Source organism: Bacillus sp. EE-W1, from assembly GCF_009760835.1.
GTDB classification, from domain to species: domain Bacteria; phylum Bacillota; class Bacilli; order Bacillales; family Bacillaceae_G; genus Bacillus_A; species Bacillus_A wiedmannii.
Window position 1 is genome coordinate 1 of sequence record NZ_WIPE01000030.1, and the last position, 44,830, is coordinate 44,830.

35 protein-coding genes and 3 pseudogenes are annotated in these 44,830 nt (G+C 34.5%); 29 read left to right on the top strand and 9 right to left on the bottom strand.

Annotation, left to right across the window (positions count from 1 at the left end; genetic code table 11):
- Both GFJ36_RS02350 and GFJ36_RS02355 read left to right on the top strand, forming a co-directional pair.
- The coding region (locus GFJ36_RS02350; protein ID WP_157349446.1) for an LPXTG cell wall anchor domain-containing protein at positions 1-414 on the top strand (414 nt) is incomplete at its 5' end.
- Positions 415-569: 155 nt separating this feature from the next.
- Positions 570-1,433 (top strand): GNAT family N-acetyltransferase, encoded by an 864-nt coding sequence (locus tag GFJ36_RS02355; RefSeq protein WP_088061758.1) that lies wholly within the window; start codon positions 570-572, stop codon positions 1,431-1,433.
- A 128-nt stretch (positions 1,434-1,561) separates the two neighbouring features.
- Here the strand turns inward: GFJ36_RS02355 and opuD are convergent, their stop codons facing one another.
- Complete coding sequence (gene opuD / locus GFJ36_RS02360) at positions 1,562-3,112, bottom strand: glycine betaine transporter OpuD (RefSeq protein ID WP_046956767.1); 1,551 nt, start codon at positions 3,110-3,112, stop codon at positions 1,562-1,564.
- Between the two features lie 268 nt (positions 3,113-3,380).
- Between opuD and colA the strand changes: the two genes are divergently transcribed.
- From colA to GFJ36_RS02390, 7 genes and pseudogenes are all read left to right on the top strand, one after another.
- The gene (gene colA, locus GFJ36_RS02365) at positions 3,381-6,278 is read left to right on the top strand and encodes a collagenase ColA (protein WP_098230344.1); all 2,898 of its coding nucleotides are present in this window, start codon (positions 3,381-3,383) and stop codon (positions 6,276-6,278) included.
- 245 nt (positions 6,279-6,523) lie between these two features.
- Positions 6,524-7,072: an NfeD family protein gene (locus GFJ36_RS02370; protein WP_001173145.1), complete on the top strand. Its 549-nt coding sequence runs from the start codon at positions 6,524-6,526 to the stop codon at positions 7,070-7,072.
- A 12-nt stretch (positions 7,073-7,084) separates the two neighbouring features.
- Complete coding sequence (locus GFJ36_RS02375; RefSeq protein ID WP_000154996.1) at positions 7,085-8,659, top strand: flotillin family protein; 1,575 nt, start codon at positions 7,085-7,087, stop codon at positions 8,657-8,659.
- Between the two features lie 234 nt (positions 8,660-8,893).
- Positions 8,894-9,928: pseudogene (locus GFJ36_RS30165) on the top strand (HAMP domain-containing protein); the annotation flags it as partial.
- 81 nt (positions 9,929-10,009) lie between these two features.
- A complete protein-coding gene (locus tag GFJ36_RS30170; protein ID WP_371399490.1) occupies positions 10,010-10,870 on the top strand; it encodes a methyl-accepting chemotaxis protein in 861 nt (286 codons plus the stop codon).
- A gap of 152 nt (positions 10,871-11,022) precedes the next feature.
- Positions 11,023-12,633: an ATP-binding protein gene (locus tag GFJ36_RS02385; RefSeq protein WP_088061766.1), complete on the top strand. Its 1,611-nt coding sequence runs from the start codon at positions 11,023-11,025 to the stop codon at positions 12,631-12,633.
- On the top strand, positions 12,633-13,325 hold the full coding sequence (locus GFJ36_RS02390; protein WP_088061768.1) for a response regulator: 693 nt from the start codon (positions 12,633-12,635) through the stop codon (positions 13,323-13,325). The genes GFJ36_RS02385 and GFJ36_RS02390 overlap by 1 nt, the downstream gene beginning before the upstream one ends.
- Positions 13,326-13,372: 47 nt before the next feature.
- Here GFJ36_RS02390 and GFJ36_RS02395 read toward each other — a convergent pair whose 3' ends face one another.
- On the bottom strand, positions 13,373-14,677 hold the full coding sequence (locus GFJ36_RS02395) for a CitMHS family transporter (RefSeq protein ID WP_000880452.1): 1,305 nt from the start codon (positions 14,675-14,677) through the stop codon (positions 13,373-13,375).
- Positions 14,678-14,930: 253 nt separating this feature from the next.
- Here GFJ36_RS02395 and GFJ36_RS02400 point away from each other — a divergent pair, with 253 nt between their 5' ends.
- From GFJ36_RS02400 to GFJ36_RS02460, 14 genes and pseudogenes are all read left to right on the top strand, one after another.
- Positions 14,931-15,185 (top strand): hypothetical protein, encoded by a 255-nt coding sequence (locus tag GFJ36_RS02400; protein ID WP_087983445.1) that lies wholly within the window; start codon positions 14,931-14,933, stop codon positions 15,183-15,185.
- Between the two features lie 131 nt (positions 15,186-15,316).
- Positions 15,317-15,820 (top strand): nitrous oxide reductase accessory protein NosL, encoded by a 504-nt coding sequence (locus GFJ36_RS02405; RefSeq protein ID WP_001259409.1) that lies wholly within the window; start codon positions 15,317-15,319, stop codon positions 15,818-15,820.
- Between the two features lie 290 nt (positions 15,821-16,110).
- Positions 16,111-16,983, top strand: coding sequence for an ankyrin repeat domain-containing protein (locus GFJ36_RS02410; protein ID WP_097890741.1), 873 nt, complete (start codon positions 16,111-16,113; stop codon positions 16,981-16,983).
- A gap of 646 nt (positions 16,984-17,629) precedes the next feature.
- On the top strand, positions 17,630-18,334 hold the full coding sequence (locus tag GFJ36_RS02415) for a metallophosphoesterase family protein (protein WP_048562841.1): 705 nt from the start codon (positions 17,630-17,632) through the stop codon (positions 18,332-18,334).
- Positions 18,335-18,484: 150 nt separating this feature from the next.
- Entirely contained in the window at positions 18,485-19,156 is a 672-nt protein-coding gene (locus GFJ36_RS02420; protein ID WP_088061772.1) for a response regulator transcription factor, read from the top strand.
- The gene (locus tag GFJ36_RS02425; RefSeq protein ID WP_098230346.1) at positions 19,153-20,403 is read left to right on the top strand and encodes a sensor histidine kinase; all 1,251 of its coding nucleotides are present in this window, start codon (positions 19,153-19,155) and stop codon (positions 20,401-20,403) included. Before GFJ36_RS02420 ends, GFJ36_RS02425 begins: the two co-directional genes overlap by 4 nt.
- Before the next feature lie 206 nt (positions 20,404-20,609).
- Positions 20,610-21,431 (top strand): transporter, encoded by an 822-nt coding sequence (locus tag GFJ36_RS02430; protein ID WP_097890743.1) that lies wholly within the window; start codon positions 20,610-20,612, stop codon positions 21,429-21,431.
- A 13-nt stretch (positions 21,432-21,444) separates the two neighbouring features.
- A complete protein-coding gene (locus GFJ36_RS02435) occupies positions 21,445-22,194 on the top strand; it encodes a C39 family peptidase (RefSeq protein WP_141542712.1) in 750 nt (249 codons plus the stop codon).
- A 282-nt stretch (positions 22,195-22,476) separates the two neighbouring features.
- Positions 22,477-23,490 (top strand): annotated as a pseudogene (locus GFJ36_RS30175) (HAMP domain-containing protein); the annotation flags it as partial.
- A gap of 120 nt (positions 23,491-23,610) precedes the next feature.
- Positions 23,611-24,429, top strand: coding sequence for a methyl-accepting chemotaxis protein (locus GFJ36_RS30180; protein WP_434087966.1), 819 nt, complete (start codon positions 23,611-23,613; stop codon positions 24,427-24,429).
- A gap of 78 nt (positions 24,430-24,507) precedes the next feature.
- Complete coding sequence (locus GFJ36_RS02445) at positions 24,508-26,112, top strand: sensor histidine kinase (protein ID WP_088061780.1); 1,605 nt, start codon at positions 24,508-24,510, stop codon at positions 26,110-26,112.
- Positions 26,109-26,816, top strand: a complete 708-nt coding sequence (locus GFJ36_RS02450) for a response regulator (RefSeq protein ID WP_088061782.1) — start codon at positions 26,109-26,111, stop codon at positions 26,814-26,816. The genes GFJ36_RS02445 and GFJ36_RS02450 overlap by 4 nt, the downstream gene beginning before the upstream one ends.
- A 122-nt stretch (positions 26,817-26,938) precedes the next feature.
- On the top strand, positions 26,939-28,285 hold the full coding sequence (locus tag GFJ36_RS02455; protein ID WP_157349447.1) for a 2-hydroxycarboxylate transporter family protein: 1,347 nt from the start codon (positions 26,939-26,941) through the stop codon (positions 28,283-28,285).
- Positions 28,286-28,344: 59 nt separating this feature from the next.
- The gene (locus GFJ36_RS02460) at positions 28,345-29,544 is read left to right on the top strand and encodes an NAD(P)-dependent malic enzyme (protein ID WP_075310641.1); all 1,200 of its coding nucleotides are present in this window, start codon (positions 28,345-28,347) and stop codon (positions 29,542-29,544) included.
- Positions 29,545-29,841: 297 nt separating this feature from the next.
- On the opposite strand, the gene GFJ36_RS02465 is transcribed toward GFJ36_RS02460, so the two are convergent.
- Together GFJ36_RS02465 and GFJ36_RS02470 are read right to left on the bottom strand one after the other, a co-directional pair.
- Positions 29,842-30,366, bottom strand: a complete 525-nt coding sequence (locus GFJ36_RS02465) for a DUF4871 domain-containing protein (protein ID WP_087983429.1) — start codon at positions 30,364-30,366, stop codon at positions 29,842-29,844.
- A gap of 115 nt (positions 30,367-30,481) precedes the next feature.
- Positions 30,482-31,408, bottom strand: coding sequence for a DMT family transporter (locus tag GFJ36_RS02470; protein WP_087983427.1), 927 nt, complete (start codon positions 31,406-31,408; stop codon positions 30,482-30,484).
- Between the two features lie 120 nt (positions 31,409-31,528).
- Between GFJ36_RS02470 and pdxR the strand changes: the two genes are divergently transcribed.
- A complete protein-coding gene (gene pdxR / locus GFJ36_RS02475; RefSeq protein WP_087983425.1) occupies positions 31,529-32,929 on the top strand; it encodes a MocR-like pyridoxine biosynthesis transcription factor PdxR in 1,401 nt (466 codons plus the stop codon).
- Positions 32,930-32,961: 32 nt separating this feature from the next.
- Here pdxR and GFJ36_RS02480 read toward each other — a convergent pair whose 3' ends face one another.
- The 3 genes from GFJ36_RS02480 to GFJ36_RS02490 all read right to left on the bottom strand — a co-directional run bounded on the left by GFJ36_RS02480 (position 32,962) and on the right by GFJ36_RS02490 (position 35,930).
- Positions 32,962-33,474 carry a GNAT family N-acetyltransferase gene (locus GFJ36_RS02480; protein WP_000351216.1) on the bottom strand — a complete coding sequence of 171 codons (513 nt, stop codon included), beginning with the start codon at positions 33,472-33,474 and terminating at the stop codon, positions 32,962-32,964.
- A 255-nt stretch (positions 33,475-33,729) separates the two neighbouring features.
- On the bottom strand, positions 33,730-35,193 hold the full coding sequence (locus GFJ36_RS02485) for a sensor histidine kinase (protein ID WP_087983423.1): 1,464 nt from the start codon (positions 35,191-35,193) through the stop codon (positions 33,730-33,732).
- Between the two features lie 65 nt (positions 35,194-35,258).
- Positions 35,259-35,930: a response regulator transcription factor gene (locus GFJ36_RS02490; protein ID WP_087983421.1), complete on the bottom strand. Its 672-nt coding sequence runs from the start codon at positions 35,928-35,930 to the stop codon at positions 35,259-35,261.
- A gap of 328 nt (positions 35,931-36,258) precedes the next feature.
- Here GFJ36_RS02490 and GFJ36_RS29930 point away from each other — a divergent pair, with 328 nt between their 5' ends.
- Positions 36,259-36,381: a hypothetical protein gene (locus tag GFJ36_RS29930; RefSeq protein ID WP_097890751.1), complete on the top strand. Its 123-nt coding sequence runs from the start codon at positions 36,259-36,261 to the stop codon at positions 36,379-36,381.
- A gap of 510 nt (positions 36,382-36,891) precedes the next feature.
- On the opposite strand, the gene GFJ36_RS02495 is transcribed toward GFJ36_RS29930, so the two are convergent.
- Positions 36,892-37,398: a GNAT family N-acetyltransferase gene (locus tag GFJ36_RS02495; RefSeq protein ID WP_076542309.1), complete on the bottom strand. Its 507-nt coding sequence runs from the start codon at positions 37,396-37,398 to the stop codon at positions 36,892-36,894.
- Positions 37,399-37,628: 230 nt separating this feature from the next.
- Positions 37,629-38,435, bottom strand: a complete 807-nt coding sequence (fdhD, locus tag GFJ36_RS02500; RefSeq protein WP_000529227.1) for a formate dehydrogenase accessory sulfurtransferase FdhD — start codon at positions 38,433-38,435, stop codon at positions 37,629-37,631.
- Positions 38,436-38,735: 300 nt separating this feature from the next.
- Here fdhD and fdhF point away from each other — a divergent pair, with 300 nt between their 5' ends.
- From fdhF to GFJ36_RS29320, 4 genes and pseudogenes are all read left to right on the top strand, one after another.
- The gene (gene fdhF, locus GFJ36_RS02505) at positions 38,736-41,672 is read left to right on the top strand and encodes a formate dehydrogenase subunit alpha (protein ID WP_000840694.1); all 2,937 of its coding nucleotides are present in this window, start codon (positions 38,736-38,738) and stop codon (positions 41,670-41,672) included.
- A 12-nt stretch (positions 41,673-41,684) separates the two neighbouring features.
- Positions 41,685-42,167: a helical membrane plugin domain-containing protein gene (locus GFJ36_RS02510; RefSeq protein ID WP_157349448.1), complete on the top strand. Its 483-nt coding sequence runs from the start codon at positions 41,685-41,687 to the stop codon at positions 42,165-42,167.
- Between the two features lie 155 nt (positions 42,168-42,322).
- Positions 42,323-44,194, top strand: coding sequence for a glycerophosphoryl diester phosphodiesterase membrane domain-containing protein (locus GFJ36_RS02515; RefSeq protein ID WP_087983419.1), 1,872 nt, complete (start codon positions 42,323-42,325; stop codon positions 44,192-44,194).
- 369 nt (positions 44,195-44,563) lie between these two features.
- Positions 44,564-44,830, top strand: a pseudogene (locus GFJ36_RS29320) (alanine dehydrogenase); the annotation flags it as partial.

The following is a 44,830-nucleotide window of genomic DNA, read 5'->3' on the forward strand; positions in this document are numbered from 1 at the left end:
AAAGAAGTTGAAGAATCAAAAGAAGAAGTTGAAGAACCAAAAGAAGAAGGGAAAGAACCAACAAAAGAAATTGAAGAATCGAAAGAAGAAGAAAAAGAGCCGACAAAAGAAGTTGAAGAATCGAAAGAAGAAGAAAAAGAGCCAACAAAAGAAGTTGAAGAATCGAAAGAAGAAATCAATCAATCGGCACCAGTTCAAGAACAAAACGTGAATAATCAAGTTGTGAAAGAAAAAGTAGTAGAGAATCAAAGCATGAAAGAAAATAAACCAGTTGTTAATAAAGAAGAAGAAAGTAAGAAATCGCTAGGAGCAACAGGTGGACAAGCGAATACATCAACTTTACTTTCGGGTGTAGCATTAGTTCTTTCAGCACTGAGTATGTTTGTATTTAGAAAGAGATTATTTAAGAAATAAAAACGTTTTATCTTATTATAATGTAAAATAATTATGTGAGTTTTTGAGAAGACATTATCATGGCGATTTCATTTTGAAATATGCTTATGATGATGTCTTTTTTAGAAGGATATAAATGTAAAAGGTGTAAATATATTAGAGAAGGAGGAGAGGTTATGCATGTCAGTTCTATTTTGAAAACTGAAGAGGTGGCATCATTTATTGCAAGTATGAATAAAGATGCTACTCATTATGTTGGTTATTGTGGAGACGAGAAAGAGGAGTTATTACAGACAATTATCCATGATTTTTCTGATATAGGATGGGAACAATCTTTTGTTGTTACTTATGAAAATAATAAAATAATAGGTGTATTAGGATTTGATGTGGATGAAGTGAAAAAATGTGCAGAAATATGGGGGCCGTTTATTATTGTAGAGAATTGGGAAGAAGTTGCTTTACATATGTGGAAGGAACTTATAGAAAAGATGCCTTTTCATATTGAGAAATTTTATGGTTTTTATCATGTGGAAAATAATAATTGTGCTCGCTTAATGAAGGATTTACATGCTAAAGAACAAGATCGACATAGTATTCTCATTTTAAAAAACATTCCAAGAAAACGTGTTATATGTAATGTAGAAGAGGCTTTACCAAAAGTATTTGAGCAGTTTATCGCTTTACACAATAATGTTTTTCCTAATACATATTATGAAGGAATTGAAATTATCGAACGTTTAAGTGATACGAATAAATTATTTGTAAGTATGAAGAATGATAAGTTAGAAGGTTATGTATATGTTGAAGTAAATCCGGAGTTTCAAGAAGCGAATATCGAATTTATTGCAACGACTGAAAATAGTAGAAGAAAAGGTGTTGGAGAGCGCTTATTACAAGGGGCAATTCAGTATATTTTCTCCTTTCAAGGGATGAGAGAGATAGAACTATGTTTGAATACGAATAATGATGGTACGATGAAGTTGTACAAGAAAGTAGGTTTTGAGGAGAAAGCATGTTTACAACACTATATAATAGAGTAAAAACCCATTCGTATGAAAATTATATTTCATACGAATGGGTTTTATTTAATTTATTTTGCAGCCCTCAGTAATAATGGATTCAGGACTAATCGGAGGACCGAATTCTTCTTTAGGAGAGGTGCTAATCGTTACATAACCTTCTTTATTTTTTGCGGAACTTCTTTTGCTTGTAAATTAACATCTTCTTTTCGAAGCTCCTTAAAGAGCGAAATGACCATAAGAACAACTACGATAGAAAATGGTAGCGCAGCAATTATAGCTGCTATTTGCAGTGCATTTAATCCTCCAGCTTGTAATAAAATAGCAGCAATTATCGCGATTGTTAATCCCCATATAAGTTTTAAACTATTTTTCGGTGATAAGCTTCCGTTACTCGTTTGCATTGAAACAACAAATGTTGCCGAGTCAGCAGAAGTAACGAAAAATGTGGCTACTAAAATTAACCCGATAATTGTTAAAAATGTAGAGAACGGTAGGTGTGAAATAACAGCAAATAATCCAATCTCTGTACCATTTTTTGCGATTTCATCAGCTATACCAAGCGATTGGAACATTTCCATATGGATAGCGGTACCGCCAAATACTGCAAACCAAAATGTACAGATAAGAGTTGGGACTAATACAACTCCAATAATAAATTCTTTTATTGTACGCCCTTTAGAAATACGAGCGATGAATGTACCGACGAATGGAGACCAAGAGATCCACCATCCCCAATAGAAAATAGTCCAGTTTTCAATCCAAGAAGAAGATTTTTCATTAAATGCTCCTAAATTTAATCCCATACTAGGTAAAGCTCCGATATAAGAACCGAGTGTAGATGTGAAATATTTCATAATAAATACAGTCGGTCCTAAAAGTAAAAAGGAGACGAGTAAAATACCTGCAAGAGAGAAATTTAAGTTACTCAAATATTTAATCCCACGATCTAAGCCTGTTTGTGCACTTGTTAAATATAAAACAGCGAAGATGGCGATAAGTACAAGCTGTGTAAGTACAGTGTTATGAATAGAAGGGAATAAATAGCTTAATCCTCCGGCGATTTGTTGAGCACCAATCCCAACAGATGGCACAATACCGAATACTGTGGCTAAAACAGCCAAAATATCGACTGTTTTTCCGATAGGAGAATTTTTCGATCGATTAAATAATGGAGTAACTGTAGCCCCAATTGTGCTACCTTTTTGTTTACGGAATGTGAAATATGCAATTGTTAAAGCAACCATCGCGTATAGTGACCACGGAAAGAGTCCCCAGTGGAAAAATGAATATTGCATAGCGAGTTTGGCGCTTTCCTCTGTACCTGCTTTTCCTGTTAATGGATCTGTAAAATGTGAAATCGGTTCAGTGATTCCATAAAAGAGGAGTCCAATTCCCATTCCTGCTCCAAACAACATGGATAGCCAAGATGGATAACTATACTGTGGTTTTTCTCCATCTTTACCAAGACGAATAGAACCGTACTTAGAAAATGCTAAATAAGTGGCTAAAATAATCATTGCGGTCATAAGTAGAGAGTAAAACCATCCAAATTTATTGAGGATAAATGAGTTTAAGGAAGATGTAACACTTTGCAAATCATAGCCTTGTATCCAACTTGCCGGGGTAATTCCCCATATGATGAATAATGTTGTTAGCAAGATGGAGATATAAAATACACTGTTTTCTTTTTTTATCATAGAATCCCACCTTTGTTTAATAAAGTTAACAATTATATTAACTATAACAATTAAAAGATTAATTGTCAAAAAATTCGATTTTTATCTTGTGTAAAAGGACAGTTTAATCGCTATGGATTCATAATTATTGGAGGTTAGATAAAGGTAAGTCTGTTCACGATATGTACAAAATATAGGAAGAAATAATATGAAATATTGCATTTTATATTGTTGTATCTAGATTTTATGTTAAATTCTTCAAGGGAATATATAAATAGGGGGCAATGATATGAACAAGAAATCAAAGATTAATAAAGTGATGCTTAGTATTAGTACAATGGCGCTATCGTTAGGAGCAATTCAAACGAATGTATCAGCAGAAGAAAAGGTGCCATACAATGTATTGCATTCGAAACCAGTTGGGATTGAAAAACCAGTAGATGAGATTGGACATGTTTCTAAAGCAGAGGAAACATTATCGTTTCAAGAACGTTTAAAAGTAGGAGACTTTTCACAGCGACCAGCATCTATTATGAAGAGCTCAGAAGTAAAGCAAATTAAAGAAAGCTATTCAATGGCTGATTTAAACAAAATGAATAATCAAGAATTGGTTGAAACGCTAGGAAGTATTAAATGGAATCAAATTACAGACTTATTTCAGTTCAATGAAGATGCAAAGGTTTTTTATAAAGACAAAGGGAAAATGCAAGCAGTTATAGATGAATTAGCTCACCGAGGTAGTACGTTTACGAAAGATGATTCAAAAGGAATTCAAACGTTTACAGAAGTGTTACGTTCAGCTTTTTATCTCGCATTTTACAATAATGAATTAAGTGATTTAAATGAGAGAAGCTTCCAGGATAAATGTTTACCTGCTTTAAAAGCAATTGCAGCCAATCCAAACTTTAAGCTTGGTACATATGAGCAAGATGCAGTCGTATCTGCATACGGTAAATTAATTAGTAATGCTTCAAGTGATGTGGAAACGGTTCAATACGCATCGAATATTTTAAAACAATACAATGATAATCTTCATACGTATGTAGACGATCGTATGAAAGGACAAGCTGTATACGATATGATGCAAGGTATTGATTATGATATGCAATCTTATTTATTTGAAACTCGTAAAGAAGCAAAAGATACAATGTGGTACGGGAAAATAGATGGATTTATTAATGAAATAAATCGTATTGCTCTTTTAAATGAAGTAACACCAGAAAATAAGTGGCTCGTTAATAATGGAATTTATTTTGCTAGTCGTTTAGGGAAGTTTCATAGTAATCCAAATAAAGGTTTAGAGGTTGTTACACAAGCAATGCATATGTATCCGCGTTTAAGTGAGCCGTATTTTGTTGCAGTAGAACAAATTACAACAAATTATAACGGAAAAGATTATAGCGGTAATACGGTAGATTTAGAGACGATACGTAAAGAAGGAAAAGAACAGTACTTACCAAAAACGTATACATTCGACGATGGATCTATCGTATTTAAAACAGGAGATAAAGTATCAGAAGAAAAAATTAAGAGACTATACTGGGCTGCAAAGGAAGTAAAAGCACAGTATCATCGTGTAATTGGGAATGACAAAGCATTAGAGCCAGGTAATGCAGACGACGTATTAACGATAGTAATCTATAATACTCCAGACGAATATCAGTTAAACAGACAACTGTATGGATATGAAACAAACAACGGTGGCATTTATATAGAAGAAACAGGTACATTCTTTACATATGAGCGTACGCCAGAACAAAGTATTTATAGTTTAGAAGAGTTATTCCGTCATGAGTTTACTCATTATCTTCAAGGGAGATTTGAAGTGCCAGGTTTATTTGGAAGAGGAGATATGTATCAAAATGAGAGATTAACTTGGTTCCAAGAAGGAAATGCAGAATTTTTCGCAGGATCTACTCGTACAAATAATGTAGTACCGAGAAAGAGCATCATTAGTGGATTATCATCTGATCCTGCAAGCCGTTATACAGCAGAGCGCACATTATTTGCTAAATATGGTTCTTGGGATTTCTATAATTACTCGTTCGCATTGCAATCTTATTTATATACACATCAATTTGAAACATTTGATAAAATTCAAGATTTAATTCGTGCAAATGACGTGAAAAATTATGATGCCTATCGTGAGAATTTAAGTAAAGATTCTAAACTAAATAAAGAGTATCAAGAGTATATGCAACAGCTAATTGATAATCAAGATAAATATAATGTACCGGAAGTAGCAGATGATTATTTAGCTGAACATGCACCAAAATCGTTAACAGCAGTAGAGAAAGAAATTAGTGATACGTTGCCAATGAAAGAGGCAAAAATGACAAAATATAGCTCCCAATTCTTTAATACATTTACACTAGAAGGCACATTTACAGGTAGTGTAACAAAAGGTGAATCTGAAGATTGGAACGAAATGAGTAAACGAGTAAATGAAGCACTAGAACAACTGGCGCAAAAAGAATGGAGTGGCTACAAAACTGTTACAGCATACTTCGTCAATTATCGTGTGAATAGTTCAAATGAATTTGAATATGATGTAGTCTTCCACGGTATCGCAAAAGATGATGGAGAAAATAAAGCTCCAACGGTTAATATAAATGGACCTTATAATGGGCTTGTAAAAGAAGGAATTCAATTTAAAAGTGATGGCTCAAATGATGAAGATGGAAAAATTGTTTCTTATTTATGGGAATTTGGAGATGGCAGCACAAGTGCAGAAGTTAATCCAATACATGCATATGAAAGAGAAGGAATTTATAAAGTAGCGTTAAGAGTAAAAGATGATAAAGGTAAAGAGAGCAGAAACGAAACCACTGTTACGATTAAAGATGGAAGTTTAACAGAATTAGAACCAAATAATCGTCCAGAGGAAGCAAATCGTATCGGGCTAAACACTACTATAAAAGGTAGCCTTATCGGCGGAGATCACACCGATGTTTATACATTTAATGTAGCATCAACGAAAAATATCGATATTTCCGTTTTAAATGAGTATGGAATCGGGATGACATGGGTGCTTCATCATGAATCAGATATGCAAAATTATGCCGCTTACGGTCAAGCTAATGGAAATCATATAGAGGCAAAATTTAATGCAAAACCAGGTAAGTATTATTTGTATGTATATAAATATGATAATGGCGATGGAACGTACGAATTATTAGTAAAATAAGTGCTTTTCCAATGTATGTTTAACTTTACTTTTTGTGGAAAATAGTATATTATATAGATATATAATATATCGGTTATTTACTAGGAGGAGCCTGTCACAATAGGTTTCTCCTGTTCTTTTTTAGGGGCCTGTCTTACAGGCTTTTCTTTAAAGGATAAATAACTGAAAATTAAGAACTATAATCTTTGAAAGAGGTGGGCATACACATAACAAAAAAGGGATTGTTTAAGAGAGGGGGATAAGAAATGGCTTTGTTTGGTTATCCACTTGAAACAATTTATTTATACGGATTTATTATTGCTACTATACTCACTGTTATTTATATCTTTTTTGGAGATATATTTGAATCCATATTTAGTTTTGGAGGCGGATCTGTATCCGTTGTTACTTTATTACTTAGTTTTTTCGCCATGTTATGTGGACTTAGTTATATAGGAGAATATTTATTTTCCTTTAATAGCATTCTTATTTTCGGGTCTGCATTTGCTATATCCTTTATTGGTGTTTTCATAATGAAAATATTAATTTTAAAGCCGATTGCAGAAGCAGAACAAAACACTGTGCAGCGTATGGATGAATTTATTGGTTGTAAGGGAGAGGTCATTACGACTATTCCTACAGAAGGGTTTGGTGAAGTATTAATTTCCTCCCAATTTGGAAACAATGCAATCCTAGCTAAAACAGTTGGAAAGAAAGATATTTCACAAGGAACTGAAGTTATTATCGAGGGAGTCCAAGATGGTGTTCTGCTTGTACAGAACATTGCTTATTCTTTAAAGAAACCAAAATTATAAGGGGGAATTTACATGACGATTCCATTAATTATCGGTGGAGTATTACTCGCAATTTTAATTCTACTCATTTTAGTATTCATTACAAAGTATCGAACAGTTGGACCAGATGAAGCATTAATTGTTACTGGAAACTGGCTTGGTGGCGGGAAAAATGTAGTTACCACTGATGATGGAAAGAAGATTAAGATTATTCGTGGAGGCGGTACTTTCGTAGTTCCGATTATGCAAAGAGCAGAGCCTTTAAGTCTATTAAACTACAAATTAGAAGTGGGAACACGTGATACGTATACGAAACAAGGTGTACCGATTACAGTAAATGGTGTTTCTATTATTAAAGTAGGGTCTACCATTGAAGAAGTTTCTACAGCAGCTGAACAATATTTAGGAAAAGAAACAGAAGAGTTGAAAATAGAAGCAAAAGAAGTTTTAGAAGGGCATCTACGTGCTATTTTATCTTCTATGACAGTAGAAGATGCCTATAGTAATAGAGAGCAATTTGCTCAAAAGGTACATGAAGTAGCTTCTACAGATTTAAAGAAGATGGGACTTCGCATCGTTTCCTTTACAATTAAAGAAATCATGGATAAGAACGGTTACTTAGATGCACTTGGTCAGCCACAAATTGCGATGGTTAAGCGTGATGCAACAGTTGCAAATGCAGAGCGTGAAAAAGAGGCGCGAATTGAAAAAGCTCGTGCTGAGAAAGAAGCGAAAGAAGCTGAGTATCAACGTGATGCACAAATCGCTGAAGCTGAAAAACATAAAGAGTTAAAAGTACAATCTTATAAGAGAGACCAAGAACAAGCTCGCGCAGATGCAGATCTTTCCTATGAATTACAACAAGCAAAAGCGCAACAAGGTGTTACAGAAGAGCAAATGCGCGTTAAAATCATTGAGCGTGAAAAGCAAATTGAATTAGAAGAAAAAGAGATTGCGCGTCGTGAAAAGCAATATGATGCAGAAGTAAAGAAAAAGGCAGATGCAGATCGCTATGCTGTTGAACAATCAGCAGAAGCGGAAAAAGTAAAACAAATGAAAAAAGCAGATGCAGATCAATATAAAATTGAAGCGGAAGCAAGAGCACGTGCAGAAGAAGTTCGTGTAGAAGGTTTAGCGAAGGCGGAAATCGAAAAAGCGCAAGGTCAAGCAAAAGCAGAAGTACAAAAAGCACAAGGTACAGCGGAAGCAGATGTTATCAGATTAAAAGGTTTAGCAGAAGCGGAAGCGAAACAAAAAATTGCAGAGGCATTTGAGTTATATGGCCAAGCGGCGATTATGGATATGGTTCTTAACATGCTTCCAAGTTATGCGAAGGAAGTTGCAAGCCCACTTAGCAACATTGATAAAATTACAGTTGTCGATACAGGTGGCGGTGGTAAAAATAGCGGTGCCGGAAAAGTTGCAGGTTATGCGACTGATTTAATGGCAACGATGCAAGAAACATTAAAAGCTTCTTCTGGCATTGATTTAAAAGAGTTATTAGAAGGATTTGCTGGAAAAGGAGCAGTACAACAATTATCAAACGATAAACCTGTTGTATCTGTAGTAGAAGATGCGAAAAAAGAAGTAGAAAAAGATAAAGAATAGTAAAGCGGTAGGAACCTCTAGTAAGTGAGATACTAGAGGTTCTTCTGTGAATTATAATATTTCGAATAATATACATTTTTATATATTGTTTTAATTATTTAATTTATATAGAATGAAAAAGGTATGTATCAACTCTTCAATAGAGAAAGAGTTGATACATTTGAATCGTATGATTTATATAAAGAAATTAAATGTAAAACAATTACATTTAAAACGGTATGGAGGGGTAGAAATATGTTTCAAGGGAAATTAAGGAGTAGTAGTTTAAAAGCAAAGTTACTTGTGTCATTTGTTATCATTTTGATTCTTCCAAGTATTGTAATTGGTTGGACGTCTTATCAGCAAGCGAAGACAAACTTTAATGAGACGATTTCACAATCGGCGAAAGACAATATAAAAATTTTGGATAATGTAATTAATAAAGAATTGGATAGTAAAAAAGTAGATGCAGTTTATTTTACGAAACTATTTACACAATCAAGTTACCAAACGGATCAAATACAAAATATCCAAAATAAACTAGAAGAATATAATAAGTTACATCCAGAACTGGAAGCCATCTATACTGGATCCAGCAATGGGCAGTTTATTCAATCACCGTCTATTCAAATGCCAGAAGGATATAATCCTACAGAAAGAGATTGGTATAAAGAGGCAGTGAAAAAAAGTGGAGAAGTAATTATTACAGCTCCATATAAATCAAAAACGACAGGAAATATTGTTATTACAATAGCAAAACAAAATGAGGATAAGAGCGGTGTTCTTGGTATTGATTTAATTATTAATGATATCGTAAACACTTCAAAGATGGTTAATATCGGTAAAAGTGGATATGTAGCAATTTTTGATCAAGATAAAAATGTGGTAGCACATCCAACGATGAAGCCAGGTGATAAGGTAGAAGAGAAACTTGAAAAAGAGTTGTACAAACAAGAAACAGGTGATTTTAATTTCAGATTAGATGGTGAAGATCGTCATATCACTTTTAAAACAAATAAGATAACTGGATGGAAAATAGCAGGAATTATGCCTGCAAAAGAAATTATTGAAGCTGCTGAACCTATTTTCTATAAAACGATAACTGTTATTGGTATTTCATTAATAATTGGCGGGATTTTAATTTACTTCATAATTGCTTCTATTATTAATCCGTTAAAACAACTTGTTATATCGTCGAAAAAGATTAGTGAAGGCGATTTAACAGAATCCATTACAGTTCATTCTAAAGATGAAATTGGACAGTTAGGAGAAAGCTTTAACGAGATGGCAGCATCATTACAGAATGTCATTTCCAATATAAATACTTCAGCAGGTCATGTAGCGGCATCTTCAGAAGAATTAACAGCTAGTATGAAGCAGACGAGTGAAGCAACGGAACAAATTACACAAGCGATAGAGCAAGTGTCGAGTGGAGCGGAAATACAAACGAAAGAAGTCGAAGAAGGCGCAACATTATTAGAAGAAGTTACAGAAGGAATTCAACGTGTGGCAGACAGTTCTTCATTAGTATCCACAGCATCTATGTATACGAAGAAAAAGGCTGAAGATGGTGGGAAGTTAGTTGAACAAACGGTGAATCAAATGCAATTAATCCATGAGTCTGTTTCACAATCAGATAAAGTTATTGTTTTGCTAGATGATAAGTCGAAACAAATTGGAGCAATCCTTGAGGTAATTCAACATATTGCAGAGCAGACAAATTTATTAGCATTAAATGCTGCAATTGAGGCTGCGAGAGCTGGAGAACAAGGAAGAGGATTTGCAATTGTAGCAGATGAAGTGCGAAAGTTAGCAGAACAATCAGGACAGTCTTCTACGGAAATTGGAAAACTAGTAAAAGAGATACAATTTGACATAAAAGAAACAGTAAGCTCTATGAAGCAAGTTGGAACAGAAGTACAATCAGGACTTGTAGTTGCAAATGAAACGAAGCAAAGCTTCGCTGAAATATTGAAGTCTACAGATGATACAGTTGTACAAATTGATAGTATGGTAGAAGTAGCGGAACAAATGACAGTAGATGCAAAACAAGTTAGTGCATCTATTAATGAAATTGCAGCTACAATTGAAGAAAATGCAGCAAGCGTTCAAAATATTGCTGGTTCTTCAGAAGAACAATTAGCTTCGGTAGATGAAATCAATGCAGCAGCAGTTCATTTATCGCAAATGGCAGAAGAATTACAAGAGATGATTGGGAAATTTAAAGTGTAATAAAAAATGTTAAGAAACGAGGTAGTAATTGTACTTCGTTTCTTTTTTTGTGAAGATAAAAATAAAGAAATATAGAGTAACCGTGTTATGATTAGTTGTAATCGCAAAAGACTGTAAATTCATTAAATTCTATCTTTAATTATGTTAGGGGAATGGTTTTGAAATTTAAAAAGTTAAAACTACAACCGAGAATCACAATAACAATTAGTACACTTATTCTAGTCGTACTTCTATTAACAAGTTATTTATTTTATTACATATTGTCTGAAACGGTAGAAGAGCAAATTGGGAAACGGGCTTTGCATGTTGCGAAAACAGTTGCTGCTATACCTGAAATAACGGAAGCTTTTCAAAAAGAAAACCCAGCTTCTATCATTCAGCCAATTGCAGAAAAAATTCGAATTGATACAGATGCTGATTTTATTGTAGTTGGAAACAAAGAGGGGATTCGATATGCACATCCTAAGCGAGATAAAATAGGAGAAGCAATGGTTGGTGGAGATAATAAAGGAGTTCTAGTAGAAGGGAAATCTTATATTTCGAAAGCAACTGGATCATTAGGTCCTTCATTACGCGGCAAAGTTCCAATCCGTAATCAGGAAAATGAAATTATAGGCGTGGTGTCTGTTGGATTTTCAATGGATGATATTCATGGAGCGGTAGAAGTATATGGAAAGCGTGTATTTTGGATTACAGTAATAGGTCTTTTAATTGGGATAATTGGTTCTATATATTTAGCCGGAAGTATAAAAAGAATGATGTTTGGGATGGAGCCAGAAGAAATTTCATCTTTATATGAAGAGCATAGTACAGTGATTCAATCTGTACGTGAAGGGATTATTGTCATTGATCACAATGGCATGATTAGTTTAGTCAATCAAGCGGCTTATGATATTCTTTCGTTAGATGAACAGCGTAATATTATTGGAGAATTTATTTTAAATGTAATTCCTAATTCAACGATACTAGATGTACTTCAAACTGGTGAAGAACAGTTTGATCGTCAATTAAATATAAAAGGGCAGGCTGTTATTGCGAACCGTCTACCTATTAAAGTAAAGAATAAAGTAACTGGCGTTGTATCGAGCTTACGTTTGAAATCTGAAATGGATCAGTTAACAGCAGAGTTATCTCAGACGAAGCAATATACAGAGGCATTACGAGCGCAAACGCATGAATATAACAATTTGTTGTATACGCTTTCAGGGCTTATCCAGTTAGAATCATATGAAGATGCTTTAGAGCTTATTCATAAGGAAACAGCGGTATATCAAGATTTTGTTCAATTTATTATGAAGCGAATTCAAAATCCATGGTTAGGTGGAATTTTAATTGGATTCTATAATAGAGCGCGAGAGTTAAAGATTGATTTTATGCTAGATCGAGAAAGTAGCTTAGATAAATTAAGCCCGCATATTGAGAGTAATTACGTCGTTTCTATTTTAGGAAATTTAATTACGAATGCATTTGAAGCAATTGAAAGAAATGAAGAGAATGATAAGAAGGTAAGGATGTTTGTAACTGATATTGGAGAAGAGATAGTAATTGAAGTGGAAGATTCAGGACAAGGGATTCATGATGAAGTCATTACTAGCATATTTTATAAAGGCTTCTCGACGAAAGAAGGCGGGAAACGAGGATATGGATTAGCAAAAGTGAAAGAGTTAGTAGAAGATTTAAATGGAAGTATTGCAATCGAAAAAGGGGATTTAGGTGGTGCATTATTTATTATTGCATTACCAAAAGAGAGAGGCGAATTGTAATGGGTGAGGAGATTGAAGTATTGATTGTAGAAGATGATATTCGAATTGCGGACATTCATCGTCGTTTTACTGAAAAGATTGAGGGATTTAAAGTAATTGGAACAGCAACGACTGGAGAACAAGCGAAAGAATGGCTAGAGTTTGTGAAGCCACAACTCGTTTTATTAGACGTGTACTTACCTGATATGCAAGGAACCGAACTTGTCACATATATTAGGAATAATTTGCATGATACAGATATTATTATGATTACAGCTGCATCGGAAACAGATGTAGTGAGGCACGCTCTACGAGGCGGAGTAACAGATTATATCGTAAAGCCACTTATGTTTGATCGATTTAAAGCGAGTTTGGAAAGTTACCAAAAAAAGATTGTGCAGTTAAAAAAAACTAATCAATTATCTATAGAACAAATTGAACATTTATGGTCTCAAAGAGGCGTAAAGGGAAATGAAATAGAATATGCCCCGAAAGGGATAGATCCTTTAACTTTAGCAAAAATAAAAAAGCATATGTTAGCAGTTGATGAAGAAGGTATTACGGCAGAAGTGTTAAGCTCAATGGTTGGGGTAAGCCGATCAACAGCGAGGCGTTATTTAGAGTATTTAATATCTGGAAAGAAAGTTCATGCGGAGCTTATATATGGGAGTGTAGGGAGACCAGAAAGAAGGTATTTTCTTGTTTCTTCATAACAAAAAAACAGTAGAGAATTACATTTCTTCTACTGTTTTTTTACGTCTTATATTGGAATAATTCCGATTACAATTCCCGTAATTAACATCACCATTGTCGTTCCAACAGCCCAAAGTAACGTAAAGCGTTGATGTTCACCAAAATCAACTTTGGCCATTCCGACTAATAAATAAGTGGAAGCGACAAGAGGACTTAATAAGTGAACAGGTTGCCCGAGTAATGAAGCACGTCCCATTTCAGCTGCACTAATCCCGTAAGCAGCGGCAGCTTTCGTTAAAATAGGTAATACTCCGAAGTAAAATGCATCATTGGACATGAAAAATGTGAACGGCATACTAAGAAGAGCTGTAATAATCGGTAATTGTGGTCCAAGAGCGTCTGGTATAAGAGTGACTACACTTTGAGCCATTGCATCTACCATTTTTGTTCCTGACAAAATACCAGTGAAAATTCCAGCGGCAAATACGAGAGAAACAACGGCTAATACGTTTCCTGCGTGAGAAGCAATACGTTCTTTCTGTTGTTCTAAGTTCGGATAGTTAAGCATAACAGCAATGGCGAAAGCGATTGTAAATAAAACAGGTAACGGCATAACTTCTAGTATGAGACAGACAAGTAAGGTAACAGTTAATAAAAAGTTAATCCATAGAAGTTTAGGGCGTTTATGAACGGCAGCTTCTACTGTGGCAGCTTGCTCATCCATCGTTTGCATTTGTTTTAAGTATTGTACATCCATAATTCCTAATCGTTTTCTTTCTTTTTTGCCAAGATAGTAAGCAACGAAAACGACCCAAATTGCACCAGCGATCATTCCTGGTATAAGTGGTGTAAAGAGCTCTGATGCGTCTAGTCCAAGAGCACTCATAACCCGAGCTGTCGGTCCGCCCCACGGTGTAAGATTTGTCACTCCTGCTCCTAACATAACAACCCCAGCTAATATAAGTGGATTCATTCCAAGGCGTTTATATAATGGGTACATTGCGGAAACCGTAATCATATACGTTGTTGTTCCATCCCCATCTAATGAAACGATAATAGTAAGAATCGCTGTACCAACAACAATTTTTAAAGGATCTCCTTTTACAAATTTCAAAATCCTACTAATGACAGGATCGAATAAACCGCTATCAATCATAATTCCAAAATACAAAATAGCAAACATAAGCATAATACCAGTAGGTGCTAGTTTTTGAATTCCTTCTAACATCATAGGTCCCATATTTGCATAAAAACCGCCAATTAATGCGAAAGTAATTGGAATTAATATTAATGCTACTAGTGCTGACATACGTTTCGTCATAATTAAAAACATAAAGACAAATACCATCGCAAATCCAAGTAGTGCTAACATGTAATCTCCCCCTCAAGAATGATTGCGCTTTCAAAATGTAACGAAAATTCAGAAAAAGTGTTTTTTATTTATCATAAAAGCATTCATTCAAATGGTAAATAATTTGAAAAATAACATCATTAGAAGCATAATTTTTATTTTGGTCATTTTGTTCACGGTAGTTAATTTGAATTTTTAAAAAGTAAGCTGCTCTCCGTAAGAATGGTAGAATAAGATGAAAATATTGAAGTGTGAAATAGGGAGTAGATTTTATATGAAAACGAGAATTGAAGAGATTTATAGTTCTTATGAAGGAAAAGTAGAAGAGATTTTTGTTAATGAATCTTCTTACGTATATGAGTGGGAAAATTTAATGATGATCCGAAAAAATAACGGTGAGCTTGAAAAAGTTGCGGTCGGTATTAGTGGAAATATAAGGTTAGTAAATGTAGTTGTTGGTCAGCAAATTAATACAGATACATTATTAGTTAAGTTAGAAGACGATTTATTAATTACAGGTTGTGAATGATGAGAGATGTGTAGAAATGGCTACACATCTTTTTTGGTCTTTATATTACAAAAAGTACATTATTTTTTCACAAATCTCACACAACTTTTTGATATGCTCCTTGTGGAAGATACGGTTAGGGAGGAAGTAAAATGAGAACAAAGTATGTGACACTTGCTATATGCTTATTCTTTGTCTTTACAATAGTAGGATGTGGTAAGAAACAAGCAGAGGCTGTAGCAATTGATGAGAAACATGATAAGTGTGATATTTGCCAAATTGGGGTAATGGATAATCAATTTGCAACAGAAGTCATTTTAGAAAATGGAAAAGCGTTAAAGTTTGATGATATCGGTTGTATGTATAAATGGATGGAGATTAATCCAGGTGAAAAGACGAAAGAAAAATTTGTTCGAGATTATGATTCGAAAGAGTGGATTTCGTTAGAAGATGCGACTTACGTATATGATAAAACAATAACGACACCGATGGCTTATAATGTCATTTCATTTGAAAATAAAAAGGATGCAGAAAACTTTGTGTCTAACTATAAAGGGAAAGTTCTTTCATATAAAGAGCTAGCAGAGCATAAATGGGAAATGAATAAAGAGATGATGGGGAACCCGAAAAAGGGAAATCACGGTGGTCATCATTAATACTAAAAAAAGACAACTACATAAGTTGTCTTTTTTAGTATTACTCAGGTGCAAATATAGAAAAGGTGTAAAAATTTTAGAAGAACGGTTACAATGGAATATAGTAACCTAAAGCAATCATTTATGTACTTTTTAGAAATGTATACAAATGCGGTAAAATCGTGCTAAACTAATTGCTTCATAATGTTAATGATGAGGCCATCAGGCACATCATTCCAATAGGTTGAGAAACATAGTATAGGTTTTAAGATAATCCGATTAAAGAAGGAATATAAAGGGCTTATGGATAAATGTACTCAAGAAGAGTTATTGTATGTGATGGAGGAATGGTTAAGAAAACATTATCTTTCATAGGAGCTGTAGTTGTGAGAAAACAAAAAATTTTATTATGTATGTTATTAGGACTTTTAATGACGGTAGTGGCTTGCGATAAGCAAGAGGAGCCAGAATCGAAACCGGTTCATGTGAAAAACGAAAAGAAAAAAGAAAAGCATAAAGAACAGGAAGAACCTAAAGAAGAAAAAAGTATAAATTTAATGGACAAACAGTTGCTACTTTCTGCGACTCTTGGAGACACGGAAACAGCTATGAAGCTGATTCAAGATGGAGCCAATATAAACGTAGAAGGTGACAACGGAGAAACTCCTATCCTTGCAGCAACGTATCAAAATCATGTAGAGACAGTTAAAGCATTAATTGGTGCAGGTGCTAATATTGAAAGGAAAGATGAGAAACAAAGTAATCCATTTCTTTATGCAAGTAGAGAAGGATATACAGACATTGTAAAGCTACTAATTAATGCAGGGGTTAATACGAAAGAAACTACTAAATCAGGTGGAACAGCACTTATTTCTGCATCTGAACGTGGCCATGTAGAGGTCGTAAAAGAGTTATTAGAGCATACAGATATTGATGTGAACTATAGAAATGATCGTGGTGGAACAGCTGTAGTAGAAGCAATCGTATTAGGAAATGGTAGTGAAAACCATAAGAAAGTAATTCAAATGCTTATTGACCACGGGGCAGATGTAAATTTGGCCAATAAGGAAAATATTACGCCACTGCAATATGCTGAAAAAAGAGGTTTTAAAGATATTGCAAATATGTTGAGGTTAGCTGGAGCGAATGAAGTCGTACAGCCACAACCACAACCGGTGGAATAACAAGATAAAGAAATAAAAAGTACGAAATAATCTCATTTAGATAGACAGAATGAAGAAGTCATTTAGTATGATGGATTCAGTAATGTGTATTTGAATGGGATTTTTGTTTTGAAAAAATTGTTTGAAGAGAGGGTATAGTAAATAAGGAGGATAAAACAATTTAAGCCGAGATTTTACTTGTTTATAATCAACTAGGAATAATAAAGTGTGTAAATGAACATGGCAATAAGAAAGCCGTATCCCAAAAAAGGATACGGCTTTTTTTACAAGGAGATAAGGGATCAAAAAAATGAAGAAGTCTTATCTCTTTTATATGAGTAAAGAGTCTAGAATGAATCTTGTCCTTTTCATTATTTATTTAACTCCATTGCAACTTGTTTGCCATTTACGAAAACCTCTGCCACCGCTACTACAACTTCCATCACTTTTTTCATGTCTCATCTCTCCTTGTTTTTTGTTTCATTTCTTACTTTTAGTATAAGGAAATATAGCACTTGCAACTATCGAATTGGATGACAAGAGACTTACATTGTTGTAAGGACAATCGTTTTATTTGTAATAAATGTGATTTCGAATATGGATTCAGAAATTTCTGTTGTTTTGAACTATAATTAGAAAGAGAGTGGCTTAGAAAGAAGGGGATAATATGAAAAGAATTCTTGTTATTAGTGATATTCATGGAGAAATAGAAAAGTTCGAACAGTTATTAGAAGAAGCTCAATATGATGCAAGACAGGATCAATTGATTTTATTAGGGGATTATGTAGATCGGGGTCCCAATGCGCGTGCTGTAATTGAAAAGGTAAAAGCGTTAAAAGAAGAGGGAGCCCTCGTTCTAAAGGGTAATCATGAAGATATGATGATTAAAGCGTTAACGACTGATGAAGAACGTTCATGGAACCATTGGGTAAAAAGGAATGGTGGAGATAAGACTTTATACAGCTATGGCTTTGTAGAAGAAGATATTGTGGTTAATGAAGAAGCCTTCCAAAAACCAATTTTACAATCGCATGTTTTAGAGGAACATGTAAAATTTATTCAAGAATTAGATCATTACATTGAAACAGAAGAGTATATATTTGTACATGCCGGTGTTGAGCCATTGAAGCGAGTTTCGGAATGTGAACCATATACGTTAATGTGGATACGTAATGAGTTTCATAGTGGGTATAGTGGTGAAAAGGTTGTTGTATTTGGTCATACGGAAACAAAAACGTTTCATGGTAGTGAGAATTGCGGCGTGTATTTTGGGAGTAATCGTATTATAGGGATTGATGGCGGTGCTGTATATGGTGGCCAGTTAAATTGTTTAGAATTGCCGAGTAAAAAGGTGTACGTAGTAAAAAGTTGAAAGAGATAAGGGGAGTCTTATTTCTTTCAATTTTTTATTAAGAAAAATTTAAGAAAGAATTTTTATAATAAATCATTCAAATTTTATATTGAGAAAAACGTTAAAATATAATTATAAATAGAATTGAACAATGTGGTGGAAGGTGAGAATATGCGCTTACTCGTAGTAGAAGATAATGCTTCTTTATTAGAGTCTATTGTCCAAATATTACGCGATGAATTTGAAGTAGATACAGCATTGAATGGGGAAGATGGATTATTTCTAGCGTTACAAAATATATATGATGCCATTTTACTTGATGTGATGATGCCAGAAATGGACGGTTTTGAAGTAATTCAAAAAATACGTGATGAAAAAATTGAAACACCAGTCCTATTTTTGACAGCGAGAGACTCTTTAGAAGATCGCGTGAAAGGCTTAGACTTTGGTGGGGATGACTATATCGTTAAGCCATTTCAGGCTCCAGAGTTAAAAGCGAGAATTCGTGCTTTATTACGACGAAGCGGTAATTTAACAACAAAGCAGACTATTCGTTATAAAGGGATTGAACTGTTCGGAAAAGATAAAGACGTTCAAGTAGATGGACAAAGTACGAAGTTAACATTAAAACAATATGAGCTTCTAGAGTACCTTGTTCAAAATAGCGGAAAGATTTTAATGCGTGAACAAATTTTTGATCGTGTTTGGGGATTTGATTCAGATACGACAGTAGCAATTGTAGAAGTGTATGTACATCATTTACGTAAAAAATTAGAGCCATTCGGTTATCAGAAAGATATTCAAACTGTTCGAGGTATTGGATATATATTAAAAGAACAATGAAAAAGGGAAGCATGTTTCAGAAAACACGCATTCGATTGACTATATTGAATTCATTAGTATTTATTATCTTGATAGGTGTATTAGGCAGTATCATTTATTCATACACATATAATCGTATTTATAATGAAGTAGATAAATCGATAGGAAAATCCGTTCAGCATAGAAAGAATTCAGATGATAAAAAACTACCTAAAAAAATTAGGGGATATCCTCCGATTGGGGATCCAAGGATAACGGAGTTAACTTGGCTTGGAAACACAGTGGAGATAGGTATTGAAAACGGCAAACGCCGTTTTATCTTTGAAGATAATTTGGAAAAGTTTTCTCCAAAGAAATTAGGAACTTTGCAAGATATAGAAGTGCAAGGGCAATATTTTAGAACATTTGCATTTCAACAAGATACAAAAATAGTTCAAATTGTACGCGATATAACAGCTGAAAAAGAAATGTTAAATACTTTATTTTTAATTCTTGCTATAGGTTGTAGCGTAGGAAGTTTATGTGCAGTAGGAATTGGTTTTTTCTTAGCGGGCAGGGCACTTATACCTATTCAAAATTCATGGGAGAAACAGCAGCAGTTCGTTTCGGATGCATCGCATGAATTAAGGACACCACTTGCGGTTATTCAATCAAAAACGGATGTGTTATTCCAGTCACCATCTGCGACAATAGAAGAAAAAGCGATGGATATTTCTACGATTTCAAAGGAGTGTAGACGGTTATCTAAGCTTGTAACTAATTTATTATTGTTAGCACGTTCGGATTCTAATCAAATTGAGATGGATAAGAAAACATTTGAAATGGATAAATTGTTAGAAGAAATAGTAGATCCATATAAGGAAATTGCTTCATATCAAGAAAAAGAGATGATATTGAAAGTAGAACATGACATATCATTTATGGGTGATAGAGAGAGAATTCATCAAATGATGGTCATATTGTTAGATAATGCGATGAAGTATACAAATGGGGGCGGGCATATTCAAATCGATTGTACGCAAATGAGCAGCTCAATTCGTATACGGGTGAAAGATGACGGGATAGGGGTTAAAGATGAGGACATCCCAAAATTATTTGATCGTTTTTATCAAGGTGATAAAGCGAGAAGTGCGTCAGAAGGAGCGGGATTAGGCCTTTCAATCGCAAATTGGATTGTAGAAAAGCATTATGGGAAAATATTAGTAGATAGCAAATGGGGAGAGGGTACTTGTTTTGAAGTGAATTTCCCTAAAAATCAAAGAATATAAGTGAGAAGACGATCTTGTTTTTACAAGGTCGTCTTTTTTTAAGGGAAAGTTAAGAAACTATTTATAACATGTATGATATAAAGAAAGTTCGCCCTATGAAGAAGCGATTATAAAAAGGTATTTGAGTAGATTATATCGATCATAATGTTATTTCGATTATGTATAGGGAATGATGGAAAAGAAAGTGTAAGAGGGAGGAATTAATTTTGAAAAAGAAAATGATGACGGTATTCACTATTGGAGTAATGAGCTTAAGCATATTAGGGGGTGCCTCTCCTTCTGAAACATCAAAAGGAAAGACAAATTACACGCAGCGCAGTAAAGAACAATTAAATAATGGGAAGATACATGCGGTGCATACAGAAGAAAAGGCGGAGAATCTAGGTATTGAAACGGAAGGGAAAGAACAAATTACGCTAGAAAAAGAAATTCATGAGACGGAAGTAGGAAGAGAAGCTGAACAGTTAGGAATTTCGATTGAAAGAAAAGACGTTGGAACTCTTTCAGAAGAAATCTATGAAACAAAAGTGAAGCAAGAAGCGTTAAAGCTAGGCATATCTATAGAAAATACAACGATTGTAAATTTAATTAATCAAATTAATACGATTAAAATTAATGATGAAGCGGATAAATTAGGCATTTTGACAAATGGAAAAGAAATGGAAGACATTGCGGAAGAAATCTATGGAACGAAAGTAAGAGAGGAAGCAGGGAAGTTAGGTATTTCACAAAAAGGAAAAGAGATAGAAACGTTAGCGCAAGAAGTGTACGAACAAAAAGTGCAGGAAGAAGCAAAAAAATATCATATTGATTTGTATGGTAAAGATATATATCAAGTATTAAGCGAAATTAATGAACAAAAAGTGTTACAAATGGCAGATGAGCTTAATATGGATAAAACGAATATGAACGTTCAAGAATTAGCAGAAAAAATTAAAAAAGATCAGCCTGAAAAAGGAAAAGAACTAAATTTTGTACCGGTGATTCGCACGGATGCTGACGCGTTTTATTCTTATTTAACGAACTAAAAAGGGCGTGAGAGTGATACGGAGATGGAAGTGGTATATATGTATGGCTTTACTAGCTATAGCAGTATGGAATGTATATAAAAATGGCATTACAAAGTATGTGGAGAAGTTAACATTCTTCAATATACAAAGCGGAAAAGAAGCAGATTTTAGTAATAATGATGAAAAGGTCATCTTATCGAATGTACCTTTAATTCAGCAATTACCAGAGCTAGATAGAGGCTGTGAAGTGACTAGCTTAGCGATGATGTTACAATATGCAGGCATTACAGTGGATAAGATGCAATTAGCAAATGAAATAAAGAAAGTTGATTTTATGAACGATGGTGTACGTGGGAATCCGAATGAAGGATTTGTAGGGAATATTTATACCTTTTCTGAATCTGGATATGGTGTATATCACGGACCACTTTTTCAATTAGCGAAAAAGTATTTACCTAATAAAGCTGTGGACTTAACAGGGAAGAGTATAGAAGAACTTTATAAGAGTGTAAAATCAGGACAACCGGTAGTTATGATTACGAATGCAACATTTGCGCCATTAGATGAAGATGAATTTACTACATGGGAAACAAATAGCGGAGATGTTTCTATTACGTATAATGAACATTGTGTAGTACTGATTGGATACGATGAAGAATTTGTATATATTCGGGATCCTCTCGAGGATAGGCTAGATGTAAAAGTGCCGAGAGGAAAATTTGAAAAGGCATGGATGCAAATGGGGAGTCAGGCGATTAGTTATGTGAAAAGCTCTAAATGAATTAGTAAGGAAATAGATGTAAGGAACTGTAAGAGGAGTTTTTGTGGGTGTTTTTTGTTAAGAAATAAGAGAACCTCAGCTTATATAATAAGGTGAGGTTCTCTTATTTTTTATGATTAAATATTTAGAAGTAGTGAATATGTAAAAATGCATAATTGACAAAAAAATTACATGTTATCATTATATATTGTTTTATATATGTTACTTGTATAAAATTACACAAGTATCCACATTACATAAAGGAGGATTATTATGCAAAAAATATTTAACTGGGTTAAATGTATGAGTGTTAAGAAAAAATTAATCATTTCATTTTTTCTTATTTTGACTATACCAGGACTTATTATCGGTGGTGTTTCATATCAAACTGCCAAAACAAATTTTGAACAACAAATTACAGGTAAAGCAAAGGAGAATATTTCAGTTTTAAATACTGTTATTTCTCAAAATATAGAAGAGAAATTTGTTGATGCGGCGTACTTTGCAGACGTTTTAACAGAGGATACATATCCAAACGGACAAGAAGAAATAGTAAGAACGAAGTTAACGCAATATATAAAACTTCATCCAGAAGTAGAAGGTATTTATATTGGAACACAGGCAGGAAAGTTTATAAGAGAACCATTTATCCAAATGGCTGATGGGTATAATCCAACAGATAGATCTTGGTATAAAGAAGCACATGAAAATAAAGGGAAAGTAATTGTTACTGCACCATATCAATCAGCATCTACTAAAAATATGGTAGTGACAATTGCTAAAGAAGTAAAAGATGGTAAAGGTGTTATAGGAATTAACTTAAATTTAGATAACATCTTAAAAATTTCCAAAATGATTAACATTGGTGAAAAAGGTTATGCAGTTATTCTAGATCAAAATAAGCAAATTGTTAGTCATCCATCTAGAAAACCAGGTGCAAAAGTTACTGATCCGTGGATTAAACCAATTTATGAAGAAAAACAAGGAAATGTGTCTTATACAGAACAAGGTGATAAAAAGAATTTAATCTTTGCAACAAATGAGAAAACAGGATGGAAAGTAGTCGGGGTTATGTTCGACGAAGAAATTACCGAAGCTGCGAATCCAGTGTTTTATAAGACTTTGATTGTCATTGCTATAGCTATTGTATTTGGTAGTGTATTAATTTATTTCATTACAAAGTCTATTACAAGACCATTAAGAAAAATAGCTGACTCGGCACATAAAATTAGTAAGGGAGATTTGACAGAGAAAATTACAATCCATTCCAAGGATGATATAGGGAAATTAGGGAATTCATTTAATGAAATGTCTGCCTCTTTACAAGATGTGATTACTCAAATTAGTTTTTCAGCAGAACATGTCGCTGCATCGGCTGAAGAGTTAACAGCGAGCGTACAGCAAGCAAATGATGCGACAGATCAAATTACAATTGCAATGGAACAAGTATCAGGTGGGGCTGAATCACAAAGTCAAGGTGTTGAAGAAGGTGCGGCTACATTACAACAAGTAAATACAGCAATTCAAGATGTAACTGGAAGCGCGGAATCAATTTCTATCTCCTCATTACATGCGAGAGAAAGAGCTGAAGAAGGGGAAGAATTGGTTGAACAAACAGCAAAACAAATGCAGTCTATTTCTAAATCGGTATCCGAGTCAGATGCTATTATTAAACTTCTTGATGAGAAATCAAAGCAGGTAGGAGCTATTTCTGAAGCGATTCAAAACATCGCTACTCAAACGAACTTATTAGCTTTAAATGCGGCTATTGAAGCGGCAAGAGCAGGTGAACAGGGCCGAGGGTTTGCTATTGTAGCTGATGAGGTTAGAAAATTAGCGGAGCAATCAGGAGAATCATCTGGAGAGATTGCAAATTTAATTGCAGAAATTAAGGCGGATATTGAACATACTGTTAAGGCGATGGATAATGTGAATGGAGAAGTTCAACAAGGCCTTGATGTTGTAACAAAAACGAAAGCAAGTTTTACGGAAATTTTAAGTTCTACTACACATATTGTTTCTCAAGTTAATCAAATGGTAGAAACAACGAAGAGAATTGCTGGAGATGCAAATGAAGTGACAAATGCTATTGATGAAATTGCAGCGGCTGCAGAAGAAAATACAGCTAGTATGCAAAGTGTTGCTGCTTCAACAGAAGAACAAGTGAATTCAATGGAAGAAATTAGTTCAGCTTCGCAAAACTTAGCTGGGATGGCCGAAGAACTACAAGCGATGACTAGTAAATTTAAAGTATAATAACAGCAGATAAGTAAGGTGATATTATTTTCACCTTACTTATTTTTCTATTCAGCAATTAGGGGAGTCATTAACGGGATGAAAAAAAGAAAAAGACTATGGAATTTATGGAAAACGATTACATTGTTAGTTTGTACAGTTGTAATTTTTTCTTTACTTGTGACAGATATATTAATTAGTCATAATGTAGAACGGACGACGGAGGATAGCCAAGCAGAGAAAGCAAAAACAATTGCACACATTGTGGCGAATGATTCAATTGTAATCGATGGTTTGATTGGGAAGGCAGATACTTCTGCAATCCAAACGTATACAAATAGAATATTAAAAAATACAGGTGTTCAATTCATTGTAGTTATGGACATGAATGGAATAAGAAAATCACATCCAAATCCTCAAAAAATAGGCTATCATTTTATTGGGGGAGATGAAGGGCCTGCATTGAAAGGAAAGGAACATGTATCGCTGGCAGAAGGAACTTTAGGTATTTCAATGCGAGTGTTTGTACCTGTATTTTCTGAAACAGGTGAACAACTTGGAGCGGTGGCCGTTGGTATTTCAGCAGATAATGTAAAAGAGAGAGTTAGGGAAAGTAGACATATCATTTACATTGGTGTCGGAGTTGGAGTACTAGTTGGAATTATAGGAGCAATATTGCTAGCTAGACATATAAAGAAAAGTTTATTCGGTCTTGAACCTCACAGGATAGCGAAAATTCTTGAAGAAAGAAATACGATGCTACAATCTGTAAAGGAAGGTATTATTGCTGTAGATAAAGAAGCCAATGTAACTTTAATAAATAATGAGGCAAAACGATTGTTTAAGAAAAGTGGACTTGAAGAAGATTTTATCGGTAAAGATGTTGAGTTGTATATGCCTAATTCACGTATAAAAGAAGTATTACAAACGGGAGAGGTACAATTAAACGAAGAACAAAATATTTATGGAATTACGATTGTGACGAATCGTGTTCCTTTATATGTAAAAGGAGAAATAGTTGGTGCAATTGCAACATTTCGTGATAAAACAGAGGTTAGAAAATTAGCAGAAGAATTAACTGGTATTAGACTATATGCGGAAGCATTACGGGCACAATCGCATGAATTTATGAATAAAATGCATGTCGTATTAGGACTTACACACATGAAGCAGTATGAAGAATTACAGAAGTATATAAGCGGTATGGTATCAGAGCATCAATATGAAATTGGTGGGGTTATGGAGAGAATAAAAAGTCCAGTATTTGCTGGTTTTTTACTTGGGAAACTTAGCTATGCTAGAGAGAAAAATATAAAATTAATCATAAGTGAAGATTCTTACATGCCGGAAATAGATGATGAAAGTATTATTCATGAACTAATTACGATTGTCGGAAATTTAATTGATAATGCATTAGAGGCAGTGATGAATTGTGAAAAGAAGCAAGTTGAACTTGAGATACAATATGGGGATACATTAATCATTACAGTACAAGATACGGGGAAAGGTATACCAGAAGAAGAAATAGGGGCATTATTTACGAAAGGTTATTCCACAAAGGGAGATAACCGTGGTTATGGTTTGTATCTTGTAAAAGAAAGTATACAGCGAATAAATGGGGAAATTCATATGCATTCATTAGTAGGAAAGGGAACAACGATAACAATTGAAATACCTAAAGGTAGGGATGAGAGGCAAATATGATTAAAGTTTTAATTGTAGAAGATGACCCGATGGTAGCAATGTTAAATACGCATTATTTAGAGCAAGTAGGAGGGTTTGAACTTGTTCAAGCAGTTAACTCCGTTAAAGAAGCGATAGAAGTATTAGAGGAATTACGAGTAGATTTAGTATTACTTGATATTTTTATGCCTGAAGAAACTGGATTTGAGCTTTTAATGTATATTCGGAACCAAGAAAAAGAAATCGATATTATGATGATTTCAGCTGTACATGATATGGGGAGTATTAAAAAAGCATTACAATATGGTGTAGTAGATTATTTAATTAAACCATTTACATTTGAACGATTTAAAAAGGCGTTAACTATATATCGAGAAAAGCTTACTTTCATGAAAGAACAACAAAAAATTAGTCAATCGGAATTAGATTCGTTAATTTTGCAAAAAGAAAAAAGAGAGCCTACTGTCACTAAAGAGCTTCCGAAAGGATTAACGAAGCAAACGATGCAATTAATTTGGCAAAAGATCGAGTCGCTGAATGGACGAGCGTTTACAACAGATCAAATGGCGCAATTAGTTGGAGTTTCAAGAGTTTCTATTCGAAAGTATGTAATGTTTTTGACTGAAATTGGAGTATTAGAAAACGAAATGGTGTATCAACATGTAGGAAGACCAGTGAGTAAATTAAGATGTATTGACCAAAATAAAATAGAGTTTTACGTATAAGCGACTTATTATAAGTCGCTTATACTTTTTTTAATTACAAAATCAATTACAAAACTTACAAAAACTATTTTTACTATTGAAAGCGTTTTAATATTGTTATTAAGAAAACAAGGAGGTGCCATATGGGAATTCAAAAGAATGTGGAAGCGGTATCATTTTCTGGAGGAAATGAAGTACAAAGAGAATCTTTCGCTTCTAAAATTATGAATGTAAAAATCGGTGTTATACCTTTACCGTTATATGTAGTATTGGCTGCTATTATTTATGGGGCATCTGTATATAATAAATTGCCAGCAGATATGATTGGTGGATTTGCAGTTATTATGATCATGGGTATTCTCTTAGGCGACATTGGAATGAGAATTCCAATTTTAAAAAATATCGGCGGCCCGGCAATACTTTCATTATTTATTCCATCATTACTTGTATTTTTTAACTGGATGAATCCAGCTTCAATGGAAGCTGCGACTATGTTAATGAAAAAATCGAACTTTTTATATTTATATATTTCTTGTTTAGTAGTCGGAAGTATTTTAGGAATGAATCGTAAAGTATTAGTACAAGGTTTCGTTCGTATGTTTATACCTTTAGTAGTAGGGACGTTAGCTTCTGTAGCGGTAGGATTATTGGTCGGTTCACTATTTGGATTTGAAATGAAGCAAACATTCTTCTTTATCATCGTACCAATTGTGAGTGGTGGTATTGGGGAAGGGATTTTACCATTGTCGCTAGCTTATAGTGATATTTTAAATGAATCATCAGCAACGTTTGTATCACAACTTATTCCAGCGGCTATTATTGGAAATATGTTCGCAATCGTGAGTGCAGGGTATATGAAGCGTTTAGGTGAGAAGAAACCGGAGCTTAGTGGTAACGGTGTATTAGTGAAAACAGACAATCAAGCAGAGTTATTAAAAGAACAAAATACAGAGAAGCCAATTGACTTCTCATTAATGGGAGCAGGTTTATTAATTGCGTGTACGTTCTTCATCTTCGGAGGATTTGCTTCTAAGTTCATCGGTATTCCTGGGGCAATCATTATGATTTTCTCAGCAGCACTTGTGAAATACTTTAAATTAATGCCAGCAAAAATGGAGCAAGGAGCATTCCATTTATATAAATTCATTTCGAAGAATTTAACTTGGCCGTTAATGGTTGGACTAGGATTGCTATATATTCCGTTAAAAGACGTAGCAGCAGTTCTTTCAGTAGGATATGTTGTTGTGTGCGCATCAGTTGTTCTTACAATGGTAGCATCAGGTTTTCTTGTAGGGAAAGTGATGAAAATGTATCCAGTTGAATCAGCAATTGTAACGGGATGTCATAGTGGTTTAGGTGGAACTGGAGATGTTGCTATTTTATCAGCTTCAAATCGTATGGAATTAATGCCGTTTGCGCAAATTTCAACACGTTTAGGCGGGGCAGCAATGGTTGTAACAGCGACAATTTTATTGAAAATGTTTTCATGATCAAACAAGCTAGCTATATTCATATAGCTAGCTTGTCAATTTAAGGGGAGATTATAAGTATGTTAGATAATCAAATTAATGAAAGATCATTGTTACTGCATAAAGAATTAGTAGGGAAAATTGAAATTACAAGTAAAGTAGAAGTAAATTCAGCGGATGATTTAAGCCTGACATATACACCAGGTGTAGCGGAGTCTTGCAAAGCAATTGCGGCGGATGAAGAAACAGTGTATGACTATACGGCACGCGGTAATATGGTGGCAGTTATCTCAGATGGAACAGCGGTACTTGGTTTAGGGAATATTGGACCGAAAGCAGCTATGCCTGTTATGGAAGGGAAGAGTATTTTATTTAAGAAATTTGCGAATGTAGATGCTTTCCCGTTATGTTTAGGTACGACTGATGTGGATGAAATCGTTACTCTTGTGAAAAATTTAGAGCCTACGTTTGCAGGAATTAACTTAGAAGATATTGCGGCACCACGTTGTTTTGAAATTGAAAAGCGATTAAAAGCAGAAACAAATATTCCTGTATTCCATGATGATCAACATGGGACCGCTATTGTCGTCTTAGCAGCTGTTATTAATGCATTAAAAGTTGTTAGCAAACAAATGGATAATGTGAAAATTGTTATTAACGGTGCGGGTTCGGCAGGAATTGCAATTGGAAAATTATTATTAAAAGCTGGTGCAAAGCGCATTACGTTAGTTAGCTTAGAAGGTATTGTTTGTGAAGGTGAATCATGGATGAACGAAGCACAAATTGAAGTTTCCAAAAAGACAAATCGAGAATATGTGCGTGGAGCGTTAAAAGAAGCGATTCATCAAGCTGATATTTTTATTGGCGTATCTGCTCCTAACGTATTAACGAAAGAACTTGTACAAACGATGAATGAGAAAGCAATTGTGTTTGCTATGGCGAATCCAATTCCAGAAATCTTCCCAGAGGATGCATTAGAGGCTGGGGCAGCTGTAGTAGGAACCGGACGCTCGGATTATGCGAATCAAGTAAATAATGTATTGGCGTTCCCAGGGATATTCCGTGGTGCGTTAGATGTGCGCGCGACTGATATTACAGAAGAGATGAAATTAGCGGCAGCATATGGGATCGCTAACATCATTACGGACGAAGAACGTAATGCGAATTATGTAATCCCGAATCCGTTAGATAAAAGAGTTGTTCCAAGTGTTGCGGAAGCTGTAGCGAAAGCGGCCATTGATTCAGGTGTGGCGCAAATTATGAAAATACCAAGTTATTAATAGCTAAAAGCAGTGCCTAAAAAGGCACTGCTTTTTTGAGATAAGAAATCAAAATAATGAAGAAGTGTAAAATTATTTATTTGTGTGTCTTCACTATTTATTTAATTCCATTGCAATTTGTTTACCATTTACTAAAACCTCAGTTACTGCTACGATTACTTCTATCATTTTTTTCATCTCTCATCTCTCCTCGTGTCATTTCTTACTTTAAGTATAAGAGAAGAGAGATACTTCAACTATCGAAGTACATGACGTAGAAATTACATTGTTGTAAGAAAGTGTTTTAGTTTTGCCACTTTACTCAGCGGTAATTAAAAACTGATCATAATATTTTTCATTCACATATATATTTAATATCCATAATCCAGATGAAGGTAGTGACATAGTGAGAGGGAGTTCGTTTGTAGTAGAATCAATTGTATTTGAAGTAGTCCAAGTTGGTTTGGAAGTTTCTTGTTGAAAGAGTACGGGTGTTGGAGTTATTGATCCTTGTTTTAGTGCAATAATAGATAGTTTTCCAGTTGGCATTTCAGGATCTAAAAAGTACCACATTATTTCATTTTTTTCATTTGCGATAATAGGACTATCAGCCATTGCGATTTTTTCTTCGATGCCTTTTAAAGGTATTTTTTCTTGTATGAAGGAGGGTGTTTCTTCCCAATTTACATCTTTTAAAACGCTAAGATGAAAGAAGGAAGGTGCATTAACTTGAGTGGATGACGTTGCGATGGCTTCTTTTTTAGGTGCTTCTGAATCAGGTTGCGCTTGTGTGCATCCAGCGATGAGAAAAGAGAAAAGTAGCATAGTTCCGATTTTTTTCATGGTGTCACACTCCTAAATTTTATTGTTAGTGTAATTGTATTTGCTAGAAAGCGGGACAATTCCTTTAAAGTATAAAAAGAGGTCGTAAGTTTTGTACGACCTCTTTTGACATTTTCTATATTTGTTCAGTTGAAAAGGTAGGTTCATTCTCTTTTTGTGGCATCGTTAAGAAAATAACAGAAAGAACGATACATACGCCGCCTAATAATTGATATGCTCCAAAGGATTCATTTAGCCAAGCGATTGAAACGATGGCAGCTACAAGTGGTTCAATGCTAGATAAAATGCTCGTTTCTGTTGCTGCTAAATATTTCAGACTACCGATATAAAGGAGGAAAGAAAGAGTGCCACTTATGATGATAAGAATAAGCATAGAAAAAGTTCTTGATGTAAAAGTTTGTGAAAGCTGATTCCATTCAAACGAGCGATTACAAATAAGCAGGGTAATACCGCCAATTAACATTCCCCAGCCAATTACTACAGTTGTTCCGCATTCTTTAATAAGAGAGGCTGGATGAAGGGTATAAAATGCAAATCCAATTGCAGTTAATAGACCAAAAATAATGGCTTCTTTTGATAAAACAATATTTTCAATTGAACCATTTGTAATAATAAAGTATGTCCCCGTTAGTGCTGTTATAATTGCGAGCAGTTGCATAGACGCTGGGAATTTCCTTTGTCCAAATGCGACATAAATGGTAATAAGAACAGGACCTAGAAATTGAAATAATGTTGCTGTGACTGCGTTACTAATATGAACCGTTTCAATAAAGGCGTATTGCGCACCGAGCATGCCGAGAATAGAGAAAATAATAAGTTGTATAGAATGTCTAGGATGTTTCCAAATTTGAAATATGTTTTGTTTCTTTATAAGTAAGAAAGATAAAATAAATATTCCCGCAAGCAACAAGCGAATTGTTAAAAAATCAATTGATGATACGTTAGTATGTTGAAATAGCCACTGAATCATCGGGCCAGATAATCCCCATAAGGTAGCTCCTGTAATAATCATAATGAGTCCAATCTGTCTATTGTTGTTCATGATCATGCATCCCCTCTCGAGTATTTGATTTTTTATGTGTGACATGATACAAGGAATTATATATAACTTCTGGTACTGTAAAAAGTATCAGATTTCAGTTTTATTAAGGGGTCAGATATTATGTTAGAATTAACGCCTAATTTAAATATGAATAGTAAAAAGGCATTGTACGTGCAATTGTATGAGTATATAAAAAAAGAAATTAAAGATGGAACGATTCCGGCTTTTACAAAATTACCTGCTAAAAGAAAGCTGGCGAGTTATTTACAAGTGAGTAAGAATACAGTAGAAGCGGCTTACGAGCAATTACTTGCAGAAGGTTATATTGAATCGGCATCGAGAAAAGGTTATTTTGTATGTGAAATTGAACAAATGATTTATGTAGAAGGAAGTGAAGCGAAAGTAGAAGAAGTACCGTTTCGGGAGGAGAACTATACATTTGATTTCACCCAAACAGGGGTTGATACGAATACGTTTCCGTTCACTACGTACCGCAAGCTTATAAATGATGTATGGCAACCACATAATAATGAGTTGCTTTTTCTTGGACACCCTCAAGGGGAATTGAGCCTGAGGGAGGAAATTGCGAACTATTTGTATGAATCTAGAGGTGTACGTTGCTCAGCTAGTCAAATTGTATTAGGGGCGGGAACACAAATATTAGTGAAGTTACTTTTTCAATTGTTGAAGGGAAGTAATTATGCTGTTGAAAATCCAGGTTATCATAGGAAAATGGTCGTTTTTGAACAGGGAGAGAAGAAGGTTCAAATGTTGTCTTTAGATAGAGACGGAATTTGTATGGCAGATTTAGAAAATAGCGATGCGAATGTTGTATTTGTAACTCCATCTCATCAATTCCCATATGGAATGATTATGCCTATTACGAGAAGGACGCAGCTTTTACAATGGGCGAAGAAAGAGGAAGGCAGGTATATTATTGAAGATGATTACGATAGTGAATTTCGTTATTCAGGAAAGCCAATTCCGGCACTACAAGGTTTAGATACAGATGGGAAAGTTATTTATATGGGGACGCTCTCAAAAGCTTTGTTGCCCTCATTACGGATGAGCTATATAGTATTACCGAAGAATGTAATTGAAAAATATCAAAAGGAATATTTGTTTTATACACAAAGTGTTTCAAGAATGGACCAAGAAGTGATTAGAAAGTTTTTAAATGAAGGCTATTGGGAAAAACATATTCATAAAATGCGCGTCGTCTACCGAAAAAAGAGGGATCGACTTGTTTTTGAAATAGAGAAGTATTTCTCTAATCGTGTTGAAGTGATAGGAGAAGATTCTGGATTACACATTTTATTAAAAGTGCATAATGGAATGCGAGAAGAAGAACTCATTCAAGAAGCTGCAAAATATAGTATTAAAATATATCCTGTTTCTACGTACTATAAAGACGGTACTGCGCCTGAAAATGTAGTTTTACTTGGGTTTGCAATTTTATCAGAAGACGAAATTGCGAAAGCGGTTCAATTATTACATAAGGCATGGTATACAAGAAAGTAAAAAACATCCTCCAGGCATGAGGATGTTTTTTATTATTTATTTTCATCTAAGAATAAGACCATATGCTCTTCGTCCCAATACTGTCCGTTATATTTCAGTGAACGTTCTTGTACACCGAATGTTTTAAAACCTAATGATTCATAAAGTTTCTTCGCACCATCGTTGCCAACAACAACATCAAGCATAACTTGTTCTACTTCTAAAGATTTAGCAAGTTCAAGACATTCTTTAATAAGTGCTTTTCCTGCTCCAAGTCCGCGTGCTTTTGGAGACACATACACAGAACCAATTTTAGCTTTATGTTCTTGTTTTACATATGGTTTCGTTTCCAGCGTTGCAACTCCGATTAATTGTCCATCTTTAAATGCACCTAGCGTATAGTTTTCATCTTGTGCTAATTTTTGTGCTTTATATTCAATCGCACACTCTTTATTAATAATATCTTCATAAGAAGAGCTGAAAGCTTCAGGGTTTTGCTTTAATCCTTCTACACGAAGTTCTAAGTAAATTTCTGCTTCATCTTTTGTTAATACATGGATATCCAATTATATCACCCTCCAAATCTTTGCAAATGTACCTTTACCCCGCTATTTGCGGGCAGTAAGAATCCAACTTTAAAATCCGGCGAATGCGCGGAATTTAGGTGGGAGATAACTGCCCGTAAATGCCCGATTGGTTAAAGTTTTACTTTATTTTATATTGAAATAAGAATAATTTCAAAAGGTTAGCTTATATGAGCTGATTTTATGAACAAAATAACACCAGTAGTGTTTACTACTACTGGTGTTTTCACACGCATCTTATTCAAAAGGTAGCTCGATTCTAAAGTTTGTTCCTACTCCTAATTGGCTTGTTACTAGAATGGAACCGTTATGCAATTCTACAATTTCTTTTGCAACAGCTAGCCCGATACCTTTTCCTCCAGTAGCTCTCGTTCTCGATTTATCAACACGATAAAAACGATCAAAAATATGCGGGATATCTTCTTCAGGAATACCTTCTCCTTCATCGGCTACACTTATTGTAAAAGAATCTGTTTCTGTGAGTACGCGTATCGTAATAGTAGTGTTTTCTGGCGAATGTTGATAAGCGTTGTGTAATAAATTTAACATAACTTGTTCCATACGTCTTTCGTCTATGCAAACTTCTAAATCATCTTTGCAATATACATGGAGTTGCATTTGTTTATTTGTTAATGTTGTTTTTGTTTTTTCAACCATTCGTTCTAAAAATGGTTGAAGAATCACTTTTTGTTTTTTTATAACAAACTGGTGTTGTTCTAATTGCACCAGCATAAATAAATCTTGGACGAGATCGGTTACACTATCTGTTTCATCCTCAATGATTTGTAAGTATTCTTCACGCTCTTCTTTCGTTAAAGAGTCTCTCTTTGCAACCTTCGCATAACCTTTCATATAGGTCAATGGAGTTAATAGTTCATGGGCAACACTAGCGAGAAATTCATTACGTTCTTTTTTCATATAAGTCAGTTCACTGGATAAATCTTCAATCGTTTTTGCTAAGCTTCCAAGTTCATCATTCCGTTTAATACCTAATTGAATTGGTGTATTTAATTTTGATATTTTTTCTGTCGCCCTCTTCATTTTTATAAGTGGTTCTGTAATAACACGCGAAAAAACAAAGACAGAAATAGTAGTCAAAATAATTGTCAAAACACCAATGATAAGAAATTGTTTCATGAGTTTAAGTAACATATTTTCTAAGAAGGATGTTTTTAATAACATATATAACTTCCCTTGAAACTCTGCTGTGTTAAGTGGGCTTACCGTTGTGATGAATTTTGATTTTTTCCAGTTCTTTTCGACGATCAATCCGCCTTTTGGAATAGGTTCTGTCTTGCAAATAAGTTGTTTTTGCATTGCCTTTGTTACGGGTTCTGAAGTGGAAATAATTTTGCCATTATTGTCTGTTAGTATGATAGCTATATCAGAGTTAGCAATTAATTCTGATTCTACTAAGTGTGCAGCTGCATCCGCGATATCGAAATCTGGATACATAGGACGGTTAGGGTTTTTATTGTATTCAGCGCGTTCGGGGTGTTGCTTTTCTTTAGCAATTGCATTCCACTTTGTGCGGCTTGTAATTTTTTTACTATAGCGATTACCTTTTTCTAAAAGAGCAAGTGTTTCTTCCTCAATCCGCATTGTTGAAATGCTTTTGTAAAAAGATACAAAAGCAATTGTTTCAATACATAAAGCTAATATTAAAAAGTATGTCCCAATTTTAAGTGAAAGTTTACTCATTTTCTCACCATACCTTATTTCATATAAAGGGTCAGTGGTATACTATTGTCCACTGACCGAAGTAATTATTCACTTTTCCATTTATATCCGACTTTATAAACAGTTTCTAAGTAATTTTCAACTGGAAATCCTTTTTTGCGTAATTTATCACGGATATTGCGAATATGTGAATCGATTGTTCTATATTCAATGTCTGTTTCATAACCCCAAATTTTTTCGATTAAATCATCTCGGCTATAAGCACGGTTTGTATTTTGTAAAAATAGTCCAAGTAAAGAAAATTCGATAGGAGTTAGTGAAATTTTTTCATCATATACTGTGACAGTATGTTTCGTTTTATCCCACTCAATACCATTGAAGCTAACGAAGCCATCTTTCTTTGTACGGCGTAATATAGCTTCGATTCTTGCAACTAATACATTCTCATCAAATGGTTTTGTAATATAGTCATCCGCGCCCATAGTAAGGCCTTTCACCATATCGTAATTTTGATTACGAGCTGTTAGCATAATAATTGGAACGTTGGAAATTTGACGGATTTGATAGCAAGTATCCCATCCATCCATATTCGGCATCATAACATCTAACAAAATAATATCGAAGTCTTTTTGTTCTATTAACTTTAGTGCTTCAAGGCCAGAGGTAGCTTTCATACAAAAATAGCCACGAGGACTTAAGAACAGATCTAATAATCGTAACATGCGTTCTTCATCGTCTACTAATAAAATTTTAACCATAATATTGTGCACCCCAAACTGTTCATTCTACTTGTATAGTTTACATGAAAATAATAAAAAACTCTTTTTATGTGATTGAGTCGAAGAGTAATTTTTCGCTCAGAGTAATTGACATAAAAAATGCACTAGTTTTGCACAACTATTTTTTATAATAGAAAACGTAGCGACACAAAATACCCTATGTTGCGACATAACGTCATGTCATTTTATTTATAAAATGACAATTCCATTCTATTGTGTATGTGAGATAGAGAGGGTTTTCGTATTCACCTCGCATCGGATAAGAAAAATTTCCTATCTCACACTTTTTTTAAAGGAGATCATACACATGAATCTAAAAGAAGAAATTTCAAAAAAAGAAAAGCAAGATCGTAATACGGTTGTCATGTGCATTGCCGTATCTATGGTTATTATTATAAGTTGTGTAAATAAAATTTTGGGGATTTTATAATATAGAAAAAGCTTATTGCTTCTTAAGAAGCAATAAGCTTTTTTTCGTTATTAGGGGAATAGTTTTATATAATAAACCAAGGTAAAATTGCTAACCCAGAAGTTACAATTGCTGTAGTAAATATTAAAAGCATAGCTCGTTTGTTTTGTTTCATGTCACATTCTCCTTTATATATCAATTGAATGCTATACGTTCATTTCATGATTGGTACCTCACTAATGAAAGTGTCACTTTACCCCGCATTAATGGGCAGTAAGAATTCCATCTAAAGATTTAGTGGATGCGAAGAGGTTAGATGGAAGATCGACTGCCCATAAAAGTCCGATTGGTGAGGGCTAATACTCAGTGGAGGTAAAGCTTTCCACTGAGTAAAGTTTCACTTTATACTTTTAGTATAATGAATGGAAAGGTTTGGTACGATCGATAAAGGTGACATGAAGATTACATTGTTGTAATGAAAAAAGCACCTTCCTTAATAAGAAGATGCTTTTAAAAAACTATATTGAAGTATTAATCATTTAAGAACAGAACCATATGTTCCTCGTCCCAATATTGCCCGTTATGTTTTAATGAGCGCTCTTGTACGCCGTAAGTTTGGAAGCCTAATGACTCATATAATTTTTTTGCGGCATCGTTACCAACTACAACATCGAGCATAAGTTGTTCTACATGTAATTTATTGGCATTTTCGATAATTGCTTTAATTAGAGCTCTTCCTGCTCCAAGGCCACGCGCTTTTGGGGAAACAAAAACGGAACCGATTTTTGCTTTATGTTCTTGTTTAATGAAAGGCTTTGTTTCTAAAGTAGAAATGCCGATTAAATCGTTATCTTTGAAGACCCCTAGAGTATACTTATCCGGATTGCTTAATCGTTTTGCCATAGCAGCTACAGGATCCTCATGTTTAAGAACATCTTCATAAGAAGAGCTAAAAGCTTCCGGGTTCTTCGTTAAACCTTCCATACAAACTTTTAAATATATTTCTGCGTCCTCTGTCGTTAATAAGCGAATTTCCATAGTTATAACCTCCTTGGTCGATTTCAAATCAAATAAATCCATTACTTTTATAAGATTGTGTATGCGTTTTGTTAACAGTCTCTTTTAATTTGTAAAAGAATGAAAAGATATATGCTACAATGTTTTGTTTTTAATATGTAATGAAATTATATATTAACTTCATTAACTATTCAAGTCTTTAATATATTACATTTTTATAACTAAAATAACTCCTCAACCGAGGAGTTATTTTAGTTATTCGATTGATAACCATCAATTCGATGTGGATGTGTGTAAATATTGCAAGATTCATTTCTAATAAATCCTACGACTGTAATGCCTAAATCATGAGCGAGTTGTAATGCTAATTTTGTTGGAGCGGATTTAGATAGAACCATTTCACATCCGATTTTTGAAACTTTGAGTAAAATTTCGGATGAAATACGCCCACTAAATGCGATGATTTTTCCTTTAACGGATATATCGTTGCGTAAACAATGGCCATATATTTTATCTAATGCATTATGTCTTCCGATATCCATTCTTGATAGGAGGATATTGTTTCGATCACATAGCGCGGTATTGTGAACCCCACCGGTTTGGCGAAAGGTAGTGGAAGATTGTTGTAAAGTATTCATTAAGTAAAAGCATTCTTCAGGAGTAATTTTTACATGTATATCATGTAAATCTTTTGCTTTTGCTGCATCGTTAACGAAAATAAAACCTTGTCTACCTTTTCCGCAGCAAGAAGTGATGTATCGTTTATTATATAAAGTTTGATAGAGTGGATTTACTTTTGATGATGTTACATGGACAATTCCGTTATCTTTTTGCACCCATAGTTCTTCAACATCTTTATAGGAAGCAATAATTCCTTCAGAAATTAAAAAACCAATTACCATATCTTCAATATAATTTGGTGTGCATACAACTGTTACATATTCTTCACCATTTAATTTAATAGTAATAGGAGATTCTGTAACAATCTCATCCAGTTGTTTTGAAAATGTACCAGATTGATAGCGTACAATTGTATAAGTCTCTTGCGTAGGCCCCATATTTAATTCCCCTTTTATATGTATTTCTCTCCCATATTTATCATAAAACAATGGGGAAATAAAAACACCTATTAGCAAGGAAATCACAGATTATTTTGGTTATTATTGTATATGTACGATATAATAGAACTGTAGAATAGTGATATTTTCAAGCTTTCGTAGTTATACCTTATAACATCTAGAATCGACTTCATAAGAAAAGTATTTGGGCAGAGCGTTTCAAAAATATGTACAGTAATGCGATTTTGAAAACGGATTCATAATTGTGTTGTACAGTTGGTTGTAAGGAGAGGGGAAACTATGGCAGAACAGACAGTCCGTGTAACCGTGGATGGTAAAGAATTTTCCACATCGGGTGAAAAGACGATACTACAATTATTTAACGAGAGTAATTTGGAACATCCTCAAATTTGTCATGTACCAGAAGTAGATCCAATTCAAACTTGTGATACGTGTATTGTAGAAGTAAATGGGAAGTTATTACGTGCTTGTTCAACGAAATTAGAGAACGGTATGCATATTGAAAGACAGTCCCAGCGTGCAAAAGAGGCACAGACTGAGGCAATGGATCGAATATTAGAGAATCATTTATTGTATTGTACCGTTTGTGATAACAATAATGGTAACTGTAAAGTCCATAACACGGTACATATGATGGGAATTGAAGAACAGAAATATCCGTATGAGCCGAAAGTAAGTGCTTGTGAAGTGGATATGTCACATCCGTTTTATCGGTATGATCCAAATCAATGTATTGCTTGTGGACAGTGTGTAGAAGTATGTCAAAACTTACAGGTTAATGAAACTATATCGATAGACTGGAACTTAGATCGTCCACGTGTTATATGGGATCATGGTGTAAGCATAAATGACTCATCTTGTGTAAGTTGTGGGCAGTGTGTAACAGTATGTCCATGTAATGCGTTAATGGAAAAAACAATGCTAGGTGAAGCTGGATTCATGACTGGATTAAAACCAGATGTGTTAGATCCAATGATTGATTTTGTAAAGGATGTAGAGCCTGGATATAGTAGTATTTTAGCGGTTTCAGAAGTAGAGGCTGCGATGCGTAAGACGAAAGTTAATAAAACAAAAACAGTTTGTACATTTTGTGGTGTCGGTTGTTCCTTTGAAGTATGGACAAAAGATCGCCATATATTAAAAGTGCAACCTGTTTCAGATGCACCTGTTAATGGTATTTCCACATGTGTAAAAGGTAAATTTGGATGGGACTTTGTAAATAGTGAAGATCGAATTACGAAGCCATTAATTCGCCAAGGAGATATGTTTGTTGAAGCTTCATGGGAAGAAGCATTAGAAGTTGTTGCTTCTAACATGCAGCATATTAAATCTCAATATGGCAGCGACGCATTTGGATTCATTTCTTCATCGAAAGTAACGAATGAAGAAAATTACCTTATGCAAAAACTAGCCCGACAAATATATGGAACGAATAATGTGGACAACTGTTCTCGTTATTGTCAATCTCCAGCGACAGACGGTTTATTTAAAACTGTCGGTATGGGCGGGGATGCTGGAACAGTGAAAGATATAGCTGAAGCAGGCCTTGTTATTATCGTTGGTGCGAATCCAACAGAAGGACATCCTGTACTTGCTACGAGAGTAAAACGTGCGCATAAATTACACGAGCAAAAACTGATTGTAGCAGACCTTCGTAAACATGAAATGGCAGAGCGTGCGGATCTATTTATTCATCCGCGCCAAGGAACGGATTACGTATGGCTTGCAGGTATTACGAAATATATCATTGATCAAGATTGGCACGATAAAAAGTTTTTAGCTGAAAATGTGAAGAACTTTGATGAATATAGCAAAATGTTAGAAAAGTATACGCTTGATTACACAGAAGAAATTACGGGGATTTCTAAAGCTCAGTTAAAAGAAATGGCCCGTATGGTATATGAAGCAGATGGTACTTGTATACTTTGGGGAATGGGTGTAACTCAAAATACAGGAGGAAGTACGACATCAGCAGCAATTTCAAATTTACTACTTGTTACGGGTAACTATCGTCGTCCTGGTGCAGGTGCATACCCATTAAGAGGGCATAATAACGTACAAGGTGCTTGTGATATGGCAACATTACCAAACTGGCTTCCTGGTTATCAAGCAGTATCAGATGATACGCTTCGTGCGAAATTTGAAAAAGCATACGGTACAACTATTCCGAAAGCACCAGGATTAAATAATATTGCAATGTTACTTGCAGCGGAAGAAGGAAAACTACGCGGTATGTATGTCATGGGTGAAGAAATGGCTTTAGTCGATTCAAATGCGAACCATGTGCAACATATTTTATCAAATTTAGACTTCCTCGTTGTTCAAGATATGTTCTTATCAAAAACAGCTCGTTTTGCTGATGTTATTTTACCGGCAGCACCAAGCTTAGAAAAAGAAGGAACGTTTACGAATACAGAGCGCCGTATTCAAAGATTATATGAAGTATTGAAACCGCTTGGTGATTCCAAACCAGACTGGTGGATTTTGCAAAAAGTTGCTCGTGCACTGGGCGGGGATTGGAATTACGAAAGTCCAAGTGAAATTATGGACGAAATTGCATCACTTGCACCGTTATACTCTCAAGCGACGTATGACCGTCTAGAAGGATGGAATAGTTTATGTTGGGGTAGTCATGATGGTAGCGATACACCGCTATTATATGTAGATGGATTTAACTTCCCAGATAAACTTGCTCGTTTATCATTAGATGAATGGGTACCACCGGTTGTAGCGCCAGATGAGTATGATTTACTTTTAAATAATGGTCGTATGCTAGAACATTTCCATGAAGGGAATATGACGAATAAGTCGGCTGGTATTTTATCTAAAGTATCTGAAGTATTCGTTGAAATTTCACCTGAACTCGCTATAGAGCGCAATGTAAAAGATGGTGGTCTTGTAGAATTAGCATCACCATTTGGGAAAATTAAGGTACAAGCGCTTATTACTGATCGTGTAACGGGGAAAGAGCTATATTTACCAATGCATGCAACAGTAAATGAAGAGGCAATCAATATTTTAACTGGGACGGCAACAGACCTTTATACGTGTACACCAGCATATAAACAAACGATGGTGAAAATGCGTGTGTTACGTGAAAAAGGAAATCGTCCGTTACCATCTTCAAACCCGCGAGATAAAAAGCGTAATCCGCAAAATGGTGTTGAAATCGAGCAAAAGTGGCAAAGAAAACAATACGTATCACTTGTGGACTAGGGGGCGGAGATAGTGGCGAAAGAAATTACGTTAATTAAAAAGAAAGTTGTAACAAAGGAAGAACAGAAACAGCAATTAGCAGATGAACTTCTACATGAGCTATCTAATAATCGTGAAGCAGTAGAAGAAACGATGCAGCTTTTAGCACAGTTGCAGAAGGCTGGGATATTAGATGCAGCGATTAGTTTACTTGCTGCGAAGGAAGATGTTTCAAAAATCGCTGTGGAGCAATTAAATCGTGAACCCGTTAAAAATGCACTCAACAATATGATGGGGGCGGGGGAAGCGCTATCTGCAGTTGACCCAGAAGTAACGAAGCAAATCACATCGAGTTTAGTTACTGGATTGCAATTTGCAACAGATGAATTAAATAGTGGTAAAAAAACAAAAGTGATGGATTTCTTTAAAGTGTTAAAAGATCCAGATATCAATAGAGCCATTACATTCGGTTTTAGCTTCTTGAAAGCATTTGGGCAAGGATTAGAGAAAAAATAGGGTAAATGAAAAAGTGATGGGACGTAGCCATCACTTTTTTCATTGTATGTATAAGAGTGTTCATGTTAAGCGGAATATATTATTATTAAAAAGATGGATTGGAAATGGAAGTATGGAATCCATCTCAAATATCGTTTTAGAATGTGGGGGAATATATGCAACACCGTAAAAGACTATCTATACCAGGGGTAATGGGACATTCCTTTCAAACAGTTAGATTTGCTTTTTGGAATGTATTAACCTTTCAACTTGCTTATAAATTATTAGCAGCGATTGTATTTGTCCCGCTATTTGGGATTATTTTTAATAAGTTATTGTATTTTGGTGGTTATGCAAATGCGACGAATGATGAATTATTAGCGTTTTTAAAGACACCATACGGCATTTTGGCAATCGTAATTTTATCATTGTTAGCACTGTTTCTTATCTTTACGGAATTTGCGGTACTTATTATTATTTCGTACTTCGCTCATAAAAGACAAAAGGTGAAATTACGTCCGATTTTATATAAAACTGTAACGTATTTACCTACTCTGTTCACATATTGCTTACCAGGATTTATTTTATATGCTGTCGTATTGTTACCTCTTTTAAATATTGGATATGAAACGGCATTAATTCCGCAAATTCAAATTCCTAACTTTATTACAGGGGAACTGTTTAAGACAACGATGGGACAAGTTGGCTATTACACATTTTTTGCTGTAGTTGCGTATTTGAACCTTCGCTGGATTTTTGTTCTACCTATTGTTGTTTTAGAGCAAAAGCCGTTTCGCACAGCAGCACGTAAAAGTGCAACGTTAGTAAAAGAAAGTTTTTTAAAAGTACTATTCTTTTTAGTAGGATTTTTTATTTCAATAGGGATTGTGTACGGTGTATTTTTTGGAATATATTTATTGTGTCTATGGGGCATGTACGAATTTACAAATCCACAGGGAACATTTGCATTATTAGCGGAATCAACAATGTCTGTATTTTTAACGAGTACATTATATTTATTTAGTTTTATCGTGACGCCATTTTATATTATGGCAATAACACGATTATATTTACAAAAGGTTCCGGTTGAAGATGTTTTATTAGAAGAAGGATTAGATTATTCGAAAACGAAAGCAGATAAATGTTTCTTCCAAAAACATCGTTGGAAATTTATTGGCGTATATATTGTAGGAATTATTACTGCGGGAATGGTTGTGGCTTTCATTGTTACCTTTATTACAAACACATATAAAGAACCAATTATTATGGCTCATCGTGGTTATATTTCAAAAGGTGTAGAGAATACGAAAGAAGCTGTGCAGGGGGCTATTGATGCGAAAGCAGATTATGCTGAAATTGATGTACTGCAAACGAAAGACGGTGAACTAGCAGTTATACATGATTTGAAGCTAAAACGTCTTGCTAACGCTAATGTTCATGTGTCAGATTTAACGATGGATGAGTTAAGGCAGCTTACTCTTAGTCAAGACGGATTGTCAGGACAAATCAGTACACTTGATGAGATCATTAAGCTGTCAAAGAACAAAATCAAACTTAATATTGAAGTGAAGCTTCATGGTGGCGAAAAAGATTTCGTAAACAAAGTATTAAAAGTGATTAAAGATAATGAATTTGAGAAACAATGTGTCATTCAAACGCTACACTATCCGCTTATTAAAGAGTTTAAACGTGCAAATCCAAATATAAAAGTAGGATATATACTGTATGCAAGTAGAGCCAACTTAAAGAATGTGAAGGCTGATTTTTATGTAGCAGAAGAATACATGTTAAATAAGAAATTAGTAAAAGAAGCAAGAAAGTTAAACAAGCCGATTTACGTATGGACGGTAAATGATATGGAAAGTTTAAAGGGATATTATAAATTAAACGTAGACGGTATCATCACCGATTATCCTGAAGATGCACGCGAAACAATTAAGATGTTAAAAGAGCAAGAAGCGGAAGAAAGTGATCTGTTTGATAAAATTAGTGAAACAACAGATGATTTATTTTCCAAGTTATTTATAAGTTACCCAGCTGCTGGCTAAATGCCTGCAGCTGTTTTTTTAGGAAAAGAATATATCTCTAAAGTATTGTGTACAGTAATAAGTGTATATGTATACGTCGATACGTAGGTTTCTTACATTGTTACATTATTGTCGAATAATAAGTGAATACTGCTTATTTTTAGGGAGTATAATAAAAATAGAGTGATAGATAATGAAATGGAGCGAAGATGCTAATAGAATCAATGTTTCTTATATTTACACTATTCTAAATATATAAACTTTTAAAAAATGATATGTTAGCGTTTTCATAACTTTTAAGTTATGCTAGAATAAGGACATAAGTTATTAATTATTACAAAAAGAAAAAAGACTTTCTTTTTTCTGTTAATTATAAGGGGGCATTTCATTATGCGTATTGGGGTACCAGCAGAAATTAAAAACAACGAAAACCGTGTGGCAATGACACCAGCAGGTGTTGTACATTTAATTCGTAACAATCACGAAGTATTCATTCAAAAGGGTGCAGGTCTAGGATCTGGTTTCACAGATGCTCAGTATGTTGAAGCGGGAGCAAAAATTGTTGATACGGCTGAAGAAGCATGGAACATGGAAATGGTTATGAAAGTTAAGGAACCAGTTGAAAGCGAATACAAACACTTCAGCGAAGGTTTAATC

Bases quoted from the DNA above. Each gene is read 5' to 3' on its own strand.
- opuD (WP_046956767.1), bottom strand. From the start codon at position 3,112: ATGATAAAAAAAGAAAACAGTGTATTTTATATCTCCATCTTGCTAACA.
- GFJ36_RS02415 (WP_048562841.1), top strand. From the start codon at position 17,630: ATGAAAAGAATTCTTGTTATTAGTGATATTCATGGAGAAATAGAAAAG.
- GFJ36_RS02390 (WP_088061768.1), top strand. From the start codon at position 12,633: ATGGGTGAGGAGATTGAAGTATTGATTGTAGAAGATGATATTCGAATT.
- GFJ36_RS02460 (WP_075310641.1), top strand. From the start codon at position 28,345: ATGTTAGATAATCAAATTAATGAAAGATCATTGTTACTGCATAAAGAA.
- GFJ36_RS02375 (WP_000154996.1), top strand. From the start codon at position 7,085: ATGACGATTCCATTAATTATCGGTGGAGTATTACTCGCAATTTTAATT.
- colA (WP_098230344.1), top strand. From the start codon at position 3,381: ATGAACAAGAAATCAAAGATTAATAAAGTGATGCTTAGTATTAGTACA.
- GFJ36_RS30180 (WP_434087966.1), top strand. From the start codon at position 23,611: ATGGAACAAGTATCAGGTGGGGCTGAATCACAAAGTCAAGGTGTTGAA.
- GFJ36_RS02420 (WP_088061772.1), top strand. From the start codon at position 18,485: ATGCGCTTACTCGTAGTAGAAGATAATGCTTCTTTATTAGAGTCTATT.
- GFJ36_RS02355 (WP_088061758.1), top strand. From the start codon at position 570: ATGCATGTCAGTTCTATTTTGAAAACTGAAGAGGTGGCATCATTTATT.
- GFJ36_RS02450 (WP_088061782.1), top strand. From the start codon at position 26,109: ATGATTAAAGTTTTAATTGTAGAAGATGACCCGATGGTAGCAATGTTA.
- GFJ36_RS02465 (WP_087983429.1), bottom strand. From the start codon at position 30,366: ATGAAAAAAATCGGAACTATGCTACTTTTCTCTTTTCTCATCGCTGGA.
- GFJ36_RS02395 (WP_000880452.1), bottom strand. From the start codon at position 14,677: ATGTTAGCACTACTTGGATTTGCGATGGTATTTGTCTTTATGTTTTTA.
- GFJ36_RS02455 (WP_157349447.1), top strand. From the start codon at position 26,939: ATGGGAATTCAAAAGAATGTGGAAGCGGTATCATTTTCTGGAGGAAAT.
- GFJ36_RS02370 (WP_001173145.1), top strand. From the start codon at position 6,524: ATGGCTTTGTTTGGTTATCCACTTGAAACAATTTATTTATACGGATTT.
- GFJ36_RS29930 (WP_097890751.1), top strand. From the start codon at position 36,259: ATGAATCTAAAAGAAGAAATTTCAAAAAAAGAAAAGCAAGATCGTAAT.
- GFJ36_RS02410 (WP_097890741.1), top strand. From the start codon at position 16,111: ATGTACTCAAGAAGAGTTATTGTATGTGATGGAGGAATGGTTAAGAAA.
- GFJ36_RS02385 (WP_088061766.1), top strand. From the start codon at position 11,023: ATGGTTTTGAAATTTAAAAAGTTAAAACTACAACCGAGAATCACAATA.
- GFJ36_RS02470 (WP_087983427.1), bottom strand. From the start codon at position 31,408: ATGAACAACAATAGACAGATTGGACTCATTATGATTATTACAGGAGCT.
- GFJ36_RS02445 (WP_088061780.1), top strand. From the start codon at position 24,508: ATGAAAAAAAGAAAAAGACTATGGAATTTATGGAAAACGATTACATTG.
- GFJ36_RS02425 (WP_098230346.1), top strand. From the start codon at position 19,153: ATGAAAAAGGGAAGCATGTTTCAGAAAACACGCATTCGATTGACTATA.
- GFJ36_RS02490 (WP_087983421.1), bottom strand. From the start codon at position 35,930: ATGGTTAAAATTTTATTAGTAGACGATGAAGAACGCATGTTACGATTA.
- GFJ36_RS30170 (WP_371399490.1), top strand. From the start codon at position 10,010: ATGAAGCAGACGAGTGAAGCAACGGAACAAATTACACAAGCGATAGAG.
- fdhF (WP_000840694.1), top strand. From the start codon at position 38,736: ATGGCAGAACAGACAGTCCGTGTAACCGTGGATGGTAAAGAATTTTCC.
- fdhD (WP_000529227.1), bottom strand. From the start codon at position 38,435: ATGGGGCCTACGCAAGAGACTTATACAATTGTACGCTATCAATCTGGT.
- GFJ36_RS02485 (WP_087983423.1), bottom strand. From the start codon at position 35,193: ATGAGTAAACTTTCACTTAAAATTGGGACATACTTTTTAATATTAGCT.
- pdxR (WP_087983425.1), top strand. From the start codon at position 31,529: ATGTTAGAATTAACGCCTAATTTAAATATGAATAGTAAAAAGGCATTG.
- GFJ36_RS02400 (WP_087983445.1), top strand. From the start codon at position 14,931: ATGAAAACGAGAATTGAAGAGATTTATAGTTCTTATGAAGGAAAAGTA.
- GFJ36_RS02405 (WP_001259409.1), top strand. From the start codon at position 15,317: ATGAGAACAAAGTATGTGACACTTGCTATATGCTTATTCTTTGTCTTT.
- GFJ36_RS02515 (WP_087983419.1), top strand. From the start codon at position 42,323: ATGCAACACCGTAAAAGACTATCTATACCAGGGGTAATGGGACATTCC.
- GFJ36_RS02495 (WP_076542309.1), bottom strand. From the start codon at position 37,398: ATGGAAATTCGCTTATTAACGACAGAGGACGCAGAAATATATTTAAAA.